Origin of the sequence: Nannocystis pusilla (assembly GCF_026626665.1) — a bacterium.
GTDB classification, from domain to species: domain Bacteria; phylum Myxococcota_A; class Polyangia; order Nannocystales; family Nannocystaceae; genus Nannocystis; species Nannocystis pusilla.
This window is the reverse complement of record NZ_JAPNKE010000002.1, coordinates 11,555,537-11,611,444: the sequence shown is the minus strand read 5'-3', so window position 1 is coordinate 11,611,444 and position 55,908 is coordinate 11,555,537. Positions and strand designations below refer to the sequence as shown.

Sequence of the window (55,908 nt, the reverse complement as noted above, 5' to 3'; positions counted from 1 at the left end):
GCGCAGATCGTCGGGGAGATGGCGCGCCAGTTCGCGGCGGTGTACCTGGAGAAAGTCGCCTACGTCGGCGAGCCGGCGCTGACGAACCTGATCGTCGAGGGCGTCGAGACGGCGCGCGACCTCAAGGCGCCGAGCGCCCGCGGCGAGGCGCTGATGAGCGTGCTGATGTTCGCCTTCGGCCACGGCTGCCACGACGACCCGCTCTATCCGTGGATCGCCAACACCATCCGCGACGGCATGGTCCCGGAGCCGGCGAGGTGGCCGGTTCGGCTCGAGAAGAAGGCGATCACGTGCCGAGGCACGTGCTGGGTGACCTGCCGAGGAGAGGCTGAGCATGGCACACCGCCAGGGACTGACCGATCTCAACGCCAAGTCCGGGGCGAGCTCCGTCGATTCGGCGGTCGGCGCGTGGTGCGACTGCCCGCGCTGCTGCGCGAAGATGACGGAGGAGCGATGAAGACGATCTTCCCCAGCGCCTCCGCCGCCAAGATCACGGGCGTGACGAACGCCTTCAACAGCGCGTTCGAGAAGTTCGAGCTCAACCGCTGCCTGCGCAAGGCCCACTTCTTCGCCCAGATCCGGCAAGAGGTCGGGGCCTCGATCAGCGCCCTGACGGAGGACCTGCACTACAGCGAAGCGGGCTGAAGAAGAACTTCTCGTACTTCGGCAGAACCCGGAGGAGGCGGCGCTGTACGGCAAGACCGCCGAGCACGGCGCCGATCCGGAGGCGATCGGCAACCGGGCCTACGCCAACCGCAACGGCAACGGCAGCATCGAGAGCGGCGAGGGCTACAAGTACCGCGGCCGCGGGTACATCCAGATCACGGGCAAGGAGATCTACCAGAACGTGCAGAGCCAGATGGACGCTCGCTACCCGGGCAACGGGCTCGACATCGTGAACAACGTCGAGCAGGTCCTCGAGACCAAGGGGCGGGATGCTGTCGGCGATGGCGTACTGGCGGTGGAAGAAGCTCAACGATCGCGCCGACAACGGCGACACCGGGGAGCACGTCGACAAGATCACCGATCGTCGATCACTACACCCACACGCGCCCGGATCGGCGCACCAACTTCGACACCACGAAGGTGGTGTTCAAGACCGCCGAGTGCACGAACCGCCCGAAGTGAGCGCGACAGCGCAGCTCGCGGAGCTGGTCGTCCTCGTCCTCGTAGAGGATGACCTCGAGGTCCTGCAGCAGCTCGGCGCGCTGCTCGGGCGTGAAGACCTCGACTGTGGTGCGCATGACCTCGGGTCGTAGAAGCGGAAGAACAGCCGGCGCGGCTCGCCCTCGCCCTTGACGACGAGGAACCGACGCAGGTGCCGACGCACGGCCTCGAAGTCGGCGCGGCTCTGCAGGAAGATGCCCCACGCGTCGCCCCAGCCCTCGTGGACCAGGCGCTCCAGCAGCCCGGAGTCGCCGCGGATTGCACGAGGTACGGCGCGACGTCGTCGAGGGCGCGGCCCGGCTCGCCGTCGTACAGCGAGGCGTGGGCGTCGACGCTCTCCTCGAGCAGCACGATGGCGCGGTCGGAGCGAGCGGCGTCGATCACCGCGTACAGCTCGCCGGCGTCGCGACGGGCCGCAGCGCCCGAGGGCGGCCGAGCTCGCGGGCGTGGGCGTGACCGGCGAGCGCGGCGGGTGCGGTCCTCGACGAGGAAGCGGAAGGTGGTCGCGCCGGCCTTCACCCAGCCGCGATTGGCCAGTCGCCGTACCACCTGGCGTCCCGTCGATGGTGATCTGCTGCGGGTCGTGGGCGCGCACGTGGCCGCGACCCCGTCCCACACGATCTGGAACACGGCGAGCCGGAGGCGTCGGCGTGCACGACGAAGTCCGCGTCCGCGGTGCCGACGGTGCGCGGCACCCCGTGCTCGAGGATCAGCTTGCGGAACGCGTCGCGCCCGGTCCACACCTGCAAGATGCCGCGGCGCACGAGCGGCGGGCCCTTCGGCAGCAGCGGGTAGCGATGAAAGGTGTAGTCGAGCTCCTCGAGCTGGTCGGCGTACTCGGGGTCGACCGCTCGAGCTCGCGGGCGGCGAGCGGGCCCAGGGTCGTGCGCGCTCCTCCGGGTACGGCACGCGGCCGTCGGCGGTGGTGCGCGCCATGTAGTCGAGCTGCGCGTCGACGTGCTGCAAGAGCGGCCAGCGCGACGGGTCGAGCTCGCGGGTGCGCTGCCGGGCCTCGCCGAGCACCTCGGCGAAGGCGTCGCGCGACAAGATCCGCATCGTGTCGGCCATGGCGAGCCTCCACGGCAGCACGAGGCTGGCGCCGGCGTGGAACACCTTGGGGACCATGAGCTGCGTCCGCCGCCCTCGCAGGCGACGAACTGGCCCGGGTCGTCGACCAGCGCCGGCATCGACCAGGTGTCGGTGATCGCCGCCGCGGTGCTCTTGAGGCCGAGCGCGGGCGCCCTCGTCGAACGCGATCACGCGCCTGTCCCGCGGGACAGGTGGCGGCGTCGGCTCGCCGTCCTGCAGCGCGTACACCAGCTCCGACACGCCGAGTTGCTCGGGCGGGACGTCGGCGAGCGAGAAGTACTGGCCGGTCCCGGCGCCGGGCAGGCCGCGCTGGTAGAGGGTGCTGCCGGCGATGTCGACGACCTCGACGGGCTACGAAATGTCGATGCCGCCGATGTGCGACCAGATCCGGCTCGGCTTGACCTTGTCGCCGGTGTGCGCGGCGTAGAACTGATAGGCGACGGCGTAGCGGGCGGCCTGGCGCAGGTCGTCGAGGCCGTCGCCCTCGTCGAGCTGACTGGCCAGCTCCTGCGGCGTCAGGCCGTCGCCAGCGTCAGCGCGGCGCCGATGAGCGCGCCCACCGGCGGCTCCTCGTCGACGAGGGTGACCGTGTCGGTCTCGACCTCGGCCGAGTCGTCCTTGTCCTCCATCTCCCGCCGCCGGCGTCGCACTCCTCGCAGAAGGGCGTGGCGCTTGGCGGCCGTGAACATCGCCATGCTCTGCGGCGAGCCGCCGACGATGACCGAGGGGCAGCCTGCCGTGATCTGGCCGCCGTGCGAGGACGGGTCGGTCTTGCGCGGCGTCGCGGAAGTTGATGAGCACCGTCGGCGAGCCGTCCTTGACGCTGTCGGCCGGCCGACCGGGAAGCAGACGACGCTGTCGCTCTACCCCGCGCCGCGGGCGAGAAGCGATGATGACGTTGGCGCTGCCGCTGAGGATCGGCCCGCCGACGTGCGGCACCGGCCCGGGCTCCACCTTGGGACAGCTGTGCATATCACCAATACGTGCGGCGTCGGGCATGCCCGGCGATCCTCGTGCCCTGCGCTCGCGCGGGCAGCGGAGGCACTCTAGCAGAGACGGCGCGCGCCTGTTCCGACGCGCGGGCGCCGGCGTGGTGCGCGACGTGAGCCGGGGCGCCCACGATGTCCGCTTCGGTGAGCGCGCGAGCGGGTCCGACGCGGCGCGCCGCGGACGTCTCGCAGCGCGGCCGTAGCGAGGCGCCCGACAGCGTCCACGGGTCGCGCCGGCACGCTCGCCTCGCCGGTCGCCGCGGTCCGGCCCGCGCGCGCTCACGACCGCGCGGCATCGCGGCCGGCGAAGCGACCGGAGCGCGACCGGCGGCGCTGCGGCGGACGACGTCCTCGGCGGCGCGATCCCGAAGCGACCGGGAGGCCCTCGACGACAGCATCGTCGCCGCTCCGCCCTGTCGCCAGCGGTGTCGCCGGGAGCGAAGCCAGAGCGCCCGTCGTCGTGCAGCCCGCGGCTCCGACCCGCTCCCGTGCGGACATCGGCCACCCGCGATCCCGACGATTCGCCGATCCTCGCGACGCCGAGCCGCCGCTGACTCCTATGTCCATTCGGGCATGCACCCAATGACATGTCCCTCGCGCCACAAAATAGCGACACTGCGCGGATGGGCGCGGCGGCGAACGGCGAGATCTCCGGGGCGCGGATCCGCGGTGTTCACAATCAACCGCAGATCGAGCCGCAGCCCCGGGCCGGTCCGTTAATGTTGGGATCGATGATCGTTCTCGGCCGTCGAACCAGCGTTTTGCGGCTCCGCGGGCGAATCGGACGATATCGACGTACGCGGTTTCCCATGACGAGGCGAATCGATGACGTCCAGCCTCGCAGCATGGCCGTCCGTCGTGGGATCAGCATCCTCGATCTGTTGCCGCAAACCACCGGGGTCGCGTTGCAGATCCCCGATGGCATCGTCGAGCAGATCGGCGTCCTCACGATCCTGGACCATCGGTCCACCACCAGCGACGACCACTTCCTCCACGAGGGCACGCTGCAGGCGCTCGCGGACGTGTTCGACCTCGACACCGACGACTGGGCGCTGCGGATCCCGGGGCTCACGCACGGACTGCCGTTCCGCCTGGCGATCCGGCGCCCCGGCCCCGCCGGCGAGCAGGAGGGCGAGCCGACGTTGTGGACAATCGACATCCAGGTGTGGACGTCGAGGTCCAGATCCGGCGTGACCCCGGCGCAGCCGGTCGGCGGCACCGGCGTCACGCCGCTCACGCTGCAGAAGATCGCGCCTCCGCCCCCGCCGCCCGGGGACCGCGTGTATCTGGTCGCGCGCGGGGTCGCGCGGATCAGCGGCGGCGGGGCCGGCGGCACCCAGGTCCAGGTCGTCGATTCACCGGACCTGCTGGATCCGACCGCCCCGACCGGTGCCATCATCTCGTCCGACCGCGCGGCCGCCGAGCTTCTTGATCGCCGGCTCCGAATCTCGGGATGACGCTCGATCAGTTCGTCATCGACCTGAGCAGCACCTTCACGCCGGCGGAGATCGAGGCTCGCGGCCACGACGAGGCGTGGCAGGCCTCGCGTTCCGCGAGACGACCTTCTATTTCCCGCCCAGCACCCCGCTCGTCCACAGCCTTCGGTCAGCGCCCGCGACGTCATCGTCGGCGACCCGGGCGGCCTGCAGGGCGAGATCCGCATCGAGTTCGGGCAGGACTTCGACGACGTCTACAACAGCCGGCTGACGATCCAGGAGGAGCAGGCGGGCGGCGCCGAGGTCGACGTCCCCGAGACCACGATCCCGCCGCTGGAGACCCGGCGGGAGTACGCGATGACCTCGGCCCCGGCGGGGCCGGGCGGCGTCCGCGCCGTGTTCGACGTCGGCGCCGGCGAGCTGATCCTCGGGCACACCGACCTGCGGTGGTCGGCGTGTGTGGAAGCTCCCGAACGGCGACGAGGGCAACGAGCCGACCACGCCGTGGTTCGATGCGCCGACCAACGAGCAATTGCAATACCGCCTGCGGGTCGGCGATCCCAGCACCGCGGTCAACACCGCGACCCCGCCGAGCACCGTGCCGGCCGGCCAGACCGAGCTCGTCGACGTCTATGTGACCTTCCCGCTGCAGGCGGGCGGCCCGACCGGCATCGGCCCGGTGATCGACGCGACGATCGGCGCCGACACCTCCGCAACGTCCTGCACCTCCGCGGCCCGCGGGCGCTGCTGGCGACCGTCACCCTGCAGCTGCGCAGCGGCACCGCGGACTGGCGCCTCGGCACCGGCGGCGCCGATGACCCGCAGCGGGTCTCGTCGTTCGCCCTGCCGCTCCTGGCCGAGGGGCGGCCGACCACCGACCTCGTCGCCACCAACGACGACGGCACCCGGCGGGTGCGGATCGACGTCGTCCCGACCGGACCGCTCGCGGTCGGGCACCAGAGTACGACCGACAACAACTCGCCGGCGCAGGTCACCGTGGTCGGCACCGGCCCCGCCACGCCGACCGCGGTCGTCGACACCTTCCTCGCCAGCCCGTTCCACGCGGACGCCGACTGGCCCGCCGCGCCGAACCTGGCCACCCTCGCCGGCACCGACGTCACCGTCCCGCAGGGCGCGGACGCCGAGGTCGAGGTCCCGGTGCCGACCGGCGCCAACGATCCGCCGCCGCAGCCGCAGGTCGCGAACGAGACCCCGCGGGTCGTGCAGGTCCAGTACGAATGGGATCAGACCGTCCCGATCCGCGTGCTCTACCCCTACGCCGGCACCTCGACCGCCGGCGAAGGCCTGCACGAGCCCGACGCGCGCCCGCTCGCGCTCGAGTTCACCGGCCGCGCGCGCCTGCAGGGCAGCAACGTCCAGCAGCAGCTGACCTCGTGGATCGCCGCGCTCGGGACCCCGCACGGCCGCAAGTTCTACGTCCTCGGCCGCACCGATGACCTCAAGCTGGCCGGCACCAAGAGCGAGAACGACACCTACAACAACACCCTGGCCACCCAGCGCGCCAACGCGGCCCGCAACGCCCTCGTCGCCGCCGGCGTCTCGGCGACCGACATCACCGTGGCGATCGAGTCGGCCGGCTTCGCCTCGCCGCCTGAGGGCAGCCCGCCCGCGCGGCTCGTCGGGGCTCGCCGACTCGCGCTGCCGTGGCCGCAGTCGCCGGCCTTCGCCGCCGGCGCGACGCCGGTGGAACCGCAAGTGGAGCCCGGACAGCACCACCGCTCGCAACGCCGCGATCAACGACCCCAACCGCCCGCCATACCGCTGCGCCGAGATCTACGCGGTCGACACCACCGCGCCGCCGCCCCCGGACCGGTGATTCCGGGCCCGGGCGCCGACCCGGCTGCTCGTGCCCGGCCCCGACGGCGCGCCGGACCCCGGTCTCCAGACGACCACCACCCAGCCGCCGCCCACCGACTACCGCGTGCGCCTGCGCGTGAAGTGGGACAGCCCGACGGTGGTCAGCCTCGCCGACGCCATCCCGACCGAGGCCGAGGCGCTGGTCGCCTGGAAGGCCGCGGCGGTCGAGCTGCCGTCGAGCGGGGTGCCGCTGCCGCCGCCGACCGGGCCCGATTACTGGGAGATCCTGCTGCGCTGGGTCTACGACGAGCGCAGCGGCCAGACCGAGGCCAGCGGCGCCCTCAGCCTGCCTGACGGCACCCTCACCTGGCAGAGCGACGCGCTCGCCGGGCCCTCGCGTTCGGGCCGGTGCTCACCGCGATCGTCGACCCGGCCGAGGTCATCCCCGACCAGGTCGGTCAGTTCGTCGCCGCCGCGGCGATGATCGCCGCCGGCGCCACGATCGGCGAGCTGCTCAACACCGGCACCCTGCCGAGCAGCGTCGACATCGACAAGCTCGATCTCGCACAAGTGGAACGGCGCCCCGCACGTCGCCGCGACCCTCGACTACACCATCGAGCTGCGCGTCAACGTCAGCATCAACGGCATCGGCTCCGTCGAGGGCCACCTGCGCATGCGTTACAAGGGCGTCGGCCTGCGCTTCGACGGCGCGCCCGGCGGCGGCCCGAGGGCCTCGCGCTGACCTACGACAGCATGAGCGTCGAGGTCGTCAATCCGGGCACCTGGGAGCTCGGCGGACCGCTCGGCAACCTGATCCGGATCGCCGCGTCGCGCATGGGTCACGGCTCGCAGTGGATGGAGTTCGACCTCGAGTTCGCGCTCGACCTCGGGGTCGTGCGGCTCGAGGGCGCGACCATCCGCGTCAAGCTGCCCGACGACAGCGCCCCGTTCTCGGTCGAGTTCCGCGGGCTCACCGCCTCGGTCGACGTCCCCGGCGCGATCAAGGGCAAGGGCTCGGTCACCATCGGCGACGGCGGCTCGTTCCGCGCCCTCCTGTCGCTCGAGGTCATCCCGGCCAAGCTCAGCGCCTACGGCTCGCTGGCCGTCGACCAGGACTTCGTCGCGGTCGAGGTCGGCGTGCAGCTCCCGGTCGGCATCCTGCTCGGCGCCACCGGCTTCGGCATCTTCGGCTTCGTCGGCCGGTTCGTCGCCAACGGCACCCGCAACCTCGACGGCCTGACCGCCGCCGAGCCGGTGCAGCGCCAGCTCGACTGGTACACCCGCTCGCCCGAGCTGAAGTATAAGCGCAAGTTCGGCCAGTACGCCTTCGGCGTCGGCGCCGTGGTCGGCACCCTGCCCGACAGCGGGTTCACCTTCAACGCCGAGGGCTCGCTGACGATCGGCTTCCCCGACGTCTCGGTGATCTTCGGCATCGACGCCAAGCTCGTCACCCAGCGCAAGAGCGCGGCCACCGAGTCGGGCACGACCTCGAGCGGCGGCCTGCGGATCCTCGGCATGGTCCTGATCGAGCCCGACTCGATCATGATCGGCGTGCGCGGCTCGTACGAGATCCCGAAGGTCCTCAAGCTCGAGATCCCGATCTCGCCTACTTCCTGCTCGCCGGCGGCGACGCCTGGTACATCCGGATCGGCTCCGACAACCACGCGACCCGCCCGGGCAACCTGGTGACGATCGTCCTCTTGCCGGAGATCCTCGACGTGCGCGCGTGGCGTTCGTCATGATCGAGGAGCGCCAGTTGCACGGCCTCGGCGGCACGCTGGTCCCGCTCGACCTCGCCGACCCGCTCGACTTCGACGGCTTCTCGATCGGCATGGGCGCCGGCTTCGACCTCAAGTGGTCCGCGGCCCGTTCAAGCTCGAGATCAGCGCCTTCCTGCTGGTCGGCCTCGGCACCAAGCCGTTGCTGTTCGCCGGCGCGGCCGGCATCAAGGGCGAGCTCGACCTCGTGCTGATCTCGGTCGGCGTCGACGGCCTCGTGCACTTCCACGTGTCGCCCGGCTACAGCTACTTCGAGGGCCACTTCTGCGGCCACGTCGACCTGCTTCTTCGAGATCTCCGGCTGCGTCGACATCCGGATCGGCGACGACCCGCCGGTGAACATCCCGGTGCCCGAGTCGCCGATCGCCGGCATGGACCTGTGCGACCACCTCGCCGTGGTCAAGGGCACCGCCGCGCGGGGCGGCGCCGGCGCGGTGCCGACGGTGTGGCCCGACACCATCGCCGTGCTGCGCTTCGCCCACTTCGCCGAGGACGGCCTCGGCGGCGCCGCCGATTTCCAGCGCCGGCTGACCGCCCCGGCCGCGCTGTCGCCGTGGAGCGGCTCGACCGAGCTCAAGTACGCCTTCCGCCTCAAGACCGTCACCCTGTGGAAGCTGACCGGCGCCGACCCGAACAACGCGGCGCACTGGACCCTCGTGCCCGGGCCGTTCGACGCGGCGTGGTGGCTGCCGTCGTGGCGCGCGGCGATCATCGAGGGCGGCGACACCACCGGTCCGAGCACCGAGGAGGGCCGCGAGCTCGGCCTGTTCAGCTGGGACCCGCGCGCCTGGTCGCGCTGGCTCGGCGAGGGCTCGCAGGAGGTCCCCGGCAACCCCGGCAACACCATCGAGCACGTGTGCGACGAGGTCGCGCCGGCCGACCCGTCGTGCGCCTACGGCCGCGCCCGCGAGTACGCCTACGGCGTGCTCGGCCAGTTCCGGGCCGAGCCGCCGGCGGGCGCGGCGTTCCCCAGCCGCTTCAAGGTGTTCGCCAGGTTCCTCGACGGCCTCGACGCCGGCATGCTCGCGGCTCTCGGCGCCGACGCCGGCTGGACCTGGATCCCCGGCGCCGTCGCCCCGCTGCACGGCGCGATCGACCTGCACGGCACCGTGCTCGCCGAGGGCTGGCGGTTCCCGTCGTGGCGCGCCGTGGGCAAGATCGTCGGCACCGCGCCGATCGTGCTGCCGCTGTCGAAGCCGCTGCTCGGCGGCGAGCTGGTGCTCGAGGTCTGCACCGACAAGGACGCCGCGGTCGTCACCACTGGCATCTGCGACGCGATGCCGAGCGGCGACGGCATGATCGACGGCTTCACCGGCAAGTCGAAGACGAAGTACTCCGGCAGCTCGCTGCAGCCGTTCCTCGTCGGCGATCAATGGGCGCTGCGCCTGCTCAAGAACGTGCTCGAGGGCCAGTACCCGGGCACGATCGACGCGGTCGCGGTCGACGTCGACCCGAACGGCAGCACCGCGACGCTCACCGCCTACGACGCCAACAACGGCGTGCTCGGCACGGCCACGACCGTCGGCGCCGGCCGTCAGTGGCTGCGGATCGAGGCCCCCGGCATCGTCAAGATGCGGCTCACCGGCGAGAAGCAGCCGGTGGTGTACGAGGTGCTGGGCCGCAAGCGGCCGATCCTCGACCTCGTCACGTTCAAGCCGTCCGACTGGCCGCAGGTGATCGCCGTCGACATCCACGACAAGCAGACCGCGCTCGAGCCCGAGATCCTCAAGGGCGAGGGCGAGTGCCCGAAGCTGCGGTACAAGCTGCCCGAGAGCGACGGCTGGACCCGCGTCGAGGTGGCGCCGTGGAACCGCGGCGACGTCGCCCTCGTGGCCCTGTGCGGCGTGACCTCGAGGCGAGGGCGGCCCAGCAGGCCGAGGTCGACTACCGCGCCTCGCTGATCGACCTGATGCAGCAGTGGGTCCTCGCGGCGACCGACAACAAGCCGACGCACACGACCTACCTCGACGACGCCTCGACCTACGAGATCCGCGTCGCCTGGCAGTACCAGGGCTTCCGCCCGTCCAGCCCCGGCCAGGAGCCGTCGCCGACGAGCACCGGCACCTGGCTCGATCCGCCCGGCATGCCCGAGCGCTTCCGCTTCCACACCGCGGCGTTCGGCCTGGCCGCCGCGCCGCCCCCGGTCGAGAACTCGAGCCTCGAGGACCCGGCCCAGGGCGGCCCGGGCTTCGACGAGCGGACCTTCGACCCGCGCGGCGTGGCCCGCTACCTCACCCGCGCGGCGCCGTCGCACGAGGACCCGCCGCACTTCCTCGACGACCACGCCGGCTTCTGGTTCATGGTCGACCACCTCGAGTCGCTGGTCGACAAGTACGACCGCACCTTGCAGGTCAAGGTCCTTCACACGCGGCCGGCGGCCGGCTCGATCGAGCCCGACGCCGTCCACCACGCGGGCGGCCTGCACGTGCTCGACGTGACGACCTCGGTCGCGTGGAAGGTCGACACCAGCGCCTGGTTCCTGGCCGACCAGCAGCTCATGGAGGCGGTCGCCGCGGCGCCGTGCATCGGCGGCACGCCGGCGGTCGGCTCGTCCGCGGTGTCGGTCACCGCCGACCTCGAGCCGCGCACCGAGTACGACCTGCTTCTCAACGCGGCGCCGAAGATCGTCGACGCCTTCCCCGAGGTCCCGATCGCCCGCAGTCACTTCCGGACCTCGCGCTACCGCAACCCCACGGAGATGCTGCGCGCCCTCGGCTTCGCCACCCCGGTCGGGCTGTCGCCGCCGACCGACGCCCTCGTCATCGCGTCGCTCGCCGCCGGCCCGCTGGCGATCGGCGACACCGAGCTCGACGCGGCGTTGACGACCCTCGGCCTCGACCCGTGGCCGCTGCCGCCCGCCCCGCGCACCACGGTGCTGTGGCAAGAGCCGACCGCCCCGGGCCAGCCGTGGCGCGTCGTCGGCGTGCTGGTCGAGGCGGACGAACCGGTGTGGCGCGCCGGGCTGCGCACCGGGGCCTTGAACGAGCCGCTCCCGCCCCCGCGGCTCGAGGTGATGAGCCTGCAGCTCTACCGCTCCTTCGACAGCATGGTGCCGTTCCCGACGCCGCACCTCGTCACCCTGCGGGCCCCGCTGGCGCCGCTGAGCGAGCGGGTGCGCAACGCCGCCGGCACGCGCTCCATCTTCGTGCCCAGCGCGCCGATCCTCATGCAGGGCGGCCGGATCTACGACCTCGAGGTCAAGTTCAGGGAGAACGGCAGCCCGGGCGCCACCGGCTCCGCGCCGCTTTGCGACCGCCCGTTGTTCGTGCTGGAGGAGGGCGAGTGATGCCGAGGACCACGCTTCCCACCACCGCGGAGGAGTCACGATGAGCAGCACCCAGGCCCCCGTGTGGGCGTTCCATGCCGAAGCGATCGACGGCGTCGGCGATACGCACCTGCCGACCGGGATCCACGTCCGTGCCCTGCCGTCGGCGCGCCTCGGCCTGCCCGCGGCGCCGCTGGTCGTGTACCGCGCGGTCCTCGACCTCGCCAAGTACAAGGACATCGTCCACGACGGCGGCGTGACGTGGATCGACAGCCACGGCGCGCCGCGGACGGTGCCGTTCGAGGTCACCCCGGACAACCCGGTGTACGGCTACTTCCCGGCGCCCGAGGTGTTCTGGGCCGAGCTGCTCGCCGAGCCGGCCGACAAGCTCGACCCGCTCAAGGAGCCGCCGTACAAGGACATCGGCGAGCTGGCCAAGGACGGCTTCAAGAGCGAAGAGGACCTCAAGAAGTTCGTCGACACGCTCGGCCCGATCCTCGGCGAGCAGCAGAGCCCCGCCGGCGTGCTGCGCTTCGAGGCGCTGACCAGCACCGGCGTCGGCGTCGCGCCGATCCTGTCGCGCTCGACCGAGCGCTACGCCCTCGCCGCGTGGACGATCCAGCAGGTGCGCGTGGTCGGCAAGGGCACCGTCAAGGGCATCCGCTGGCTCGACAGCGCCGCGCTGAAGAAGGCCCAGCTGTCCGAGCAGCTGTGGCAGGTGTGGAGCCTGCCGGTCAAGCCGAAGGCGCGCTACCAGCCGACCAGCAACGCCGAGTCGGAGGCCAAGGACCAGTGCACCGCGGCGGCGCGACCCGCCAGCCGATGTACGTCGCCCACACCGCGATGACCCCCGGCACCGCGCCCTCGGCGATCTCCGACGACGCGATGGCGCGGGTCGACCAGGTCAGCGGCGAGATCGATCGCTGGCTCGACCTCGTGCTCAGCGACACCAGCGTCGAGACCTGGCAGGTCACCGACCAGCAGGACGTCGACGGCAAGGACGGCGACATCCGCGTGCCGGTCGAACCATTCATCCTCGCCGGCGGGGTCGACCCCGACGTCGGCCACCGGCTCGGCTTCGGCGACGTCGACCTCAAGCCGCCCGCGGGCGTCGGCTCGCTGGTGTTCTACCGCGTGCGGGGTGGCGCTGGCGCGCGAAGCAGTGGAACGCGGCCCAGCAGCAGTCCTTCGCCGCGGCCGTGCGCGCCGACAGCAAGGCGGTCGAGGCGAGCCCCGAGCTCAAGGAGTTCGGCCTCGTGCCGACCGAGAAGGGCCAGTTCGTCGACCTGCACGCGACCGCGGTCGCGTTCGTCGGCACGCCGCCGGAGCTGCCGCCGGCGATGACCTTCGACAGCGCCGAGGACCGCGGCTGGCTCGCCGAGCCGCCGCCGCCCGACGTCCGTCGCGCGCTGCGCCTGCTCGCCAGTCAGTTCCGCCCGCACGCCGTGGCCGCGCTCGCGGCGACCGACGTCCGCGGCGACCGCACCCTGCACGCCTACCCGAAGTACGGCCGGATCACGATCGGCGAGCCGCTCCTGCCCGGGCTGCCGCTGCCGCTGGTGGTGTCGCGGCCGATCGATCAAGGCGCGCCCGGCGAGGGCCGCTTCGAGGAGCGCGACCGCCCGAGGGCGCCGTGTTCTACCGCCTCGCCGAGGGCGACTGGTTCGGCCGCTGGTCGCCGTGGCGCACGTTGTTGGCCCCGGCCAAGCTCCGCACCCCGCCGATGCGGCCGGTGATCGAGATCTATCCGCAGCCGCCGACCGTCGGATCGCCGGTGCAGGACGGCCTGCTGCACTGCACGATCACGGTGCGGATCCCGATCCCCCGCACCTCGGAGCTGCCGCCCGGCGGCGCCCGCCTCGCGCGCCTCGACCTGGTCGAGACCTTCGAGGGCAGCCCGACCACGGTGGCCAGCTACCTGCTCGCCAGCCCCGCGCCCGCGACGATCGAATCGCTGCCGCCGGTGCCCGACATGCTGGTCATCGTCCGCGACGGCCCGGACCTGCCGCGCTGCGGCTCGAAGAAGGTCACCTACACGGCCCGCTGGATCGACGAGCTCGGCCTCGTCTCGCCCGACGCCTTGCCGGCGCAGCGCACCATCGTCGACCCGCGCCCGCCGCCCCGCCGCCCGTGATCACCGAGCTGCGGTGGACCGCCCGCCCCGACGTCGAGGGCCACGCGCGCGTCGACCTCGACTTCGGCTCGACCATCGGCACCCGCTACCGCGTGTTCGTCAGCAACGAGACCCTGCTGCTCGAGGCGCTCGAGCAGGACGGCCACCACGCCGCGCGCGCCGAGATCCTCGCCGCCGAGCCCGGCGCCCCGCGGGCCGAGAAGTTCAAGGACCACAAGGCGCTGTTCGGCTGGAACCACTTCGAGGGCCTGGACGAAGCAGCCGATCGTCGCCACCGCGACCACGACCCGCTTCGTCCACCGCGTGTCGGGCTCGCTCGAGGTGCTGACGATCTACCGCGTCCTCGGCGAGGGCCCTCGGGCGCGCTGTCGGAGATGTCCGAGGCCGACCTGGTGCCGTTCGCGGTGCCGAACCTCGGCCCGCCGACGCGGCCGCAGGTCTCGCTGGTCAACGCCGGCCTCGACCCGACCACCGACGGCGTCAAGCTGCGGGTCAAGGTCCCGCGCAGCAAGGCCGCGCCGAAGGCCTGGCGCCTGCGCCGGACCAGCACGCCGACCCGCGACGCGCTGCGGATGCCGCTCGTCGACGAGGGCCCGGTCAGCGGCGCGGAGGTCGACGGCGAGGGCACGAGCTTCGACATCCTCGCCGCCGCCCTGCTCGCCGTGGCGCGTGTACAAGTTCGCGGTCGAGGTGCAGCGACGACCCGCCGGGCGCGCCGACGGTCGGCGTGATCCTCCCGGGCGAGTGGAGCGAGGCGAGCCCGCCCGCGACGGTCTCGGTGATCCCGCCGGACCCGCCCGCGGCCGCGACCGGCGTCGCCGTGACGAACGTCCCGGGCGCTGCAGATCACCGTCAGCCACCCGAACGCCGACGGCCTGTACGGCTCGCCGATGGGCATGCACCGCTTCGAGTTGTGGCGCATCGAACCCGGCCAGCGCCCGCGCGGCGCGAGGTCACCTTCACCCGCGGCGCCGCCGACACCTGGGTCGGCGCCGACCCCGGAGAGGCGCCCGCGGGCACCTACGTGACCGTCTCGATCATCGACCCCGCCGGCCGGCGCAGCGACGCGACGCCCTCCAACCAGATCTGAGGTCCCGATGGCCATCACGCTGAATCCTCCGATCGACGACCTCGGCATCATGGCTCCGGTCCTCGACCGTGGTTCTCCGACGCCGCGGTCAACCTCGACGTCCCCGACCCCGCCGACCTGCTCCGGCTCACCGTCGAATTCGCCGCCGCCACCGACTGGTTCGCGCCGGCGACCGGCACCCTGAGCCTGTTCGTGACCAGCGGCGCCCCCCTGCCGGCCCTCGACGCGCTGCAGGACAGCAGCGGCGCCTGGCCCTTCCCGGCCGGCCGGATCGTCGCCCTGTTCCGCCTGCTGCCCGAGGTCGAGGCCCGGCTGCACGCGCTCGTCGGCCTCATCCCCGCCGCGACCTCGGATCCGGTCGACGACCCGCCGACCGAGGCGAGCGCGCCGACGCGACCGCAGGTCCGCAGCCTGGCGCTCGTCCTGCCGGCCGGGACCCCGCTGACGCCGGCCGGCATCTACCCGTTCTTCGGCGGCGAGGCCGGCATCCCCGGCGACACCCCCGAGGAGAAGATGGCCGCGATCGGCCTCGCCATCGACGGCGGCAACCTCGTCAACGCCGCGCTGCCGATGACGTGGTTGCGCCGGCCCGGCGGCGAGGTGGCCGACCGCGACGTCCTGCTGCAGGACCTCGTCGGCGAGGTCGACCTGTGGGCCTTCGATCGCCGCGGCCGCGCCATCGATCCCGGCGCGGTCGCGTGCTGGTGGTCGTGGCTGCTGTCGACCGCCGTCGGCGACGACCCGGCGACCGACGACGAAGACATCCAGTTGCTCGCGCCGGACATCGACGCCGCCGACTACCCGCAGCAGGGCGGTCAGCCGGTGGTCGTGCAGTTCGCCGCCCAGCGGACCGCGCACCTGGTCGACGCGCACGAGGGCCCGCTCGCGGCGCCGTTCATCGGCGGCGGCGACCGCCTGCAGGTCGACGGCGCGGCGACGGCCGACACGCTCGTGCAGGTCGCCGACGACGACGCCATCGCCCTGACCTTCGCCCCTCCCACCGCCCGGCGCTCCGCCGACGCTCGACAACCCGCAGGTCGACGACGCCCCGCGGCCGCGCATGGCCGTGCTGCCGACCGGCAACTACGGCGCCGAGGCGACCCTGTGGCCCGGCGGACCGGTGCACGCCGGCCTGACGCGAGACTTCGTGCGCGTCGCGGTGGTCGACGAGGAGCGCCACCTGGTCGGCCTGGAGCGGCGCGACAGCCGGGCCGCGGGCGACCTCCTCGAGCGCCGGCGATCGGCCCAGAACCGCCCGAGCACGCGGATCCACGTCAACCGCACCAGCACCACAGGCGGCGTCCTCTTGACCCACGGGCGGGCCGCCGCCGACGCCCTGCTCGCGCTGCCCAACGCCGACGACCCCACCCGCCTGGTGCTCGGCCTCGGCGACTTCGCGTGGGGCGGGACCCCGAGCGCCGCGGCCCCGACCCCGGGCGCCGGCCCGCTGCCGTCGACCCTCGCCGACAGCGGCACCGCGGCCCCGGCTGTCGGCCAGTACCGCGTCCGCGCCCTCACCGGCGGCGGCGCGCTGGCCGAGGATCACCAGACCGTCCTCGTCGAGTTCAACCTCGGCCCGGACTGCGTGGGCGCGTGGATGCGGGCCTGGCCGCTCGGCTTCGACCTCGACATCGCCCTGCACTTCCGCACCAGCGGCGGCGCCGGGCGCGTCAACGCGGCCGGCGTCGCCCACCTCACCATGGTGCTGCTCAACGGCACCCTCGGCGCCAGCGGCCTGCTCGGCATGGACACCCTGGTCCCGCTGCCCGACGCCACCGGTGCCGTCGCGGCCCAGCGCCGCTACGCCGACCGCCGCTTCACCCGCCCCGCGCCGGTCGGCGGCGCCGCGGCGACCACGATCGCCGGCGACTGGGTGGTGTGCGAGACCGGGGCCACCGGCACCGGCGCCCTGCCGAGCGGCGCGGTGCCCCCCGGCGGCCACGTGGTGCTGCTGTCGGGCACCCCGGCGATCGTCGACCGCACCGCGATCCCGGCCGCGGCGTGGGACGACAACACCCTGCGCAATCAACTGCAGGCGACCGACATCGTCTCGCTGACGTCGCCCGCGTACGGCTCGACCCCCGATCGCGCGAGCGTCACCGGTCGCCCCTTGCCCCGCACCCCGCCGGGCGGCGGCGGCGATCCGCGCGGCCGCCTCGACACGATCGTCGGCAACCGCCTGCACTACCTCGACCGCGACCTGCTCGCCTCGGCCACCGCGTCCTCGATCCCGTACACCCTGCTCGACCGGCTCGAGGTCGCGGCGGCCACCACCGGCGACGACGCGGCCACCGCCGTCATCGGCGCCGCGCCGGCGGTCCCGTGGGCGTTGGAGCCCGCCCGCGACTTCTTCCTCGGCCACCCCGGCGTGCCGGCGGCGATCGAGATCCACGGCACCGGCGTCAGCCTCACCGGCGCGCCGGCGGTCGCGGTCGCGGAGTACGTGCGCGAGCGGACCGCGGGGCTGTCGTTCCCCGAGGTGCAGGCGCTCACCGAGCCGGTCCGCTCGGCGGCGATCCAGAGCGAGCTCGCGGTCGCGGCCGAGGCCGCCACGCCGTTGCCGACGATCGCCGACGGCGAGGACGCCGGGCCGGTGGTCGCGGTCCTCCGCACCTCGGCGCTGGGCATGGAAGGCGCGCCGGGCGTCGGCCTCGCGGCGGTCAACGACGCCAACATCTTCCCCCTCAGCCAGAACGAGCTCGCGCTCGAGGCCTGGCTCGACGCCAACATCACGATCGCCGGCGGGGCGGGCACGGCCCTGCGCAACGCGATCGGCGACGAGATCGACTCGATCACCCGCGCGCTCGACCGCCGGCTCTTCACCGCGGCGCACGGCGCCCGCGACACGCTCCTCGCCCTGCTGGCGGCGATCCGGCGCGCCCAGGACTTCGTCTACCTCGAGACCCCCGCGGTCGACGACCTCGAGACCGACGCCGAGGACGTGCCCGATGCTTGGTGGGGCCAGCTGATCGATCGCATGACGGCACGCCCCGGCCTGCGGGTGATCCTGTGCGTCCCGACGCAGCTCGGCCCCGGCACGCCCAAGCGCCTGCAAGAGGTCCGCGACTTCAGCTTGCTCAAGGCCGTCGACGCCTTGCGGGCCGTCGCGCCCGACCGCGTCGCCCTGTTCTCTCCGGGCGCCGGCGCCGGCCGGGCGGTGCGATTCGCCAGCACCTCGGTGGTGGTCGACGACGCCTTCGCGCTGACCGGGACGACCCACCTCTGGCGCCGCGGCCTGACCTGGGACTCGTCGCTGGCCGCCGCGGTGTTCGACGAGCGGGTGATCGACGGCCGTCCGCAAGACGTCCGCGCGTTCCGGATCCAGCTGCTCGCCGACCGCCTGGGGATCCCGACCACCCGCGTGCCCGACGACCCCGCCGAGCTGGTGCGGGCGATCCGCGAGCTCGACGCCCGCGGCAGCAACCGCCTGTCGGTCACCTCGATCGTGAACCCGAAGGAGACGCCGACGAACGCCGAGCTCGACGCCTGGAACGCCGACGGCACCCGGTCCGGGCTCGACTTCAACTTCGTCGCGGCCCTCCTGGTCTCGTTCCTCGCCTTCACCGACGTCGAGCACGCGATCGTCGAGGGCTGACGCCCCGCAACGACGACGGCCCGCCCGGCTCACGCACCAACCGTGAGCCGGGCGGGCTTCGCTCGTCTCCCCTTATGACCTGTCCGAAAGAACAGGACGAAGAGACAGTCGGGGCACCGACCTCGACCGCTCCACGGCCCGCCTGCGGCCCGTCCACGGCCTATTTTCCTGCGAATCAGTTTTGAAGAAGCACCGACAGGAGGCCAGCGGTACACCGAGATCCGAAGAGAGGTGCCCATGAACCGCAACAACTGATCCGACAGACCCACCGCTGGCTGTCCATCGCCTTCACCATGGCCGTCCTCATCAACATCGCCGCCATGGGTCAGGAGCAGCCCGCCATTGGGTCGGCTTCCTGGCGCTGCTCCCCCTCATCCTGCTCATGCTCAGCGGCCTCTACCTGTTCGCCCTGCCGTACCTCGGCAAGCGGCGCAGCGCACGATCGACCGTCTGAATGCGACGAGCCTGGCCCCGCCGCCGCGCAGCTTCGAAGGACGCGCTCCGGCAGGTTCCCGAGGCGGGCTTCGACGCCGGCCGAGCTCCACGGCGTGGCGCCGTGCGTGATCCCCAACGGCGTGCTGACGACACGGTCGCGGCTCGAAGCGCTGATCGACGCCGGCATCGATCAGCCCCGGGTCAGCGTCGACGCGGTCGAATACGCGGCGTTCCGGCGCCTCGTCCCCGACCTCGACCTCGACGCAGGGCGCGCGCGCCCCACACGCACCGCGCCTGTCGCGCTCCCTGGAGCGCTGGCCGTCTCGGCGATGCATGTGCTAATTCGCGCATCAGCCTCGTGTCCACCCAGCCGCGACCCGCTCCTCCCACGAAGCTCATGCTCACCCGGCACGGAGAACTGCTGGCCCTGGCCGCCGGCCAGCCTGACGGCGCCAGGCTCGGTTCGGCGGCGCAGCGCGGCGTGCCGCAGCTCGGCACGCAGCTCCTGGAGCTCGCGGCCACCGACGGGCCGCTCCCTGCGGACCTCGCGTTCGGCCGCGAAGTCGCCCGCGCCGCGGTGCGGAGCTTGTCGGCGCGCCGCCGCACGAGCCTGGGACCCTGGAGCCTCCCCTGGCGCGCTTGCGAGCCTGCTGGCGGTCGCCCCTGACACCCTGCGCGGCGTCGACGAGCGCCTTCTGGCAGCTGCATGGCGCCAGGTCGTCCTCGCCGCGCGCGTCGAGCTGTCCCGCACCGGCGCCCCGCGCGAGGCCTTCGCGCACGCCCACGGCGTCGACCCCGAGGACGGCCGCCTGTACCTCCACCTCGCCGAGCGTGCGAACGACCGGGCCCACCCGTTCGCGTTCCTCGTCACCGTCGCGCGCGGCCGCGGCGATCACGGCCGCGTGCTGCACGTCCCCCTCGCCGCGGTGCTGACCGGGCTCGCCGCCGACGCCCTCGCGCGCCAGCGCTTGCTCGCCCCGCTGCGTCGGGCCGCGACGCTGAGCCCGTTCGTCCGCGCGCTCGTCGACAGCGGCGAGGTCTACCACCCGGTCGCCTGGACCGCCGCGCAGGCGCACGAGCTGCTGCTCGCCGCACCTGACCTCGAGGACAGCGGCCTGAGACTCCGCGTACCTGACTGGTGGCACCGCGAGCCCCCGCGCCCGCAGGTCCGCGTCGAGGTCGGCGGCGCCCGGCCGTCAGAGCTCGGCCTCGACGCGCTGCTCGACTTCGAGCTCCGCTACTTCCTCGGCGACGACGAGCTCACGCCCGACGAATGGCGCGAGCTCGTGCGCGCGCCGCCGGCCTGCATCACCTCCGCGGCCGCTGGATCGTCCTCGACCCGGCGCGCCACGCCGAGGCTCTGGGGCACTGGGACAGCATCGAGGCCCTCGCCGGTCGCGGCCGGATCTCGTTCGTCGAGGGCATGCGTCTGCTCGCCGGCCTGGACGAAGCGCTCCGGCGGCCTGGACCGTCGCTACCCCTGGCCCCTGGCTCGCGCGCGTCCTCGCCGAGCTGCAGAGCCCCGCCGGCAGCCCCGAGACCGACCCCGGCCCGGCCCTGCGCGGCACCCTTCGCCCCTATCAGCGCGAGGAGTGGCCTGGTTGTGGCTGCTCCGCGCCTCGGCCTCGGCGGTTGCCTCGCCGACGACATGGGCCTCGGCAAGACGCTTCAGGTGATCGCCCTGCTGCTCCTGCTGCGAAGACACGAGGTCGCGGACCCGCACCTCGTCGTCCTGCTCGCCTCCTTGCTCGGCAACTGGCGCGCCGAGCTCGAGCGCTTCAGTCCCGACCTGCGCGTCTACGTCGCCCATCGCAGCGCCGGCGACGTCGACGCTCCGCCCGCCGCGCCCGTCGACGTCGTCCTCACCACCTACGCCACGCTCCTGCGGCAGGCGTGGCTGCGCGAGCGCGAGTGGGGCCTCGTCGTCCTCGACGAGGCCCAGGCGATCAAGAACGCCCAGGCCAAGCAGACCCACGCCGTCAAGCAGCTCCACAGCCGCCATCGCCTGATCCTCACCGGCACGCCCGTGGAGAATTCGCTGACCGACCTGTGGTCGCTGTTCGACTTCAGCAACCCGGCCTGCTGGGCGGCGCCGCCGACTTCAAGGCGTTCGCCCGCCGCCCGGCCCGAGCGCGACGGCCAGAGCCCCTGCGCGCCCTGGTCCGCCCCTACATCCTGCGCCGGCTGAAGACCGACCGACGGGTGATCACCGACCTGCCGGACAAGACGGAGCTGCAGGTCTTCTGCGGCCTCACGCGGGTGCAGGCCGCGCTCTACGCGAAGGCGGTCGACGCCCTCGCCAGCGAGGTGGCGAGCCTCGACGGGATCCAGCGCCGCGGCGTGATCCTCGCCTACCTCACCCGCTTCAAGCAGATCTGCAACCATCCCTCGCACTACAGCGGCGACGGGCGATATGTCCCGAAGGACAGCGCGAAGTTCCTCCGCCTGCAGGAGCTGTGCGGCTCGATCGTCGCGGCGGGCGAGAAGACGCTCGTCTTCACCCAGTACCGCGAGCTGTGCGAGCCCTCGCCGGGCTGCTCGCGGCCGTCTTCGGGCGCCCCGGCCTCGTGCTTCACGGCGGCACGCCCGTCGGCAAGCGCGCCGGGCTCGTCGCCGAGTTTCAGCGCGACGACGGCCCGCCCTTCATGGTCCTCTCGCTCAAGGCCGGCGGCACCGGCCTCAACCTCACCGCGGCCGGTCACGTCATTCACTTCGACCGCTGGTGGAACCCCGCGGTCGAGAATCAGGCGACCGACCGCGCCTACCGGATCGGCCAGCACAAGAACGTCCTCGTCCACAAGTTCGTGTGCCGGGGACCTCGAGGAGAAGATCGACGCCATGCTCCGCGACAAGCAGGGCCTGCCGACGGCGTCCTCGCCGAGGACGGGGCTCGCCGCCTCACCGAGCTCGGCACCGACGAATTGCTGCGCGTCGTCTCTCTCGACCTCCGTACTGCCCTCGCCGAGGACTGATCGCCATGCCGCGCAAGAAGACCCGCCGCCGCCGCCGCCGGACCCCGCGCCCCGCCGTCTGGCATTACGATCCGCCCGACGAGCTCGAGGAATTGCTCGGCGCGCTCGACATCGAGGACGAGCTCGTCATGCTGCTGGACGACGCGCCCGGTCCGCGCGCCCACCCGCAGCAGCGGCCGGTGCGGATGGGGCGGGACGACCTCGTCCGCTCGCCGCTGTCCCAGTCCTGGGCCGCCCGGGCCACGGATTGCGGCGCCGGCGTCGCCCGCCTCGCGCGCGGGCTCGACTACCTCCTGTCCGGCGCCCTGCTCGACCTGCAAGTCAGCCGCGGTCGGCTCGCCGCGCTCGTGCAGGGCAGCCGGCGCTACCGCGTCGTGGTCGACGTGTTGCTCCCGCCGGCGGCGGACATGCGCGCTGCGCTCGAGCGGGTGCAGGGCGTCCGGGCTGCCGCGCCGCCCGGGACCGAGCCGCGGCTCGCCGTGCAGCAGGCGATCGTCGCCGGCGGCAGTCATCTGTTCCGAGCCCGTCGCAGCTCGGCCCCGAGTGCACCTGTCCCGACCGCGTCCCCTGCAAGCACGTCGTCGCCGCGGTGCTCGGCTTCGGCGTCCTGCTCTCGCGCGAGCCCGAGCTGCTGTTCACGTTGTGGGGCCATCCGGCCGCCGAGGTGCGCGCGGCCCCGGCGTTCGTGCTTCCGCCGCTCCCCGCCGATCGGCAGCCGCTCGTCGACGACCTCGGCGCTGTCTTCGGCATCGATCTGTTCGAGCTCGCCCCGCCCTGCGAGGACCTGATACCGGGCGAAGCGGCTGTGTCGCACGACGACTCGCCCGCCGTCGCGGCGCTCGAGCCGGTGCCTGCCGCACACGGATCCACCGCGCCCGCCTCGACTCCTGCGATCGCTCCGCCGTGCGAGCAGTCCGAGGTCGGCCGCGACCATCTCCGAATCCTCGGCATCTCGACGCGCACCATCGACGCCTGGCTGCGCGCCGGAGTGCTGCGCCCCACCGACCGCAAGGACATCTACGAGCGCACTCCCGCGGCGAACCGCAAGATCGCATCCTTCCTGGCCCGGTGACGCGCGCCACGGTGCGCCTGGCCGAGCCCGTGCGGCACGGTCTGGGCGTTCCCTCCGCGCCGATCCCGCGAACCGCCCCGGATTCAACTGGGCAGCCTCAATCTCCTGGAAGCCGAGCGTCGCCTCTGCGTGCTTGCGCTGGAGCGCGCCGGGTCCCTCGTCGGCGCCGCGGCTTTGCGTCTCCCGATCGTTCCAGAACCATCTCGTCGGCATGAACCCCAACCTCTGGGGCCGAGCGAGCAAAGAGCGTCTATCGAATACCTCGAGTTCGCGGGCCATGTCGGCTCTCCGCACTTGGACGCCGTCGCCTCCGCAGTCCGCGGGAAGACAGGGCAGTGCGGCAAGACAATTTCCGAGAGCCACGCCGCGGGCCCAAGCTCCAGCCGGCGGGAGCCACGCGGCCGCTTGTCGCCGCGCCGCCCCTCGGCCACGATAACCGCCGATGCTCCCGCCCGCGCCGCGTCGTCGTCCACGCCTCCGAGCCCGCGCGCTCGGCCGTCCTCGACGCCGTCTGGCGTGCAGGACATGTCCCATGGGAAATGTCTGATGGGACATACACGCCCGCGGACGCCATCGTCGTCCGCGTCGGCGCCGATCCCGGACCGGCCGACCTGCGCCTGCCCGACGACGCGAGCGCCGGCCCGACCGCCTACGTCGAGCTGCGCCTGCTCACGGCGCCCGAGGCCGACGAGCACGCCGCTGACGACGAAGAGGCCGCCGACGCGCGCCCCCTCCTCGACCTGCCCGCGCCGCCGGCCCTGCCCGCGCCGTACCTCGTCCACCCGTACTTCCAGTCGCGCGCCTTCACCGGCCGCGCCGCCGACCTCGCGGAGCTTGACGCCTGGCTGGCCCACGGGCGGCCCGCGCGGGTGCTCGTGGCGCTCGGCGGGGTCGGCAAGAGCGCGCTGGCGTGGGCGTGGACCCTGCGGCGGCTCGCCGACGCGCCGTGGGCCGGCTGCATGTGGTGGAGCTCTACGAGGGCGGCGCGACCTTCGACGGCATGCTCCGCCACCTCGCGGTCTACGCCGCCGGCGTGGCGCCCGCGGAGGCGATGCGCGCGGATCGGCGGACGCTCGAGCGGCAGGTCCTCGCGGCCTTGCACGCGCGGCCGTTCCTGCTGGTGCTCGACGGCCTGGAGCGCGCTCTGATCGCGTACCACCGCCTCGACGCGGCGCGCCTGCCCGACGAGGTCGCCGACGGGAAGCTCGACCTGCACGCCTGCACGGACCCGCGCGACGGGGCGTTCCTGCGGGCGCTGAGCCGGGCCGGCACGTCGCGGCTGCTGGCGACGACGCGGATCTTCCCGAGCGACCTGCGCGACGGCGACGGCCTGGCGGAGGGCGTCGAGCTGCGCGCCCTCGAAGGCCTGGACCCGGCCGAGATCCCGCGCTGCTGCGCGCGCTGAGGCTCGATCCGGCGGCCGCATGGGTCGCGCAGGCGACCCGGGCGATGGCCCCCCTCGGCCATCACGGCCTGTTGTGGCGCCTGATCGCCGGCTACATGCAGGACGAGGACGCCATGTTCGAGGACCTCGTCGACGACGACGATCTTTAAAAACCCGCGGAGATGCGCGCGGCGATCCTCGAGGCCGCCTTCGACGCCCTGCCGGCCCGCGCCGCGAGGTTGCTGTCGCGGCTCGCCGCGCTGCGCTCCACGGTCGAGCACGACACGGTGCTCGGCGTGGCCGGCCGCCTCCGCCTCGCCCTGCAACGCCCGCCCTGGCCGCCGCGCGCCCGTCTGCGCCAGCTCGAACAAAAGCTCGCCGACGAGCGAGACCCGGACCGCCGCCGCCGGTTGCAGGATCGCCGCGACGAGCTGCGGCGCACTGCGACGCGTGGGACGACTACCGCACGATCGCTGGCGCGTACGCGCGGCTGCCCAGCGTCCGCGCCCACTTCGCCGGCGTCCACGCCGATCTCGTGCCTGCTCGAGGCGCGCGGCTTCGCAATGGGACCGCAGCAGCCACCGCTACGACCTCCACCCGGTCGTCCGCGCCCACGCGTTCGAGAACCTCGCCGGCCGAGACCGCACCGCCGCGTTCGTGGCGATCCGCGATCACTTCGAACGGCTCCCGCCCGAGCCCGAGGCGCAGATCCACAGCGTCGCCGACCTCGGTCGCACCATCGAGATCTACAGCGCGCTCGTCGGCGCCGGCGACCTCGACGCCGCCTCGACGCTGTACCTCGATCGCCTGGCCCACCCGCTCTACGACCGCATCTCGGCGTTCCCGACGATCGTCGAGCTCCTGACCCCGCTGTTCCCCGACGGCCTGCACCGGCTCCCGCGCCTGTCCAGCTACCGGCACAAGAGCGCGCTGATCACCGACCTGGCGAACGCGCTCGCGCTGGTCGGCCGTGACCCCGAAGCCACGGTCCTCCGCGAGCTCAGCATCCGCCTCGACCTCACGCGCCGCCACCCCTGCAACGTGGTGATCAGCCTCCTCAACTGGGCGCTGTCCCTCGAGGACGACGGCCGCACTCACGCCGCGCTGCGGACCTTCGACCTCGCCCATCGCCTCGCCGTCGCCGCCGATCGCAAGCGGTCGGACGTGCCCGCGACCGCGCCATCCTGTCGATCGAACTCGGCCGGTGGGACGAGGCCGAGGCCGACCTCGCGGCGCTCGACGACGACGAGCTCGACGACCGCGACCGCGTCAAACTCGCCCGCTACCGCGTCAAACTCGCCTTCCACCGCGGCGAGGACCCCGAACCGGCGCTCGCCGCCGCATGGCGTGCCCTCGAGCGGGCCCCGAGCCCGTTCGACGCCGCCGAGCTGCACGAGCTCGCCGGTCGCATGACCATGGCCGCCGGCGCGTTCGCGGCGGCCGAGCCCCACCTGGCCGAGGCGCTGCAGCTGGCGCGACGGATGGGCTCCGACGGCGTGACGCGCCTCTCCGCCCGACTCGCGGCCTGCCTCGCCCGCCTCGATCGACCGCTCGAAGCCCGCCGGACCCTCGCCGACGCGCCCGGCGCGGCGCCCGAGGAGTGCGCGGGGCCTCTGGCCGCGGCCCACCTCGCGCTCGGCGAGCGCGACCTCGCCGGCCCGCTGGCGCTCGCGGCTTATCGTAAAGCCTGGGCCGACGGCCCGCCGTTCGCGTGGTTCGAGGAGCTGCGCGAGGCCACCCACCTGCTCGCCGAGCTCGGCCTACCGCCGCCCGAACTGCCCCTGTTCGATCCGGCCCGCTCGCCGCGGCTCGAATGTGAGGAGGAGATCGAGCGATGGATCTCCGAACTCGAGGCGGCACGCGACTCCGACGACTGATTCGGTCCCGACATACATGTCCCAAAGGACATCCGCACCGTCAGGACCCGCGGCGCGGAAGCCCGGCCAGGGCGATCGCAAACGACGCGCTGGCCACCGTGAACGTGACGATCGGCGGCAACGGCAGGAGCACTGCCGCGACCGCGAGGAACACCAGAGACGCGACCAGGCCGAGGGCGGCGGCGCCGCGGGTTTGCTCCGCGCTGCCCGCGACACGAGCGACCATCAGGAACAGGACGCCGACCAGCACGAGCGCCAGCCCCATCGCGACGCTGATGCCGTTCACCACGTCGAGGCTGGTGCGCCGGATACCGCCGATGGCGAACACGCTCTCGCGCATCGCCGCGTTCAGCCGCGCGGCCTCGGGGACGGCGAGGCCCGCGAGAGCAGGGCGTCGACGCTCAGGTGGCCGATGCCGGTGACGATCCAGCACCACGCTCCGACTCGATAGGCGACGGTCGGCGACATCAGGCGCTCCAATCTCGCGGGCTCGTGATCGTTCGGGTGAGCGTCGTGCGAATGCCCCGCATCGTGTCGATCGTACACGTACCCGAGCGATGGGAGAAGGCGTGAAGCGTTTGGTTCCGCCACGCGACGCCGGTGGCGGCTGCTGCTCGATCGCCGCCGGCGTGCGGGCTCTTCAGCGTGAAGGAGTCGGAGCCCGTCAAGGTCGATGACGAGGTAGCGCTGACTGGGAATACCCACGACCGAGGCGGCTCAGCGCAGGCGCGGGTGAAGTGGGCGAGCCGGTGTGGTCGCCCTTGCGGTGGAGCTCGCGGGCGTCGCTGTCGTGCTTGCGGGCGGCCCTCGGTCGTTCGCGCGGGTCGCTGGACGCCGCGCTGACCGACCGCGTCGTCGTGCTGGCCCGACGACTTCCTCCACCTCACCGGCCACGACCCGCTCACCGGCGCCGCCCGGAGGCCGCGCTCAGACGGCTCTCGCGTGCATGGTGCAAAGAGAAACCGGACGGCGCGCTCAAAAAGATCGCAAAACCCCGCGACGGCTCCCGTCTCCTTGTCGGCCTGGGCGATCGCGCTCGGCCCAGGGGAGGAGCGCGCATGCAAACAGGATCGTGACGTTGGCCATCGCTGCCGGAGGCGGGCTCGTCATCCATGCGGTGACATTCACGGCCAACTCCGTCTGCGGCGACGTACAGCCCACCGAGACACCACCACGCCGCGACGCCGAGAGGAACCGACGCCGGCGCGGACGAGGTGATGCGCGCCGAGACGGCCGCGATGGTGCGCATCATGACACTGCTTCAGGGCGGCCCACTCCCTGCGCGCACCCGTCGTTTCCGATGGCCCGGCGATCGTCGCCGGCAGAGTTCACGCGCGCGTGAACTGCAACGCTCGCGGGCACAGCGTCGTGCCCGCTTTGTCTGAAGGTCGAACACATGAACAAGATCATCGTCATTTTCGCATCTCTGTCACTCGGGCTCGGAGCGGGCTGCGCGGGCGGCCTGAAGCTGGACAGCAATTCGCTGTTCAAGAAGAAGGCGGACGAATCGTCGGCTGCCTCGCCGGAGGCCGAGGTCGCCGCGGCGGGCGCGTCGGACAAGCCCACCGCGACCCCGCCCGCCGACCCCGTCGCGGAGCGGCGCGCGTACTACCAGCCGCTGCTCGACGACGTCGACAAGCTGCTGCAGCAGTTGCCGGCGTGCTGTCAGAGCGAGGACTTTCTGCTGGAGCTCACGTCGCCGTACCCGAGCCACGAGTTCGTCAAGCAGTACAAGTCCGCCTGGTCGCACAAGTCGATGCGCAAGGCCGAAGACCTCGAGACGCCGGAGTGGAAGGCCGTCGAGGCGAAGTACGCGGAGCTCGACGAGGCGCTCGCCGCCGCGGTCCGCCTGCCGAAGGACGTCTACAAGGCCAAGGACGCGAAGCAGCTCAAGCGGATCTTCTCCGACTACGCCGCGAGCCACACCAAGCAGCCCGTCGTCGACGTCGTGCTGCTGTCCGACGATTGGGACCGCAAGTCGGGCAGCGAGTGGCACGGCGACCAGTTGGTCAACTACGATCAAGGGTTCATGCGCGGGTTCGTCGTCGTCAAGGGAGACTCGGGCAAGGGCAAGGTCTGGGACTTCACGCCGCGCAAGGATTTCCTGGACGGCGGGAAGGTCAAGTTCGACGTCTACGTGCCAGCCGAGGTGACGGACATCGCGCTCTCCTCCGTCGCCGCGAAGTAGGCGGAGCGCCGCGCGGCGCTCGCCTCGTTCTGCAGGGCGCGCTCGAGAGCGTCGCTCTGGCACGCCGCGGCCGCCTCGGCGTGGCCGAGGGCGGCCTCGCCGGGCTGCACGCGCCCCTCGGCCTGGCGCCGAATCGCGGTGCCCTGCGAGCACCTCGCGCTGGTGGAGCGCGCCCGCGTACCTCGTCGCCCGAGCGCCCCTCCGCGGTTCCCAGTGGGGTCCCGAGCACCCACCCAGGCCCGTCCCGTAGCTCGCCGCCTCCCCGCGCCGACACCCCGAGATATTTGAGCCGTGCCGGCGTCGCGCGGACACTTGACGCTGGGCACCTCCCATTGACCGCGCACGCACGACGCAGCGGCGTCGCCACGGGCACGCTGCTCTCCACGGCTCGCTTCCTCGAGGAGGACGAGGCCTTTCTGCACGCGCTGCAGAGCGGCCACCGTGGCGCCGCGGCGGCCTTCTTCGAGCGCCACGCCGATCACGTCGAGCGGGTGCTCGTGCGCGTGCTCGGGGTCGATGCGGAGATCCCCGACCTCGTGCAGGAGGTGTTCCTCCGCGCGCTGCGGGGCATCGGGGACTTCGCGGTGGACCCGACAAGCTGCGCGGATGGACGACCCGGATCGCCGTGTTCACGGCCCGTGGTTGCATTCGGCGTCGGCGGGCGCGCTGGTGGCTGCGATCGATCGCGCCGGAGGAGCTGCCGAGCCACAGGCCGACGACGCGTCGCCCGAGCTGGCCCACGCGGCCGCGGGGGCGCTGCGGCTCTTGCATCGGCTGCCCGTCGACGAACGCATCGCGTTCTCGCTGCGGTACCTCGAAGAGATGGAGCTGCGCGAGATCGCGGAGGCCTGCGACACCTCGCTCGCCACGATCAAGCGCCGACTCGTCCGCGCCCAGGATCGCATCCAGCGACTGGCGGCCCGCGACGCCACGTTGAGCGCGTGGCTGCAAGGAGGGGACGGATGACCGATCCAGAGACCCCACTCGAGCGGTTGGGCGTCGCCATGGCGCGGATGCAGGATCACGGGCGCGCGGCGCTGCCGAAGGCCAGGCTCGTCGACGTGCTGGCCGCCCTCGATGCACCGCGTCGCTCGAGCCGCCCCTTTTTGGCCGCGTTCGTGGCCACCGCGGCCGCGGTCGGTATCATCGCGCTGTTGTTGTTGCGCGGCCGCGAGGACGGATCCGCCGTGGTCGCGGGCGAGCCTGCGGCCGCTTCGGTGGCGATGATGGGCGCGTACGTCAACGCACCGGCCGACGAGGAGCTCGTGATCGAGTTCGCCAGCGGCGGCGAGCTTCGTCTGCATCCCGGGGGCGCACGCGTCGAGCGGGCCGATGCCGACGAGGCGCGTGTCGCCCTCGTGTCCGGCACGGCGACGGTCACCGTCCCCGTCGATCTCGCGACCCCCTGGCAGGTGAGCGCCGGGCCGTTCACCGTGAGCTGTGCGACGTCCACGTTCACGATCGCCTGGCGGCCGGAAGAAGCGAGCTTCGAGGTCCAGGTGAAGCAGGGTGGAATCACCGTGCTGGGTCCGATGGCGGGGGAGACCCATGCCCTCGAGATGGGGCAATCGTTGCGCATGGATCTGCACGACACCGCCGCCGTCCCGCCCTCCCAGCCCGCGCCGAGCCCTCCCGTGCCCACCGCCGTGCTCCCCACTGCATCCGAGGCTCCGCCGCCCGAGCTCGAACCGCCGCGGCGCACCCCTCGGTCGCCCAAGCCCGAGGCCGCGCGATCGATCGCACCGACGCCGCTGCCTCCCCCGAGGCCGCGGCCGAACCTTCATGGCAACAGCTCGCGCAGCTTGGCCGCTATCGCGACGCCCTCACCGAGGCCGAACGCATCGGCTTCGCCGACCTCGTGAGCACCTTGCCGGCCGCGGACCTCCTGCGGCTGGCCGACACGGCTCGCTTCGCGCGCAACTCGGGGCGAGCCCAGAAGGCGCTCACCGAACTGCGCCGGCGATTTCCCGACGCGCCCGAGGCCGGCACGGCCGGGTACATGCTCGGCCGCATCGCCTTCGATCTCGCAGCCGACTACGATCGCGCCGCGCACTGGTTCTCGACCTACCTCGACGAGCATCCCGAGGGCCCGCTCGCGAAGGAGGCGCTCGGGCGCCTGATGGAGTCGCAGGAGCGCGCGGGCCGGGCGAGCGAAGCGCAGGCGACCGCACGACGATATCTCGCGCGCCATCCCGAGGGTCCACACGCCGATCTCGCGCACCGGCTCGGTGCGCCTTGAGCCTGCCGGTGCCGCTCGCATTCGCCTCCTTCGCGCTCGTCGGATCGCTGCTGGGCACCGGGCCGGCGCCGGGCGGCGCGAGCGATCGCATCGCGGTGGTCGGTGATGCCGACGACGAGGCGATCGTCCGTCAGCTTCGCGCCGAGCTGTCCGCCCTCGGTTTCGAGGTGCTGGCCCCGGAGGCCCCCGCGGAGGACGACGACGAGCTCTGGGCCGACGACCTCGGAGCGGTCGCCGCGATCCGAGTGATCGAGCACGAGGCGCTCGAGATCCGCATCCCCGATCGTGTCGCCGGCAAGTCGGTGCGGCACCGCGTCGCGATTCCTCAGCCGCATACGGAGGAGGACGCTCGCATCGTGGCCATGCGTGCGATCGAGCTCTTGCGGGCCAGCCTGCGCGAGCCGCAAGAGGCGCCCGTGGTCAGCCCGCCTCCTCCCGAGCCCTCCCCGCCATCCCCGCCGTCGCCGACACGCCCCGCGGCCCCGCGCTTCTTCATCCATCTCGCTCCGGCGGTGGCCGGTAGCCCCGGCGGTCTCGGCCCATCGCTTCATGCCCTGCTCGGCCTGCGCTGGATGCCGCATCGACACCTGGGCCTCGCGCTCCAGGCCCTCGCACCGACTAGGGCACCGTGGCGAGCGGCCCCGAGGGCACCGCGCGGATCCACACCGCGCTCGTGCTCGTCGGGTTGCACGTGTCGTTCGTGTCCCCGAGCGCGCCTGGCAACCCGACGCAGGCGTCGGGATCGGCCCCGCCTTCCTGCGCATGCGAGGCTCGGCCGCGCCGGCGTACGGCGACGCGACCGACGTCGTGACGTCCGCCGCGTTCGCGGCCCGGCTCGGTCTGGCCGTCGCGCTGCACCCGCGCGTCCGTCTCCGCCTCGACGGCCACATCGGGGCGCTCGTGCCTCGACCGCTCGTGCGATTCGCCGGTCGCACGGTTGCAGACTGGGGGCGACCCCTTGGCATCGGCGCCCTGGGAGTCGAAATAGTGCTCCCGTGATCGCGTGATCGTTGAGCCGTGGTGAGCCGGTCGGGACACTTCACGGTCCGGAGGAGTTGACGTGCGTCCCACCATTCTTTTGCTGATCGGTTCCGCGCTGGCCTGCCAAGCTTCGAGCGCAGGTGATCCCATCATTACCGGCAACGGCTCCGCGACCGGAGACACGGACACGACGGAAGGTACGGGCGCGACCGGGCCTGACGACGGTGACACGAGCCCGACGGGGCCCGGGCCCGACGACGGCGGCACGAGCGTGGGCGGCACGGACGGCGAGCCGGTGGACTGCGAGGCCCTCGCCTGCGAGTCGTGGTGCGACGAGGGCACCTGGGGCGGACCTGTCCCCACGGCCGAGACCGACGTCGTCGTGCCCGACGGCAAGGTCGTCCTGCTCGACTGCGACGCCGAGGCGAAGACCTTGACCATCCAATCGGGCGGCGCCGTCAAGGCCTCGCGATCGACCTCGTCGGAGCTGACTGTGCACGGCAACGTGATCGTGGGGCCGGCTCGATCTCGGCACGGAGGACGACCGGCTTCCGGCCGACGTCGTGGCCGAGCTCGTGTTCGTCGGCATGCGCGACGACGACTACGTCGGCACGCCGAGCACGGTGTTCGGGGGCGAGGAATTCACGCCGCCCGTCGACACGCCGCTCGAGATCCTCGACACGGACGTGGGCCTGTGGGTGATGGGGCGCGGGGTGTTCTCCGCGGCCGGCGCCCTCAAGCAGTCCTGGTCGAAGCTGACCGACGGCGCCGCGCCGGGCGATCCGACCCTGTCGGTGGAGGATGCCACGGGATGGCAGCCCGGCGATCGCGTGCTGCTGACGCCGACGGCCGAGATCGCCGAGGCCGACTTCGCCGATCAGTTCGACGAGGCCACGATCGCGGCGGTGAACGGCGCCGAGGTGACCCTGGCGAGCGCGACCGCCTTCGAGCACGCGGGCTGCGCGGATTGTGTGCGCCGCGGCGAGGCGGCCAACCTCACGCGCAACGTCGTCGTGCGTTCGTTCGACGCCTCCGCCCACGCCCACGTGATCGTCGGGGAGGAGGGCGTCGCGCGCTGGACAGCGTCGAGCTGCGCTGGCTCGGACCGCTCCGCGACTGCACCGCTGCCGACGAGCCGGCCCGCCGGTCGCCGCTGCGGTTCCATCAGCAGGCGGACGCCTCGGCGACCTCGTTCGTGCGGCACACCGCGATCTGGGCCAGCGGTAAGGACGGCATCGCCATCGAGCACAGCAACGGCATCGAGGTGACCGACGTCGTCGTCTACGACACGCAGGAGACCGCCGTGGCGCGCACCTACGACAACAGCGCCTGCAGGCCTGCGCTGCACCGAGCGCGAGAAATTCGAGCCGCGCGACGACGACTTGACCCACGTGCTCGCCGCGCGGGTGGCCGTACCGAACCGCGCCGAGGGTTGTGCTGCGATCGGCGGGGCCATCGCGATGTTCGCCGGCGGCGGAGACACGCTGGACTGTGTCGTCACCGGCACTGCCTACAATTATGGCACGTTCGGCAATGTGGCCGCGTTCCACTGGTCGGAGACGGGCTCCGGCATGGATCCGGCCGACCGCTTCTGAAGGCGTCGTCGCGCACAACAATGCCGGCAACGGCATCTCGAACTGGCAAAACAACACGCAAAACGATACGCCCTACACCGCCAGCGCGTGGTCGAACGGAGCCTACGGCATCCTCCACGGGGCCTACGGCAACAGCATCTCGTACCAGGATCTCGTCGCGACCGACAATGCCGAGCTCGGGTTCGGCATCAAGGGCATCAACCAGGAAGACGTCCCCCGCATCGACGGCGCGACGATGGACAACGTCGGGGTCGTCGATTACACGTTCGTGCCCGAGTCGGCGCTCGTCCTCCGCGACGTGACCTTCACCGGCGAGCGCTCGCCCGCGTTCACGCAGATCCACGACGCGTGCAGCGGCGGCGACGAAACGGACCCGCAGGACGGCGAGTGCATCTTCGCCTGGCTGCTCATCGAGAACCCGGTGTTCCCGGCCGGCGTCGTCCCGTTCGACTTCGGCTGGCACCAGAACCAGAACACCGTGTGGAGGTGCGTGGATTCTCGCATCCCGACTATCCGGACTTGCCGGCGAACTTCGACCTGTATCGCGCAGACAACATGGTCGCGGGCGGCAGCTACCACGCGGACTTTGACGCCTGGCTGGTGCCGCAATGAGACACACGGTCTGGATGCTCGGATTGCCGTGGATCCTGGGCTGCGCTGCGGATCCGACGACGAGCTGCAGGCGCCGCTGGCCCTGCCGCTCGAGGTCCTCGGCCCGGCCGGTACGGAGCGGATCGCCGACGTGTGGCTCGACGAGACCCAGCTCGCGGCGGCCGACTCCGCCGCGCTCGTGCTCACCTTGCACAACGTCGTGCAGGCCGGGTCGGCGGAGTTGGTCGTCAACGCGGGCGAGGCCATCGACGTGAGCGAGCCGTTCGTGCATCCGGACGGGCGCGTGAGCACGGCCGAGATCGCGATCGATCCCGGGCTCCTCGTGCCGGGGGTGAACCACCTGGCCTTTCGCTACCCGCGTCAGGTCGTCGACGCGGGCGGCCGTGTCCGGGTATCGCGTCCTGCACGTGGCCCTCCGCATCGGCGACACCACCCACGTGCTCGGCGAGCCCGACCAGCCGCCCGAGACGTGGCGTCCACTCCGCGACGACGCGGCGTCCATCGAGCGGGGCCGCTCGTACTTCCAGGACGTCGCACGCGACGGCGGACCGACGTGTTCGCGTTGCCATGCGGACTCGGGCGCCGACCTCCAGTACTACGCGTTCTCCGATCGAAGCATCGTGGAACGCGCGATGTTCCACGAGTTTCGCGCGCCGAGGCCGAGGACCTCGCTAGCTACATTCGCAGCCTGCCCGTGCCCGCGAAAGGGCGACCGTATCGGCCCGCGTTCCAACCGGGCACCGACAACCATGGCGCCGCCGGAGCGGGGCTGGAGTCCATCCTGCCCGACGACGCCAGCTTCGGCGAGCACCTCTGGGGCGCCGCGAGCTTGCCCGCAGATCTACCCTGGGACTGGCCGGAGACCGTCGACACGTTCCTGCTGCCGACCTCGATCGCGGTCCCCACCTTCGTGCGCTGGCTGCCGCGAAGGATCGACGAACGCTGGTTCACCCGCCGGGACGGCGAGCTCGCCGTCGCCGAGGCCGCGCTGGCCGACGATCCTTCGCTCGAGCACGCGCAGGCCTTCATGACCGCGGCCATGGCCGTGGGTCGTGAGCTCCTCGTGGAGGAGGGCGACCATCTCGCGCGCATCGACTTGCTGCGCTACGCGGCGGTCAAGCTGTGGGACTGGTCGCGACGCAACGGCTTTGACGATCCCGATCACGGCATGCCGGACGGCAGCCCCGCGTTTCCGTACGAGGTCGGGTTCGCGTTCTTCGAGGCCGCCGATGCCCCGGGTGGGGTGCCCGCACCCATGGCGCAGACCCTGTCGTGGTGGTGGGCCCAGCTCGCAGCCAATCCCGGCGCGGCCTCTCGACCGGTCAGCGCCCGCTCGATTACGAGGACGTGCTGACGGCGGCCGAAGCCGGCGGCGCGGGGCCGAACGAGATCGCGTTCCTGCACCTGTACGGAAGCTGGGAGGAGTCGCGCGGTCCGGTGGCCGACAATGGGGCACCGAGCACGGCCCCGTGCGGCTGCTGGCGGTTCCGATGCGACGCCTCGACCCGGCCGGCCGCGCGACGATCCTGCGCCGCTTCTTCGCCAGGCAAGCCGAGTTCGTCGCCGGAGGCGGCGCGCTGACGCAGGCGCACCACATCGCCCTGTCGCAGGCATGGAATCAAGGCTGCGCCGAGCCTCGGGCGCGCAGCGCGATGCCCTGCGCGCCGCGGCCCCGGCCGAGATCCGGCCGGACTTGGCCGGCTGTCCCTGAGCCGGCGGCTCGAAGCCCCTTGAGCGGGCGTCTCGGAGGTCCTGAAGCACTGCACCGAGTAGCCCGTGAATGACGCGCACCGCATTCGCATCGATTCGCGCGTCGACGCCAGATCGACCGCCAGCTTCAGGCGCCCGCGCTATCGTTTGGTGAAAATCGGGCACCACAGTGATCCCGTCGACGTGCCTACCGCACGGAATGCTCCCTGTCTACGATGAAGACCAGCCAATCGCTGCCAGTCGCCCGACTGGCTCGGTCCGCCCAGGCGGGCCGTTCTCATGGAGGTTTTCATCATGTTTGCAGTAGATAACACCGCGCGCCAAGGTAGCCAGCAGTTCAACGAACTGGTTCCGTCCCGCTACGCGCTGCAGGTCGGCGAGATCGACGTGCTGATCGTCAGCGACGGCGTGCTGCCGCTGCCCACCGCGACCATGGCCACCAACGTCGATCCGGCCGACCTGTCGGCCTGGCTCGACCGCATGTACATGCCGCAGGACGCGTTCGACTGGCCGCTGAACGTGATGGTGGCGCGCAGCGGCGAGCAGATCATCCTGGTCGACGCGGGCCTGGGCGGCCAGTACGCTGGCTTTCCCCGCGCCGGCCAATTCCCGCAGCGTCTGAAGGCGGCCGGTATCGACCTGGCGGCCGTCACCGACATCATCATCACCCACATGCACATGGACCACGTCGGCGGTCTGCTGGTGGACGACGTGAAGCAGCGCCTCAATCCCGACGTGCGCATCCACGTGGCTGCCGCCGAAGTGGAGTTCTGGGGCACGCCGGACTTCTCGCAAACGTCCATGCCGACGCCGGTGCCGAACGTGCTGCGCGCTACCGCCACGCGCTTTCTGGAAGCGTACCGCGACCGCCTGCGCATTTTCCACGACCGCTACGAGGTGGCGCCAGGCGTCGTGGTTCGCCTCACCGGCGGCCACACCCCTGGCCACAGCGTCGTGGACCTGGCGTCGGGCGGCGAGCGCCTGACCTTCGCCGGCGACGCCATGTTCCTGGTCGCGTTCGACCACCCGGACTGGCACAACGGATTCGAGCACGACCCGGAGGAGTCGGCGCGCGTGCGCATCGGCTTGTTCCGCGAACTCGCCAGGACGGGCGGCCTGCTGGTGGCGTCGCACTTGCCGTTCCCCTCCGTCGGCCGCGTGGCGATTGAAGGTGAAGCCTTCCGCTGGGTACCGGTCATCTGGGATTTCTGATCTCGCCACGGCAGGCGGAGTGAGGATTAGCGGGCCGCTGAAGAAGGGGCCGGGGCGGCCCGCCCCGGCGAAAGGCCCGCCCCGGCGACCGGCCAGGTGTGGCAACGCGACCCGCGGTTCACATCGAGGCCGGAAGAAGCGGCCCATGCCGGCTTCCCTCGTGGTAGACCGTGCGCAGGAGGCCGGAGGGGCGACCTTGATGTTCCGCGTGATGATGCTCGTCGGGTTCTGCGGCTGCGCGTCGATACCCGCGGACGCTCGCCGGGGCGGTGCATGTCCCGAGCTCGCGGTCGAGGTCGACCGCGTGATGCCGACCCGGCGCGTGGGAGCGGAGGCCCGGAGCCAGAGCACCCGGATGTGGGTCGACGCGCGCGACGTTCCCCACGTGACGTGGAGCAGTCAGTGGTGGCGGTTCACGACAATGGGGCGGTCGCATCGCGAGCTCCACCACGCCTGGCTCGCGGGACGACGGTGGATCGTCGAGCACGATCCCGTACCGTCCGACTGGCCGGCAAACCCGGATATCTTCGCCCACGACGGCTCACGCTGGTATGTGCAATCCACCGATGTGGATTCGTCGCCCGTGCCACGGTCGCTCGTGACGCGATTGTGGGTCGGCCCACCGTGGCGAGTGATCCATACGATCCGCGAGGGCGAGTTCGTGCTGACGCAGCGGCAGGACCGCGACGGTGCATGGCTCGTGACCACCATGGAGAGCACACCAGCTCTCCGGGGGCGAGGCGCCGATCCGCCGCTACCGCTTCACCGCGGGGCAGCTCGCCGAGGTCGTCGACCTCGATGAGGCACCGGCACCTGACGAGGTCGGCTCGACGAGGCCGACGCCCGATGTACAGTGGCCCGCGGAGGTCTCGCGCGCCCCTCCTATGACTCGTTCGCGGTGGCGACCCGCGATGGCCGAACCGTCATCGCGGGTGTCGGTTGGCGGCCCCGCGGGCCGGCGACCCAGCAAGAACACCCACACGGCGAGCCCTATGTCCACTATCCGAATCCGCGTCGAGGGCGGGGGACGCTGATGGTGTGGGTGCTCGAGGGGTCGCAGGCCGAGCCGAGGGTCGTCCACTCGGTTCGCCTGCGCCGTCACCTCCGCCCGCAGGTCGAGCTCGGTCCCGGCGGCGCGATCCATGTGCTGCTCGTCGACACCTACGTCTCCGACTTCGCGCCGAATCGCTATGTGAAGCTACGCTGCCGTTCGCTAGGCTCGTGACGGGCGAGCATAACGCCCGCCTTTCCCCCGGCAGGATGGGCCAGGCGGCTGCCTCGGCGAGGCCCAGGGCGACGCGCTTCAGCCCTTCAGCGGGTCGATCCCGAGCAGCCTTCGCACGTCCCAGACCACCTCGGAGACCGCGGCGTCCGAGTGGGTCGGAAACGACACCTCCCGGATCCGCTGCGGTCCCTTGCCGTAGCCCTCGCCGTGTCCGGAGTGGTGGATCCTGACGTTGCCGACGGTCTGAACGGTGTGAATCACCGCCCGCTGCTCACGAATGCCCTCGTAGCCGAGCGCCTTGGTGCGACGTGTCCAATCGGCGAAAGCCACCTCGGGGGCGGCCTCGAAATCGGGGAGCTCGTCTCGACCGAGGCGCGGCCGGTTCGTCTGCCACTTCGGTGCCTCGTCCTGCCACGGGGAGTCGCCGTGGATGGGGTGATGCATGATCAATACCGCGTTGAGGTCCACGCCCCCTTCGATCCGCCCACCATGGCAACGCAGCGGCGTGGTCCCCGCGCGCAAGAGCACCCCCTCGAAGGCGCTCGCCAGGTCGGGGAGCCCGAGCCAATAGCGAAGATCGGGAAGCCACAGGCCGGTCTGGGCGCGCAACCAGAGCTCGGCCAGCTCACGCGCGTGCGTGGGCGCGAACGCCTTCACTCGGCCAAGCGTGTCCGAGCAGGTCATTCGAAGCGCGAGCTCCCGCGCATCCCCCAGGTCGGGCACGAGCGGAGGTGGGGTGCGTCCTCCTTCCGCGACGAAGAAGAACGCGCCCGACGAGTGGATCATGGGCAGCTTGCTCGCCGCGGCCCTCGCTCCTCCGCGTCTTGGCCGAAGCACGCGGCCGCGGTGCTCCACCGCAACCACCCCTTGTCGCGGCCAAAGAGGCGAACGAGCTGCGCGAGGCGGTCGGGCCCGCTCAGCAGGGCGCTCGGCGGAGCGCCCCTCTCGCCCGCGATGCGCTGGCTCGCTTCGCGGAGACCGGCGCGCGCGCGCTCGTCGTCCTCGACGGACAGTCGACGCTCGATGAGGTGCAGGTGCCCAGGCCGCATCATCTGCGCGGCCGCGATCCGGTGATCCGCGTCCGTCGCCTCGATGTGGCGCTCCAACACCGCGTCGTTGAGGGTGGCGTACTCGTTGCCAGGAATGCCGAGCTCGGACGCGAACGCCCGCCCCCCGGCCCCGACGCGCTCCGCCGCCAAGAAGATGCACGCGTCTTGGTACTCGTCCGACGTGAGCGGCCACGTCTCGCGAGCCGGTTTCTCAGCACGATGCGCAGGAAGCGGTCCGCGGGGGCCGTCTGGGGAGCATCCGAGCGATCTCGTCGGCGCTCGCGATCCCGAGGGCGTGGTCGATGGCGGACTCCGAGCATTCTTGGGCGGCGCGCCGGAGGTCTTCGATGGTGAGCGACATCGCGGGAGCATACGATCTATCCTCGCAGCTCTTCGTCGGCCGATCGCGTCGCCGCGCCCCTGTCGATCGTCACCACCCGCGCTGCCACGCGCGATCGCTCACCAAGTGGGCGAGCTCCCTATCGAACCCGCAGGGCCTCGTCGTGCCGTCCTGGCGACGGCACGGGCTCGTGGAGGGAGCTGATGGAATCACGAGGTCCGATTGTTCGTCAGCAATGACACAATCCGTGCCGCCGAGGTGCCGAGCCCGCGAGGGCCCGCGAGGTGCTCCGGCGACGAGATCCCTGGCGCTCGGGCTCCTTGAAGCGACCCGTGTGCCGACACCAGTGGAGGGTGCCGCTCATCATCTTCTGGAGCTGTTCGACGTACCACTCGAGCCCCTCGCGAGCGCGTGCCGAGAGCCCGAGGTCGTCGGAGAGCGCCGGCAACTCGGTGGCGACGACGTGCTCGAACTGCTGCGCCCGGGCGGTCATCAGGTCATTCACCACCCGGACGGCCTGGTCCTTCCCACAGTCGAGGAACCGCTCCACGACCAGCACGAAGTTGTGGAGCTCGCCCTCGATTTCCATCTCTCCTGGTAGGAGTAGAGGTCGTTGAGCAGGCCGACGTAATCCGAATACGCGTTCTCCAGCGAGCGCATCGGTCGGGCGCAGAGGACCTCGGGGGGATCGCAGCGCCCTGCTGCCCGAGCCGGCAGAAGACCGTCGTGAGCTCGGCGCCGCACGTCCACCTGCGCATCTCGACATAATCGATCGGATCCGGGATCCGGTGCTGGATCCGGTTCTGGAGCCGCCATAGCCAGCTCTCCACGGTGCCCTCGATCACCTTGCGGAGCTTTCGCCGATCGTCCACGGAGAGCGACGCGGCCGTACGCTGCCAGAGGTCCGCGAGGCCGAGCTCGAACGACGTGGTCGGGGGTGGGGTGGCGCCGAGCTCGATCGGCATGAACGAAGACAGCCGTTTGACGAACACCTTGGCGCCCGCCATGTCGCGGGTGCTCCCGTAGACCACCGGGAAGTAATCGTCGCCGTACGTCCCCCAGGTGATCCAGCCCGCGCTCAGATCGAGAGCTTCGGCCGAGGCGTCCGGGGAGCACCTCGCCGAGAAGTAGGCGATATCGAAGGCCTCGAGCTCACGCTCGGTCCAGCCGTTGTGGCCGACGACGTGGGGCACGGGCCCGGTGAAGCCGATGCGGCGCGCCCATTCCTTGAGGCGCTGCCTGGCACCGTCGAGGTGGGGGTTCGTCCCCGTGGAGAAGGGCATGTAGAAATCGGGCAGAGTCGTCGGGCCGACGCGCTGGTAGGGGACGTGGAGAAATTCTTCCACCTCTTGAGCCCGAGGGCGCCGGAGGAGGCGAGGCGCGCGGCCGAGGTCCCGAGGCCCGTCGGGCCCTTGGGGAGGAGCAAGCTGCTCGATGCGCCCTTGTTCATGTAGCGGCTGGAGCGCATGTGCCACTCGTGGCCGCCGGACTGCCAGTCCTGGAGCCCTCGGAGATAGGTGAGGACATGCGCGCGCTCGACCGGGTCGAGGGCGTGCTCTTCAAAGAGGGAGGGCGCTGGTGCATGCGGTGTTCTCGAACTGCTGGAGGCGGAGGTGAGCAGATCGTTGACGAGATCGGCGGCGCGCGGGGTATCGACGTCGAGGAAGCGCTCCATCACGAGGATCGCGTTGGAGAGCTCGCCCTCCTCCTGGATCTCACGCTGGTAAGAGAAGATGTCATTACGCAGGTGGACGGCGTCGGAGAAGGCGTCCTTGAGCACGCGCATGGGGCGAGGCGCGATGGTCGGGGACCTCGACGAAGACGGCGTGCTCGACGAGATCGGCGGACCAGGGGGCACCGCCGACCTTTCGTCGCATCTCGATGTATTCGATGGGGTTGGCGACGCGCTGCCCGCTGATGTTGGACAGCTCCCACGTGGACTCGTCGAGGAGGTTCTTGGTGCTCGAAGAAGCGCCGGCGCCAGGCGACGGATTTGGAAGGGACCGTGCGGTACCAGAGGTCGGCGAGGCCACGTTCGACGGGTTGGTCGGCTCGGGCGGGGTGGCGTCGAGGTCGACCGGCATGAACAAGGGGAGCCGGTCGAGGTATTTCTTGGCGCCGGCCTGATCCTGGGGGCGCTTGTAGGTCTCGAGGAAGTGGTCGTCGAAATAGAAGACCCAGACGTACCAATCGGTGATGAGGTCGAGCTCGGGGCCGGGCGCCTCGGGGTGGGTGTAGGCGCAGAGCAACGCGTAGTCCATCGCGTCGAGCTTCGCCTCGCTCCAGATGTCGGGATCGGCCTCGCCGGGCGGCGGATCCAAGATCCCCACCTTCCGCGCCCATGCCTTCGTGTGGGCTCGGGCGCCCTCGAGGTTGGGGTTCAAGCGCGCGGGCCAGGGACGTAGAAATCCGGCAATTCAAAGGGCTGCTTGCCTTCCGCTTCCGCCACGATCACACCTCGCGGGCTCCATAGCAGCCGCCATCACGTCCCGTCAACACAGGCACCCGCGCGCGTTTGAGCCTCTTGAAGCAGGAATTCGGAGCGGGGTGGGTGGCGCTCTTCCGGCCTTCTTGTCCGCGGCACGCAGGCGGCGATCACATGAACGCGGATCGATGACCGGCGCCGCGATCACACATGCGGGATCCCGCGCGCGGAGCGCGCTTGGGCGGTCTCGAAGGGCGCGCGCTCGCGCTTCAAGGACGAGCGAGAGGCGCTCAGCTCGTGACCCACGAGGCGGCGGCCGCCTGTCCTCTTGGACATCTCACACGCTCGCGTGCCGTCGCTCGAGCTTGCCGTTCGGACTAGGGATAGCCGGGTGAGATCCGGACATGCGTCATGGCGCACTATGATCATAGGTTCTCGCTGCCGATCGCGCAGCGATAGGCGCATAGGCTGCGCGAGGTTCGCCCCCGCGAGAGGCGCGATCCTCGGCGTCCTCCGGCGGGTCTGCATCTGTGCGGCGAATCGCGCGACGAGAACGTGTCTCGCCGCCTTGCGGCGGCATACTCTGGTAAAAGCACCGTTCAAGCGCGGACTTCGCATGTTCGTCCGTCCGGTTGCTCACTTCGCCCCCTCAGGTGCTCATGCCCTTCCCAGCGCGGGTCATCCGCTATCTCGTCTCGATCCTCGTCTGGACGCTCGGGTTTGCGTGGATGACGGGCGTCATCCTCTTCCTCGTCGGATTTGCGCTCGTGCGCGGCGGTGGCCTCAGCTCAACCGCAGAGCGGCGCAGTTGATGTCGCACGTCACTCGCCTCGCGTACCCGCGCTTTCGCGTGGTCTACGACCCCGGGTTCGACCCGACCCGCCCGAGCGTGTTCTGTCAGAACCACGTCAATTCTCATGGACGCTCACGTGGCTTGCCGGGTCATCCCCGGGCCGTTCTGCGGGTTGATGCTGGCCTCGCACTTCAAGATCCCCGCCTATGGCTGGATCATGCGGATCACCAGCGGGATCCCCGTGCCCTCCGAGGCGGGCGGACGCACGGCCGCGCTGATGGCCGCCGCCCGCGACCGCATGGCGCGCGGGATCTCGATCCTGGTGTTTCCCGAGGCCCACCGCACCCTTGACGGTCACGTCCAGCGGTTCAAGCAGGGCGTCTTCTTCATGGCCCGCGATGCCGGCGCGCCGGTGGTCCCGATCGCCGTCCACGGCGCCTACCAGGTCAACCACAAGGGCACCTGGTTGTTCTCACGCGGGCCCGTGAGCGTGTGGGTCGGGCCGCAGGTCGAGACCGCGGGTCTCGACGACGAGGCACTGGCGGTCGTGATCGAGGAGATGCGCGCGGACATCCACGCGTTCGTCGAGACCGGCTTCCCCGGGAGCGTCCTGCGAGCACGTGAGCCCGCGCGATTTCAGGCCCTGGTCGCGAACAGCTCGCGCTGAAGAGCCGATCAGCGACGCCCGCGCTCACATCAGCGCGCTCACCCTCGACCCCCGCACGCGCTTGCGAGCGGCTCGCCACGTATCTGTCCCAGCGCCAGACGGCCAGACGGACACACGCGCACGTCACGCCGCTCATGCCCGACCCCGATCAGTTCGGTGAAGAGTGCGAGGTCCTCGTCGAGGGCCACCTCGGCCCCGATACCTAGTGACATCGGCCTCTACTGCCACGACGTCGACGCGGACACCGGCAAGGGCACCTGCACCCCGCTCTGCACCGGCAGCCTGGTCGCCCCGACCTGCGACGCCGGCCTCACCTGCTTCGACGTCCTCGCCATCCCGCTGTGCGTCGCGGAGTGCGACCCGCTGCTGCTGGGTTGCCCGGCCGGGCAGGCCTGCAACTACAGGACCTACGCCTTCGGCTGCTGGCCCATCATGGACGAACCCAAGCAGGAGTTGGAGGTCTGCGAGGACCTGAACCAGTGCGAGCCCGGGTCGATGTGCCTCGGCTCCGAGTACGCGGCCGCGTGCGACCCCAGCGAGATCGGCTGCTGCGCCGCCTATTGCGACCTCGACGACCCCGGCGTCTGCCCGAGCGTCGGTGAAATTTGCCGCCCGTTCTTCCTCCCGGGCGACGCCCCGCCCGAGTACCAGGACGTGGGCGTCTGCGCGCTGCCCGAGTGACGCTTGCGACCGCCGGTCCCGCGCCGCAATCACGACACCTGCCGAGCGCGGGCTCACACTGCCAATCCCTCGACTCGCTAGCCCGCGCACGAGCACCAAATCATGGCATGACCTCATAGACATTACCCTAAGAACATATCCTTACGGCCATGCCGTAGTGCGCCGCCGGCTCGCCGCGCCCACGCACGGCGGGCCGGTCCGCTCGACTTCTGCGACTCGCAGTCGCCGACGGCCGGCACATCGGGCATCCTTCCGTCCGAATGGCTCGCCCCGCAGCCTGCTCTGCTCGCCGCCTGCTCGGCCTCACCGGCGGCCCCGCGCGCGCGGCCGCCGTGGTGCTGGTCCACGCCGAGAGCCTCGCGCGTCCGCGCTGGCCGCTCGCCGAGATGCGCGTCCGCGACGAGCTGCGCGCGCTCGGCATGACCGTCGCCGAGGCGCGCACGCGCAGCACCGACGACGGCGCGATGGCGGCCCTGCTCGCCGAGCACGCCGCCCTCGCCGCCGTCCAGACCTCCCGCACCAGCGATCGCGGCGAAGTCACGTGCGCAGCAAACGACGTTCTTCACGGTTCACGGCGGCGATTCCAGCTCGCTTCGCCCGCCGGCCGGTCGACGCGGATGTGAGACGCCGCGGCGGCGTCGCCGGTCAGAAGCGCCAACCGAGGAACACACGCGCCTTGAAGGTCCACAGCGGCGCGCGGACGTCCACGTCGAAGCTCGGCTCGGCGCCGAGGATCAGCCGGTGCCCCGGTCCGAGCACCCCCTGGATGCCGGCGCCGATCGACGCCATGAAATCCACGTTCGCCTCGCTGCCGTCGCGCGACGAGCCGTACTCACCGTTGATGTTCCAGCGCTCCACCATGACGTCGAGCCCGATGCGCGCGAGCCCGTAGCCGAACACCCGTTCGCCGCTGGCGCCGACGCGGACCTCGGGCCGACCCGGAGGAAGTGCATCCCCGTGGTGTACACGACCGAGCGGAACGACGGTGGTTCGGCCCACACGAGGTGCTCGAAGAACCCGCCCACCTGCGCTGCGAAGCGTTTGCCGCGGACAAAGTGGTGCCCGCCGGCGACGCCCCAGGCATACATTCGCATCTCGGGCGCGTCGAGGGCCAGCGCGAGGACCCCGGACTGACGTGCAAGTAGTTGCTGGGCGCCCGGAACCCCTGGGCCGGATCGACCACTCTGGGGATGGGCCGCGCCTGCCAGCGGATCGGGCGCGAACTCCGGGGTCGGCGTGGTCGAGAACGTCAGCAGCCAGGCGATACACACGAGCGAGGGCGGCACCAGCGTACTGGTCAGCAAGCGTCGTGCCACTGAAGTTATTGGCTCTTTCCGGCGACGAGATCGCGTGGCGACCGACGCGGATGTCATACGTGACGCGGCGCGCAGCCCCGGTCTCGCTCGAGCGTCCGCGCGCAGACTGTTGCGCGTCGCCGCCGCACCTCACCCACCCGCATCACGGTCCCTCCGCGGAGGGCGAGACCGACCGGTTCCACTTTCCAGACCGAGGCGTCGGTTCGAAACTGCCCGGATCGCTGCTACCTTCGACAGTCACGCATGGCGAGCAAGGCGCGACTCGTCGCTTCCTGGGCCTCTCTTTGGCCCCGCTTCGTCGTGATGCTGGCGCCCTGCGCAGGTGCTCCGCTCGCATGTACCAGCATGCGTGACGACGATATCGCCACCACCGCGACGGGTGACGATGTCGAGGTTCCACCGGAGTGTGCGGGAGCCGCGCTCGTGGTCGGTGATGTCCTCTTCGAGGGTGAAGCCGGAGACGCCGGTGGGAAGCTTTTGTGCGACCCATGGAGATCATGTCTACGTCGGCGGCTCCTTCACCGTCGAACGCACTTCGGCCGCAGCGCTCGACCTCGCTTGCCTCTGCGGAGTTTCGGACGGGATCTTCATCATCGGTAACGCGGCTCTGACGAACCTCCTGGGCTGTCGAACTCCGCCATGTCGGCGGACGCTCGATCTCCTGGCCAATGATACGTTGACGGATCTGTCCGGACTCACCGGATTGACCTCCGTGGAGGTATACTCAATATTGAGGCCAACCCGTCGCTCGGCAGCCTCGCGGGGCTCGAAGGGGTGGATTCGGTGGACGGTGACCTCATGATCTGGAATAGCCCCGCGCTGGTGGATCTGGCCGGCCTGAAGGGGGTCACGTCGGTCGGCGGTTCGCTCTACATCGTCCGGAACGATGCGCTGCAGAGCCTGGCGGGGCTGAGTGGCATCTCCTCGGTCGTCTCGGATCTCTATATTGAAGACAATCCGTCTCTGACATCTCTCGGGCCTCGAAGGTCTCGTCACGATCGGCGGCGACGTGACGCTCGCGGATAACCACGCGCTGACGAGCATCGCGTCCTCGGCGGTCTGGCGTCGCTCGGCGGTGACCCGTCGATCACGGACAACGACGGGCTGCCGACTTCGTCGGCCTGGAGAACCTCCAGGTCATCCACGGGGACGTCAAGGTCGCCGAGAACGATGCTCTGAAGAGCCTGGCAGGTTCGACGGGCTCGTCTCCGTCTCCGGAAGCTTGTACATGGTCTTCAACCCCGGGTTGGTGGATATCCCGAGCCTGGACGGACTCGGCCAGATCGGCGGGCGGCTCGGTATCGTGGACAACGGTGCGCTGACGAGCCTTACGGGTCTGGAGGGGGTCGCGGCGGTCGGTGATTGGCTGATCGTCCAGCGCAACGACGCGTTGGTCAGCGTCTCCGGCTTGAAGGGCCTCAAGTCCGTCACGGGAAGCCCGAGATCGACGATAACGACGCCTTGGTCGATCTTCTGGTTGGAGAGCCTCGCCTCGGTCAGCGGCAGCGTCTCGATCGGCTATAATGCCGCGCTGGCGAGCCTGGCCGGGCTCGGATCGCTGACCGCTGTCGGGGGCGACATCACGATCGGCGAGGACACCATCGAATGGAACGCGCTCTGCAACTCGACCGAGGACAACCCCAACCTCGGCAGCCTCGCCGGGATGAACCCGAAGACGATCGGTGGTAGCCTCCGTGTTCGCTGTCAAACCGGGCTCGTCGACATCGATGCCTTCCATGCCACCGGTTTCATCGGTGGCGACATCGAAATCGCGCTCAACCCTGCGCTTGGACTGATGGGGCTGGGTGGATCAGCGGGCGATCTGACGAGCATGGGTGACGCCAGCGCGCTCCGGGTGCTTGCCTGCAAGGGCGGTCCGCTGACGCAGGCCGACTATTCTGAAATCCTCGTGAAGGTCGTCACCGGCGACGCGCCCCTGTTCGAATTCGAAGCCGCGGAGTGCCTGTAGCCGCGCAGGGCGCGATGGCGCCGACAACATCAAGGGGTGATGGACGGGCCCAGGTCTTGGATCTCGACCACCTCGACGGTGAGCGCGAGCATCCCTTCCTCGTTGGTCGAGGCGACCTGGCGCACAAAGAGGCGGGCGCGCATGCCGCTCGCTCGTGGAGGCTCTCGTGGAGCAGTTGCCTTCCATGGACTTGTTCCATGAGCATGGCGCGGGCCACGATTCTGAATGCCCACAGTTCCTCCTCGTTTCGTAGGACCAAATAACCGCTCTCGGCCCCTTCGACGTTCATGGCAAAAACCCCTCGATGAACGGCTTCAACGCGTCGCGGATGAGCTTCTTCCCCTTCGTCGCCTCGCTCCTCAGGGTACACGGTTTCCGGTTCCCGACGTGCATCTTACCCCGGCGCGTTCGTCGCTAGGAGCGGCAACATGAGCCCTTGCGGCTCGCCGAGTGGGGCGGTTCGGGCCATTTCGCCGCGCGGCGGCCCAGCCCGCGGTGAAGCGTGCGTATGAGTGGCGCCGATGGGCTGGTACACCACCAACGCGGACGACACCTTTCAGTGGAAGTACGGCGACGTCGTCGCCTCGCGCGCACCTCGGCCTCGGATCGCTCGTCCTCCTCCCTCGCCTCCAGGTGGTCGACGACGACGGCGACTTCTTCGACGGCGAGGAGTTCATCGGACCGATCCAGCGCTGGGCGATCGATCGAGAGCTTCCGTGGGAGCAGCCGATCCCGTTCGATCCGAACGACGAGCACGACGAGTCCGTGCCCGTCCCCGGCGACGTCGACGTGAACGCCATCCTCGAGCAGTGGGCGAGCGTCCTCCGCACCAACCGCGATTCTTTGATCGCGGCCCTACGCCACTTCAACGACGTGGACCACGACCCGTTCGTGCGCGCCTCCTCTCCACGGAGGCGATCCGGCGCCTCCCGGAGTCGGACTACGGCGCCCTGATCGCGTGGCTGAACGAGCCGATCGCCGAGAAGGGCCCGCCGAGGTTCTCACTCGAAGACCTGAGCGAGGGCGACGTCGACGACGACGAGTACGAGCCCAGCGAGGCGACGCAGGCCGCCCTCGACGCGCTGCCTGAAGGCGACGACGCGCGTGTGATGGCGGCCCACGCGCTCGGGCACGCGCTCGTCGAGGGTTCGCCGCTCGAGCTGCTCCAGCCCGGCGACAGCTACTCGGTGGAGCTCTGGGGCGCCGAGGACGACGAGTAGATCCGCGAGTCCGCGTGCTGCGCTCGCAGCTCGCCTCGAACCGGCCCCAGCGGCGCGAGGGCTGCGATCGTCAATCTGTTCACGTCGACCCTGTCTACCGCTCCGCGACGGTCGGCGTGATCACCAGTCGGTCGAGGATCCCCGCGATCGTCTCGATCGGCAGCGCCTCTGGTTGTCGCAGCCACCAGCCGATGATCTCGATCGTCGCCGACGTCGCGTAGGTGACGCGCAGGTCGATCGGGCAGATCGCCGCGGTCTTCGTCTCCGACCTCGCCGCCAGCTTGCGCGCCTGGCCGACAAACTGCTCGCGCAGTCGCGGCGCCGCCCCGCCCGTCAGCAGCGCGCGCCACAGGGCCTGACGCCGCGAGACGAACTCGAACAGCGCCACGCAGGCCCGGCCCGTGTTCTCGGCGGAGAACAGCGGCATCGCGGCGCCGAGCAGCCCGGCGATCTCGTCCGCGGCGAGGTCGTCGAGCAGCGCCTCCTTGTCCGGGTAGTGGCGAAAGAAGGTCGCGTAGCCGACCCCCGCCTCCGAGGCGAGCGCGCGCACGGTGATGCTCTCGAACGGCTCCCGCTCGAGCAACGCGAGCATCGCGCGCAGCAGCTTGGCGCGGGTGCGGACCTGACGGGCGTCGGTTGCTGAGGTGTCGGAGACCACGGCTGATACAGTGTGTCTCATAACCGGAGAACGGGAGCTGGACGGCGATGAGCGTGGATTCGGCCGCGAAATGTCCTTTTACCTCCACCCGCAACGACAGCAAGAGCGCGGCCGTCGTCACGCAGCGGATCAAGATCGAGCCCGGGGCCGAGCATGTTCGCGCGTTCGAGCGGGCGCGGGAGGTCCTGCTCGACAAGGACCTGCTGCAGGGCGGCGCCGGCGCGGAGTTCGTCGACACCAGCGATCCGGACAAGGCGCCGGTGTTCTTCCTCGACGGCGCCCCGCACCGCGAGAAGCGCACCGGCATCGCCCGCTTCTTCACGCCCAAGGCGATCACCAGCCGCTACCACGCGATCATCGAGCGGGAGACGGCGCGGCTGCTCGCTCAGCTCCGGCGCGACGGCCGGGCCCAGCTTGACATCATCAGCTTCGAGCTCACCGTGGCGGTCGCGGCCAACATCGTCGGGCTCACCGACAGCGACATGCCGAAGATGGCCCGACGCCTCGCGCTCATGTTGTCCGCCGGCTGGCACCACCGGCTCAACGTCTTCGCCAGGCTCGCCGCCGGCCTGCGCAAGGGCCGGGCGATGCTGGGCTTCTACGTCAACGACATCACCCTCGCCCTCCGCGCCCGCCGTAAAGCGCCGCAAGACGACCTCCTCTCCGAGCTCCTGGCCAGGGGCGCCTCGCAGCGGGCGATCCTCACCGAGTGCATGACCTACGCCGCTGCCGGGATGGTGACGACGCGCGAGTTCATCGTCATGGCCGCCTGGCACCTGTTCGACGACGCCGCGCTGCGGGCCGACTTCCTCGCGGGCGACGAGGCGCGCCAGTTCGCCATCCTGAACGAGATCCTCCGCCTCGAGCCGATCGCCTCGCTGCTCTACCGGCGCAAGACCCACTCGGCGGACAGGGGCGACGAGAAGTATGCGCTCGACCTGCGGGCGATCCACGAGGACGAGGCCGCCGTCGGCCCGTGCCCGCGCGCGCTCGACCCCGATCGGGCCCAGCGCATGAAGACGAACGGCGCCTTCCTCAGCTTCGGCGCCGGCGCCCATCACTGCCCCGGCAAGCAGGTCGCCCTGCACGAGACGCGCATGTTCCTCGACGCGCTGCTCCGTGTCCCGGGATCCGCCCGAGCGCGCGCCCGACGTCGGCTGGTCGGAGATGCTGCTCAGCTACGAGCTGCGCGACGCGATCGTGACCTGCGACCGCGCTTGACGCGAGACCTGACGAGCTCGATCTGCACCTGTCTCATGGGTCAGGCCTGGGGATCGCGCGCACGCAGTCACCGCCGTGCGCGCTCGGTGACGATTTCCGCCACGAAGTCGGTCTCGCGGTCGGTGCACGTCGCTCGTGGCGGTGCACGGCGTACTCGCCAGCATCGAGCTCGCCCGGTCGAAGATCGAGACCGCCCTCCGCGGCCCCGGAGCTCGAACCATCCTGCTCCTCGAAGCCGCGATTTCCGCCCCTTGCGACTCTCGTCACTCCAGCCGACGCGGCCGGATGTTTTAAATACTACGGCGTCGGCAGTCCTCGAGGCGGCTGATCGGAGTCATGACAATACCGCCCGGCGCGAGCACGATATCGATCCGCGCGAACACGACGGCCGTTATCCGCATTGGGCGAGCTCCGCAAGCCCGTCGGCCGCCTCGACGCGAAGGAGCATCCATGCGCGTCCCGAAAATCCTGGACGAAGCGCGGGTGCAACGCCGCGATGGGGCCAGCGGGGTCGCGCCCTCACGAAGAGGATGCGAACCGAAGCCTCGCTCCTCCTGGCCGGGCCTTCTGTTTCCAGCATCACCGCGCTCTCCTGAGCGCTGCGCTCGCCTTTGTCCATTCGTGGCTCCGCCGGCAACTACGCCGCGAGGTCAATCTCACCCCCCGGCGTTCCCGACAAACCCCGGCCTCCTCCTCATATCTCCGATTGACGAGAACGCGCCGAACTTAGCGCTTGATCGAGGCTTTCCTGGGGATTAGGTTCCCGCGTGTGTTGGGGCGGATGACGGTAGTTGGCGAGACGGATCGCGGCGTACGGATCATAACAATCAGACGGCCCGAAAAGCGAAACGCGCTCGACGCCGCGACCTGTGCCGGGTTGTTGACCGAATTCGAAGGAGCCGCCGCCGACGACGATATCAACGTCTTGCTCCTGCAAAGCGATGGTCCGTCGTTTTGCGCGGGGCTCGACCTCAGGAGGCCGGCGCGTCGCAGACGACCCCCGCGCACGAGCGGCTCTTCTCCGCGTTCGCCTGGCTTTCGAAGCCCCTGATCACCGCGGTCCAGGGCCACGCCGTCGGCGGCGGCCTCGGGCTCGCCGTCCTGGGAGACGTCATCTTCGCCGCCGACGACGCCCGATTCGGCCTCCCCGAGGTCACGCGGAGGCTCTGGCCGTACCTCGTGTTCCCTGCGGTGTCGCGGCGGATCGGCGAAGCGCACGCGCTGGAGCTGCGCTGGACGGCGCCCTGATCGGCGCGCAGGAGGCGGAGCGGCGGAGGCTGCGTCGCACGTCGTGCCGGCCGACGCGTTGAGAGCTATGGCGCTCGCGGCTGCGCGCCGGATGGCGGGGCACGACGCCGAGGTGCCCGGCGAGGCCTCGAACATGTACGCGCACACACCCGCGCGGAGTGGACGGGCGCGTCGCCCGGGCGGCGAGCGCCCGGGCCGAGCACCTCGGGAAGATGCTATGAATCACGAACGTTCCTACGGTTCCATCGTTCACAGTGACCTGCCGCATCTGCGGCTGGACATCCCCCGCCGGGCGAGGCCGTGCTCGCCGAGGCCGCGAGCCGGATCCCCATCCGTGGATCACCGCGAGGGCGAGGTCCCCGACGGCCGCTGGAAGGCGCTGACCCTCCACGGCTGGGGAGCGACAAGACGCTCGGGTTCGAGGCCTATGGGGCCCGGAGGCCGGCCAGGCCGACGCGTACCGGTGGACGGACGCGGCCGACCCGTGCCCCGCGACGACGACCTATGTCAAGACCACGTTCCCGGAGGCGCAGTTCGGCCGCGTCCGGCTGATGTTGCTCCGGCCGGGCGGGCAGGTCCCTTTCCACGCCGATTACAGCGAGCGCAAGCTCGCCTCGATCTCGATCGCGCTCAACCATCCGGAGGGCTGTCGGTCCTCTACCGCGATCGAGGCGTCGTCCATGAGGTCCCGTTCGCCGACGGGCGGGCCTTCGCGGTCAACCTCAGCTACGAGCACTCCGTCGTCAACGACAGCCAGGTCGACCGCTTTCACCTCATCGTGCACGTCCTCCGCGGCAACGCCCATTCCCGCGAGTTGTTCCTGCGGAGCTCTCCCCGTACGGCGACCCGCGCGAGGGTGTGGACGGGCAGCTGCCCGTGATCGGTTGAAGCGGCGCTCCGGTGGCGCGATTCCGTCGCCGACCGCGGTCGGTGGCACAATTGGAGAGAGGATCCGCGTATGGATAACGGCGAGTTCGATCCCGCGGCCGGGGTCTCGGTGTCCGAGGCCGTCGAGGCAGACGTCGCGATCATCGGCGCGGGGATGCTGGGCCTGTTCAACGCCCTCCAGTTCGCAAGCGCGGCCTCCGCGTGGTGATCGTCGACAACCTGACCGACCGAAAAGAGAGCTACAAGGTCGGCGAATCGATGCTGCTGTTCACCAACGCCTTCCTGCGGACGATCGGCGGCGTCGAGCCGTTCCTGCCGCAGTGCTTCCCCAAGCGGCGTGTGGATGACGCACGGCACGGAGGGCGCGCAGAGCTTCGAGGGAGCGTCCGAGTGGGGGGCGCAGGCCGATTTCCATCCGCCTCACTATCTCTACGAGAAGCTGTGCGACGACAAGTGGTCGAGGTGCATGTTCCTCGACATGCAGATGGTCCGCCCCGAGCTGGAGCGCTTCATGTGCGACCAGGTGCGGAGTCACCCAAAATCACGCTCTGCGACACCGCGAAGGTCCGCGACGTGCTGCTCGACGAGGGCGACGGGCCGCACACGGTCGTCTGGTCGTCCACCCGCGACGGAACGCCGGCGAGCGCGCGGGTCCGCTGGGTGCTGGATTGCTCGGGCCGGAACCGATTCCTGGCCAAGAAGATGAAGCACGCGGTCGACATGGACGACGGCTTCCAGACGACCGCCGCGTGGGGCCAGTTCAGCGGCGTGACCGACGCCCTGTTCGGCGAGCGCTGGGTGTTCGACGACGAGGACGGCGAGAAGAGCTCGCGTGATTACTTCACGGTGCACATGTGGGGAGAGGGCTACTGGATCTGGGTCATCCGACTCGGCGGCGATCGCATCAGCATCGGCGTCACGTGGACCAGCGCCTGCCGCCGGCAGGCTCCTCGCTGCGAGAGAAGTTCTGGAACGTCATGCGCCGTCACCCGGTGCTGGACGGACTCATCTCCGAGGACACCCTGCTCGAGTTTCGCAGCTACCGCGACGTGCAACACCTGACCGACACCTTCGTGAGCGAGCGGCGCTACGGCATGGTCGGCGACGCGGCGTCCATCATCGACGCCTACTACAGCCAGGGGATCTCGCTGGCCATGGTGACCTCGTGGCACATCGCCAACATCGTCGAGCGCGACGTCCGCGAGCATCGCCTCGATCGGGCCTATATCGATCGGGTGAACGACGCCACGGTGCAAGACTGGCAGATCATGCGCAACATGGTGCGCGAGAAGTACTCGCCGGCCATCGCGGACAGCCGCTTCTTCGCGCTCTCCCACCTCGACTTCGTGGTCCTGTTCGCGTCGGGGCCGGTGCGCGCCGACCTGGTGCGCTGGCTCATCGACACCGAGGGCGACACGTCGAGGGAGACGCCGAGCCCGGGCGATCCGGACCGTCTCGAGCAGTGCCTGTATTCTCGCAGACCACGGCCTGGCGCTGGCTGTCCCCCGAGCGCGTGCAGGCGATCCAGCGGACCCTTCAAGCCGCCATCGCCGAGCGGGCGCGGTTCCGGCTCGAGCACGGGATCGGCGGACCCACCCTCAAGACCATCGTCGGCTTCACGAAGCCCTTGCCGCCCCTCTGGCGCCTGCCGCTGCTGAAGATGGGCAAGGTCGTCACCCTGTCGGCGCTCGACGTGGTGAAGTCCGGCGGGGCTCGTGGATCCAGCGTCTGCCGATCTCCTTCGAGGGGCGGCTGCGCTGGGTGATCCGCCTGCGGCACCAGGCGGCCGTGGGCTCTTCGCCGCCCTGTACGCCTACGATTGGGCAGAGACGGCGCTCCACAAGCTCCGCGCGCCACGGCCCATGGCCCGCGCCGATGCGCCGGCCGAATAGCGCGCGGGGTCGCTATCACGCAGCGCTGCTGCTGCTCGTGGAGGGCGGCAGGTTCCGCGGCGCGCAGGCGATGTGCGCGACGAATCAGGTGTCGTACCCTGCCCGCTCATGGACCTCGCCACCGCCCGCGAAATCCTCGACGACGTCTTCCGAGCGCGTCGAAGCCACCACGCCGACCTGGAGCGCCCTCGTGCGGCTGTCCTTCCACGACGGCGAGCCCGCGACGGCGGTCATGGCCCTCTATCAAGACGACGAACTCGGCATGCAGGTCGAGCAGCCGGTGGTGCTGGTGCCGCGTGGCGCCGAAATCACGCCCGAGCGCTACCGTGCCTTCGCCGAAGGGGTGCGGGAGAGCATGGGTTTCCAGATCGCGCGGTACGAGGGGATGACCGGGCCGGCGGAGTTCCTCCAGAGCGATCTGTTGCGCGACACGGGGCTGCAGACGACCGACGACTTTGCGCGCGCGGTACGAGACGACGAGGTCGGGGCGCGGGTGCTCTCGCCGATCCAGGTGGGTGACTTCGCCGCGAAGCACGGGTTGCCGGCGCTCGCCGATGCAGTCACCTGTCGGCTCGTCTGGGACTTGCTGCGGGAGCAGGCGCACGCCGAGGCGTCGTCCCGCCGGCTCGCCAAAGAGGGACGGGTCGAGGCGGTCCCGCACCTCGTGGCGCTGGTCGAGCACTGGGTCGAGTGCGGCTACATCTTCGCGGCCCAGTGGTTCGTGGGGGACGCAACGGCCACCTCGCCTGCACGCTGCAGCTCGAGCCGTTGTTGCGCCGGGCAGAGGATCCGGAGCTGCAGCGAAGGGTCGACGAGTTGGTCGAGGCGGGGTGCTTCGAGGCGGACTGAAGGCCGCCACGGCGCTCCCGTGGCGGCGCCCGTGCGGGCGACCGACGGAGAGGTGCTCTCTGCTATCGTCGCGGCGCCCATGGAGATCCGCTACATCACGGCCGACCTGGAATTCGACGCGCCCACGAGCCTCGATCGCGTCGTCGCCGAGCTCGAGCCCGAAGTCGTGATCCACCTCCACGATCGCACGGGCGAGCTCCACTCCGTCGCGCTCGGGATCGTGGTGGAGGGCTCGCCGGAAGCGTCCGTCGCGCACATCTGCGCGCTGCTCGAACGGCTGTCCCCGCCCGCCCGCCATGCGTGGGATCAGTGCACGCGCCGCGTCGTCGACCTCGCGTTCGAGAGCGGCACCAAGCCCAAGGACGTCACCACCGTCCCCGCGGGGCTCGTGCGCCGACTGGGCGAGCTGGGGCTTGCGATCGCCGTGACCGTGTATCGCGTGGGTTTCTACTGGGCAAATGAGCGGCGACGAGGCGCGCCGTCCTGCACGAGCACCTCCGCCGCGAACCGACCGGCGACCCGAGCTCGACCTGGACCTGTCTCATGAGGCAGGTCCGGATGCGCACGCAGTCACTAGTGTCGCCAGCTCTGCCCGCGCGCGGGCGACGATGCCCTCCACGAATTCCGTCTTGCGGTCGGTGTAGCCGACGTTGATGTCGCTCGTGGCGGTGATCGTCGCGTTGAAGCCGGCCGCCAGCTCGCGCTTGAGCTGCGCGTACGTCTCCGCCGCCTCGGGTGGCTTCGCAGGTAGTCGCGGAACAACAGGTGCCTCGTCCAGAAGTCGCCGCCGTGCTCGACCATGTGCACGTGGTAGCGCGGCGGCCGTCCC

General features: G+C 71.0%; 59 protein-coding genes and 8 pseudogenes (1 of these 67 running past the window's edge). 48 read left to right on the top strand and 19 right to left on the bottom strand.

Going from position 1 to position 55,908, the window contains the following annotated elements; translation table 11 throughout:
• Together OV079_RS51395 and OV079_RS51390 are read left to right on the top strand one after the other, a co-directional pair.
• A protein-coding gene (locus OV079_RS51395; protein ID WP_267777933.1) for a hypothetical protein crosses the window boundary here: on the top strand, positions 1-82 show its final stretch. Its footprint begins 431 nt before the window's first position; 82 of the gene's 513 nt are visible here — the last part of the coding sequence; its start codon lies beyond the left edge, outside the window; it ends in the stop codon at positions 80-82.
• Complete coding sequence (locus OV079_RS51390; protein WP_267777932.1) at positions 19-645, top strand: hypothetical protein; 627 nt, start codon at positions 19-21, stop codon at positions 643-645. The genes OV079_RS51395 and OV079_RS51390 overlap by 64 nt, the downstream gene beginning before the upstream one ends.
• Here OV079_RS51390 and OV079_RS51385 read toward each other — a convergent pair.
• The 5 genes and pseudogenes from OV079_RS51385 to OV079_RS51375 form a co-directional block, all read right to left on the bottom strand.
• On the bottom strand, positions 602-976 hold the full coding sequence (locus tag OV079_RS51385; RefSeq protein ID WP_267777930.1) for a hypothetical protein: 375 nt from the start codon (positions 974-976) through the stop codon (positions 602-604). The genes OV079_RS51390 and OV079_RS51385 overlap by 44 nt on opposite strands.
• A 61-nt stretch (positions 977-1,037) precedes the next feature.
• Positions 1,038-1,244 (bottom strand): hypothetical protein, encoded by a 207-nt coding sequence (locus tag OV079_RS51380; RefSeq protein WP_267777929.1) that lies wholly within the window; start codon positions 1,242-1,244, stop codon positions 1,038-1,040.
• 38 nt (positions 1,245-1,282) lie between these two features.
• A pseudogene (locus tag OV079_RS60135) lies at positions 1,283-1,357 on the bottom strand (hypothetical protein); the annotation flags it as partial.
• A 68-nt stretch (positions 1,358-1,425) separates the two neighbouring features.
• Positions 1,426-1,551: pseudogene (locus OV079_RS60130) on the bottom strand (DUF4123 domain-containing protein); the annotation flags it as partial.
• A 131-nt stretch (positions 1,552-1,682) separates the two neighbouring features.
• Entirely contained in the window at positions 1,683-1,931 is a 249-nt protein-coding gene (locus tag OV079_RS51375; protein ID WP_267777927.1) for a hypothetical protein, read from the bottom strand.
• Between the two features lie 193 nt (positions 1,932-2,124).
• Here OV079_RS51375 and OV079_RS51370 point away from each other — a divergent pair, with 193 nt between their 5' ends.
• From OV079_RS51370 to OV079_RS51310, 13 genes are all read left to right on the top strand, one after another.
• Positions 2,125-3,306: a hypothetical protein gene (locus OV079_RS51370; protein ID WP_267777926.1), complete on the top strand. Its 1,182-nt coding sequence runs from the start codon at positions 2,125-2,127 to the stop codon at positions 3,304-3,306.
• 526 nt (positions 3,307-3,832) lie between these two features.
• The gene (locus tag OV079_RS51365) at positions 3,833-4,702 is read left to right on the top strand and encodes a hypothetical protein (RefSeq protein ID WP_267777925.1); all 870 of its coding nucleotides are present in this window, start codon (positions 3,833-3,835) and stop codon (positions 4,700-4,702) included.
• 336 nt (positions 4,703-5,038) lie between these two features.
• Entirely contained in the window at positions 5,039-6,853 is a 1,815-nt protein-coding gene (locus tag OV079_RS51360; protein WP_267777924.1) for an OmpA family protein, read from the top strand.
• Positions 6,854-6,907: 54 nt separating this feature from the next.
• Positions 6,908-8,188 (top strand): hypothetical protein, encoded by a 1,281-nt coding sequence (locus OV079_RS51355; protein ID WP_267777923.1) that lies wholly within the window; start codon positions 6,908-6,910, stop codon positions 8,186-8,188.
• 37 nt (positions 8,189-8,225) lie between these two features.
• Complete coding sequence (locus OV079_RS51350; RefSeq protein ID WP_267777922.1) at positions 8,226-8,471, top strand: hypothetical protein; 246 nt, start codon at positions 8,226-8,228, stop codon at positions 8,469-8,471.
• 141 nt (positions 8,472-8,612) lie between these two features.
• Complete coding sequence (locus OV079_RS51345) at positions 8,613-10,178, top strand: hypothetical protein (RefSeq protein WP_267777921.1); 1,566 nt, start codon at positions 8,613-8,615, stop codon at positions 10,176-10,178.
• A complete protein-coding gene (locus tag OV079_RS51340; protein ID WP_267777919.1) occupies positions 10,115-11,563 on the top strand; it encodes a hypothetical protein in 1,449 nt (482 codons plus the stop codon). Before OV079_RS51345 ends, OV079_RS51340 begins: the two co-directional genes overlap by 64 nt.
• Positions 11,564-11,603: 40 nt before the next feature.
• Positions 11,604-12,389, top strand: a complete 786-nt coding sequence (locus tag OV079_RS51335) for a hypothetical protein (protein ID WP_267777917.1) — start codon at positions 11,604-11,606, stop codon at positions 12,387-12,389.
• Positions 12,365-12,886: a hypothetical protein gene (locus OV079_RS51330; RefSeq protein ID WP_267777916.1), complete on the top strand. Its 522-nt coding sequence runs from the start codon at positions 12,365-12,367 to the stop codon at positions 12,884-12,886. The genes OV079_RS51335 and OV079_RS51330 overlap by 25 nt, the downstream gene beginning before the upstream one ends.
• A complete protein-coding gene (locus OV079_RS51325; RefSeq protein WP_267777914.1) occupies positions 12,799-13,278 on the top strand; it encodes a hypothetical protein in 480 nt (159 codons plus the stop codon). The genes OV079_RS51330 and OV079_RS51325 overlap by 88 nt, the downstream gene beginning before the upstream one ends.
• Entirely contained in the window at positions 13,266-13,676 is a 411-nt protein-coding gene (locus tag OV079_RS51320) for a hypothetical protein (RefSeq protein ID WP_267777912.1), read from the top strand. The genes OV079_RS51325 and OV079_RS51320 overlap by 13 nt, the downstream gene beginning before the upstream one ends.
• Positions 13,673-14,407 (top strand): hypothetical protein, encoded by a 735-nt coding sequence (locus OV079_RS51315; protein WP_267777910.1) that lies wholly within the window; start codon positions 13,673-13,675, stop codon positions 14,405-14,407. Before OV079_RS51320 ends, OV079_RS51315 begins: the two co-directional genes overlap by 4 nt.
• Positions 14,408-14,589: 182 nt before the next feature.
• Complete coding sequence (locus tag OV079_RS51310; RefSeq protein WP_267777908.1) at positions 14,590-14,766, top strand: hypothetical protein; 177 nt, start codon at positions 14,590-14,592, stop codon at positions 14,764-14,766.
• A 458-nt stretch (positions 14,767-15,224) separates the two neighbouring features.
• Here the strand turns inward: OV079_RS51310 and OV079_RS51305 are convergent, their stop codons facing one another.
• Positions 15,225-15,551 carry a hypothetical protein gene (locus OV079_RS51305; RefSeq protein ID WP_267777906.1) on the bottom strand — a complete coding sequence of 109 codons (327 nt, stop codon included), beginning with the start codon at positions 15,549-15,551 and terminating at the stop codon, positions 15,225-15,227.
• A 275-nt stretch (positions 15,552-15,826) separates the two neighbouring features.
• Between OV079_RS51305 and OV079_RS51300 the strand changes: the two genes are divergently transcribed.
• The 4 genes and pseudogenes from OV079_RS51300 to OV079_RS51290 form a co-directional block, all read left to right on the top strand.
• Entirely contained in the window at positions 15,827-18,361 is a 2,535-nt protein-coding gene (locus tag OV079_RS51300; protein ID WP_267777904.1) for a phospholipase D-like domain-containing protein, read from the top strand.
• Positions 18,362-18,598: 237 nt separating this feature from the next.
• Positions 18,599-18,815: pseudogene (locus OV079_RS60125) on the top strand (hypothetical protein).
• 94 nt (positions 18,816-18,909) lie between these two features.
• On the top strand, positions 18,910-20,472 hold the full coding sequence (locus OV079_RS51295; RefSeq protein WP_267777903.1) for an SNF2 helicase-associated domain-containing protein: 1,563 nt from the start codon (positions 18,910-18,912) through the stop codon (positions 20,470-20,472).
• Positions 20,445-21,127 (top strand): annotated as a pseudogene (locus tag OV079_RS51290) (DEAD/DEAH box helicase); the annotation flags it as partial. The gene OV079_RS51295 and the pseudogene OV079_RS51290, both read left to right, overlap by 28 nt.
• A 62-nt stretch (positions 21,128-21,189) precedes the next feature.
• Here the strand turns inward: OV079_RS51290 and OV079_RS51285 are convergent.
• On the bottom strand, positions 21,190-21,372 hold the full coding sequence (locus OV079_RS51285; RefSeq protein WP_267777899.1) for a hypothetical protein: 183 nt from the start codon (positions 21,370-21,372) through the stop codon (positions 21,190-21,192).
• On the opposite strand from OV079_RS51285, the gene OV079_RS51280 reads away from it, so the two are divergent.
• The 7 genes and pseudogenes from OV079_RS51280 (at position 21,364) to OV079_RS51250 (ending at position 26,101) form a co-directional block, all read left to right on the top strand.
• Entirely contained in the window at positions 21,364-21,768 is a 405-nt protein-coding gene (locus OV079_RS51280) for a helicase-related protein (RefSeq protein WP_267777898.1), read from the top strand. The two genes, OV079_RS51285 and OV079_RS51280, sit on opposite strands and share 9 nt — an antisense overlap.
• A gap of 247 nt (positions 21,769-22,015) precedes the next feature.
• A pseudogene (locus OV079_RS60120) lies at positions 22,016-22,339 on the top strand (hypothetical protein); the annotation flags it as partial.
• Between the two features lie 276 nt (positions 22,340-22,615).
• A complete protein-coding gene (locus OV079_RS51270) occupies positions 22,616-22,840 on the top strand; it encodes a hypothetical protein (protein ID WP_267777895.1) in 225 nt (74 codons plus the stop codon).
• 539 nt (positions 22,841-23,379) lie between these two features.
• The gene (locus OV079_RS51265; RefSeq protein ID WP_267777894.1) at positions 23,380-23,988 is read left to right on the top strand and encodes a hypothetical protein; all 609 of its coding nucleotides are present in this window, start codon (positions 23,380-23,382) and stop codon (positions 23,986-23,988) included.
• Positions 23,937-24,245, top strand: coding sequence for a hypothetical protein (locus OV079_RS51260; protein ID WP_267777893.1), 309 nt, complete (start codon positions 23,937-23,939; stop codon positions 24,243-24,245). The genes OV079_RS51265 and OV079_RS51260 overlap by 52 nt, the downstream gene beginning before the upstream one ends.
• A gap of 636 nt (positions 24,246-24,881) precedes the next feature.
• Positions 24,882-25,637, top strand: a complete 756-nt coding sequence (locus tag OV079_RS51255) for a hypothetical protein (protein WP_267777891.1) — start codon at positions 24,882-24,884, stop codon at positions 25,635-25,637.
• Positions 25,634-26,101: a hypothetical protein gene (locus tag OV079_RS51250; protein WP_267777890.1), complete on the top strand. Its 468-nt coding sequence runs from the start codon at positions 25,634-25,636 to the stop codon at positions 26,099-26,101. The genes OV079_RS51255 and OV079_RS51250 overlap by 4 nt, the downstream gene beginning before the upstream one ends.
• A gap of 40 nt (positions 26,102-26,141) precedes the next feature.
• Here the strand turns inward: OV079_RS51250 and OV079_RS51245 are convergent, their stop codons facing one another.
• Positions 26,142-26,441 (bottom strand): LIC_13387 family protein, encoded by a 300-nt coding sequence (locus OV079_RS51245; RefSeq protein WP_267777889.1) that lies wholly within the window; start codon positions 26,439-26,441, stop codon positions 26,142-26,144.
• Positions 26,442-27,497: 1,056 nt separating this feature from the next.
• On the opposite strand from OV079_RS51245, the gene OV079_RS51240 reads away from it, so the two are divergent.
• From OV079_RS51240 to OV079_RS51225, 5 genes and pseudogenes are all read left to right on the top strand, one after another.
• Positions 27,498-28,289 carry a hypothetical protein gene (locus OV079_RS51240; RefSeq protein WP_267777887.1) on the top strand — a complete coding sequence of 264 codons (792 nt, stop codon included), beginning with the start codon at positions 27,498-27,500 and terminating at the stop codon, positions 28,287-28,289.
• An 80-nt stretch (positions 28,290-28,369) separates the two neighbouring features.
• Positions 28,370-28,861, top strand: a pseudogene (locus OV079_RS60115) (RNA polymerase sigma factor); the annotation flags it as partial.
• A 70-nt stretch (positions 28,862-28,931) separates the two neighbouring features.
• Entirely contained in the window at positions 28,932-29,255 is a 324-nt protein-coding gene (locus OV079_RS51235) for a sigma factor-like helix-turn-helix DNA-binding protein (protein ID WP_267777886.1), read from the top strand.
• Positions 29,252-30,151 carry a FecR domain-containing protein gene (locus tag OV079_RS51230; protein ID WP_267777885.1) on the top strand — a complete coding sequence of 300 codons (900 nt, stop codon included), beginning with the start codon at positions 29,252-29,254 and terminating at the stop codon, positions 30,149-30,151. The genes OV079_RS51235 and OV079_RS51230 overlap by 4 nt, the downstream gene beginning before the upstream one ends.
• Positions 30,148-30,528, top strand: coding sequence for a tetratricopeptide repeat protein (locus OV079_RS51225; protein ID WP_267777883.1), 381 nt, complete (start codon positions 30,148-30,150; stop codon positions 30,526-30,528). The genes OV079_RS51230 and OV079_RS51225 overlap by 4 nt, the downstream gene beginning before the upstream one ends.
• 618 nt (positions 30,529-31,146) lie before the next feature.
• Here the strand turns inward: OV079_RS51225 and OV079_RS51220 are convergent.
• Entirely contained in the window at positions 31,147-31,416 is a 270-nt protein-coding gene (locus tag OV079_RS51220) for a hypothetical protein (RefSeq protein WP_267777881.1), read from the bottom strand.
• Between the two features lie 656 nt (positions 31,417-32,072).
• Here OV079_RS51220 and OV079_RS51215 point away from each other — a divergent pair.
• The 5 genes from OV079_RS51215 to OV079_RS51195 all read left to right on the top strand — a co-directional run bounded on the left by OV079_RS51215 (position 32,073) and on the right by OV079_RS51195 (position 37,863).
• Positions 32,073-32,777 (top strand): hypothetical protein, encoded by a 705-nt coding sequence (locus OV079_RS51215; protein ID WP_267777879.1) that lies wholly within the window; start codon positions 32,073-32,075, stop codon positions 32,775-32,777.
• A gap of 114 nt (positions 32,778-32,891) precedes the next feature.
• Positions 32,892-33,104 carry a hypothetical protein gene (locus OV079_RS51210; protein ID WP_267777877.1) on the top strand — a complete coding sequence of 71 codons (213 nt, stop codon included), beginning with the start codon at positions 32,892-32,894 and terminating at the stop codon, positions 33,102-33,104.
• Positions 33,001-35,070, top strand: a complete 2,070-nt coding sequence (locus OV079_RS51205; RefSeq protein ID WP_267777875.1) for a hypothetical protein — start codon at positions 33,001-33,003, stop codon at positions 35,068-35,070. The genes OV079_RS51210 and OV079_RS51205 overlap by 104 nt, the downstream gene beginning before the upstream one ends.
• A 650-nt stretch (positions 35,071-35,720) precedes the next feature.
• Positions 35,721-36,638, top strand: coding sequence for an MBL fold metallo-hydrolase (locus tag OV079_RS51200; protein WP_267777874.1), 918 nt, complete (start codon positions 35,721-35,723; stop codon positions 36,636-36,638).
• 898 nt (positions 36,639-37,536) lie between these two features.
• Positions 37,537-37,863 carry a hypothetical protein gene (locus tag OV079_RS51195; RefSeq protein WP_267777873.1) on the top strand — a complete coding sequence of 109 codons (327 nt, stop codon included), beginning with the start codon at positions 37,537-37,539 and terminating at the stop codon, positions 37,861-37,863.
• A gap of 78 nt (positions 37,864-37,941) precedes the next feature.
• Here OV079_RS51195 and OV079_RS51190 read toward each other — a convergent pair whose 3' ends face one another.
• The 6 genes from OV079_RS51190 to OV079_RS51165 all read right to left on the bottom strand — a co-directional run bounded on the left by OV079_RS51190 (position 37,942) and on the right by OV079_RS51165 (position 41,573).
• Positions 37,942-38,649 (bottom strand): hypothetical protein, encoded by a 708-nt coding sequence (locus OV079_RS51190; protein WP_267777872.1) that lies wholly within the window; start codon positions 38,647-38,649, stop codon positions 37,942-37,944.
• Positions 38,646-39,062: a hypothetical protein gene (locus OV079_RS51185; protein WP_267777871.1), complete on the bottom strand. Its 417-nt coding sequence runs from the start codon at positions 39,060-39,062 to the stop codon at positions 38,646-38,648. The genes OV079_RS51190 and OV079_RS51185 overlap by 4 nt, the downstream gene beginning before the upstream one ends.
• A gap of 419 nt (positions 39,063-39,481) precedes the next feature.
• Positions 39,482-39,841, bottom strand: a complete 360-nt coding sequence (locus tag OV079_RS51180; RefSeq protein WP_267778908.1) for a hypothetical protein — start codon at positions 39,839-39,841, stop codon at positions 39,482-39,484.
• Positions 39,750-40,283 carry a terpene synthase family protein gene (locus OV079_RS60110; protein WP_267777870.1) on the bottom strand — a complete coding sequence of 178 codons (534 nt, stop codon included), beginning with the start codon at positions 40,281-40,283 and terminating at the stop codon, positions 39,750-39,752. Before OV079_RS60110 ends, OV079_RS51180 begins: the two co-directional genes overlap by 92 nt.
• Positions 40,284-40,330: 47 nt before the next feature.
• Positions 40,331-41,038 carry a terpene synthase family protein gene (locus OV079_RS60105; RefSeq protein ID WP_267777868.1) on the bottom strand — a complete coding sequence of 236 codons (708 nt, stop codon included), beginning with the start codon at positions 41,036-41,038 and terminating at the stop codon, positions 40,331-40,333.
• The gene (locus OV079_RS51165; RefSeq protein WP_267777866.1) at positions 40,992-41,573 is read right to left on the bottom strand and encodes a terpene synthase family protein; all 582 of its coding nucleotides are present in this window, start codon (positions 41,571-41,573) and stop codon (positions 40,992-40,994) included. The genes OV079_RS60105 and OV079_RS51165 overlap by 47 nt, the downstream gene beginning before the upstream one ends.
• A gap of 763 nt (positions 41,574-42,336) precedes the next feature.
• Between OV079_RS51165 and OV079_RS51160 the strand changes: the two genes are divergently transcribed.
• The 4 genes from OV079_RS51160 to OV079_RS51145 all read left to right on the top strand — a co-directional run bounded on the left by OV079_RS51160 (position 42,337) and on the right by OV079_RS51145 (position 44,441).
• Complete coding sequence (locus OV079_RS51160; RefSeq protein ID WP_267777865.1) at positions 42,337-42,489, top strand: hypothetical protein; 153 nt, start codon at positions 42,337-42,339, stop codon at positions 42,487-42,489.
• Between the two features lie 117 nt (positions 42,490-42,606).
• Positions 42,607-43,137 (top strand): lysophospholipid acyltransferase family protein, encoded by a 531-nt coding sequence (locus tag OV079_RS51155; protein WP_267777864.1) that lies wholly within the window; start codon positions 42,607-42,609, stop codon positions 43,135-43,137.
• Positions 43,138-43,293: 156 nt separating this feature from the next.
• Positions 43,294-43,818 carry a hypothetical protein gene (locus OV079_RS51150; protein ID WP_267777863.1) on the top strand — a complete coding sequence of 175 codons (525 nt, stop codon included), beginning with the start codon at positions 43,294-43,296 and terminating at the stop codon, positions 43,816-43,818.
• 260 nt (positions 43,819-44,078) lie between these two features.
• A complete protein-coding gene (locus OV079_RS51145) occupies positions 44,079-44,441 on the top strand; it encodes a hypothetical protein (protein ID WP_267777862.1) in 363 nt (120 codons plus the stop codon).
• A 22-nt stretch (positions 44,442-44,463) separates the two neighbouring features.
• Here OV079_RS51145 and OV079_RS51140 read toward each other — a convergent pair whose 3' ends face one another.
• Entirely contained in the window at positions 44,464-44,718 is a 255-nt protein-coding gene (locus OV079_RS51140; RefSeq protein WP_267777860.1) for a hypothetical protein, read from the bottom strand.
• A gap of 1,644 nt (positions 44,719-46,362) precedes the next feature.
• Between OV079_RS51140 and OV079_RS51135 the strand changes: the two genes are divergently transcribed.
• Together OV079_RS51135 and OV079_RS51130 are read left to right on the top strand one after the other, a co-directional pair.
• Positions 46,363-47,103 (top strand): hypothetical protein, encoded by a 741-nt coding sequence (locus OV079_RS51135; protein WP_267777858.1) that lies wholly within the window; start codon positions 46,363-46,365, stop codon positions 47,101-47,103.
• A gap of 633 nt (positions 47,104-47,736) precedes the next feature.
• Entirely contained in the window at positions 47,737-48,057 is a 321-nt protein-coding gene (locus OV079_RS51130) for a hypothetical protein (protein ID WP_267777857.1), read from the top strand.
• A gap of 360 nt (positions 48,058-48,417) precedes the next feature.
• Here OV079_RS51130 and OV079_RS51125 read toward each other — a convergent pair whose 3' ends face one another.
• On the bottom strand, positions 48,418-48,981 hold the full coding sequence (locus OV079_RS51125; protein WP_267777856.1) for a TetR/AcrR family transcriptional regulator: 564 nt from the start codon (positions 48,979-48,981) through the stop codon (positions 48,418-48,420).
• Positions 48,982-49,028: 47 nt separating this feature from the next.
• Here OV079_RS51125 and OV079_RS51120 point away from each other — a divergent pair, with 47 nt between their 5' ends.
• Entirely contained in the window at positions 49,029-50,798 is a 1,770-nt protein-coding gene (locus OV079_RS51120) for a cytochrome P450 (RefSeq protein ID WP_267777855.1), read from the top strand.
• A gap of 185 nt (positions 50,799-50,983) precedes the next feature.
• Positions 50,984-51,450 (top strand): annotated as a pseudogene (locus OV079_RS60100) (enoyl-CoA hydratase/isomerase family protein).
• 592 nt (positions 51,451-52,042) lie between these two features.
• Here OV079_RS60100 and OV079_RS51110 read toward each other — a convergent pair.
• Entirely contained in the window at positions 52,043-52,255 is a 213-nt protein-coding gene (locus OV079_RS51110; RefSeq protein ID WP_267777852.1) for a hypothetical protein, read from the bottom strand.
• A gap of 153 nt (positions 52,256-52,408) precedes the next feature.
• On the opposite strand from OV079_RS51110, the gene OV079_RS51105 reads away from it, so the two are divergent.
• The 4 genes from OV079_RS51105 (at position 52,409) to OV079_RS51090 (ending at position 55,626) form a co-directional block, all read left to right on the top strand.
• Positions 52,409-52,546 (top strand): hypothetical protein, encoded by a 138-nt coding sequence (locus tag OV079_RS51105; protein WP_267777851.1) that lies wholly within the window; start codon positions 52,409-52,411, stop codon positions 52,544-52,546.
• Between the two features lie 365 nt (positions 52,547-52,911).
• Positions 52,912-53,400, top strand: coding sequence for an NAD(P)/FAD-dependent oxidoreductase (locus OV079_RS51100; RefSeq protein ID WP_267777850.1), 489 nt, complete (start codon positions 52,912-52,914; stop codon positions 53,398-53,400).
• Entirely contained in the window at positions 53,316-53,996 is a 681-nt protein-coding gene (locus tag OV079_RS51095; RefSeq protein WP_267777849.1) for a hypothetical protein, read from the top strand. Before OV079_RS51100 ends, OV079_RS51095 begins: the two co-directional genes overlap by 85 nt.
• Positions 53,997-54,267: 271 nt before the next feature.
• Positions 54,268-55,626, top strand: a complete 1,359-nt coding sequence (locus OV079_RS51090; protein WP_267777848.1) for a hypothetical protein — start codon at positions 54,268-54,270, stop codon at positions 55,624-55,626.
• A gap of 26 nt (positions 55,627-55,652) precedes the next feature.
• Here the strand turns inward: OV079_RS51090 and OV079_RS60095 are convergent.
• Positions 55,653-55,889 (bottom strand): annotated as a pseudogene (locus OV079_RS60095) (GrpB family protein); the annotation flags it as partial.
• Between the last annotated feature and the right edge of the window lie 19 nt (positions 55,890-55,908).

Coding starts and splice junctions, on each gene's coding strand:
- OV079_RS51390 (WP_267777932.1), top strand. CDS start 19: ATGGCGCGCCAGTTCGCGGCGGTGTACCTGGAGAAAGTCGCCTACGTC.
- OV079_RS51380 (WP_267777929.1), bottom strand. CDS start 1,244: ATGCGCACCACAGTCGAGGTCTTCACGCCCGAGCAGCGCGCCGAGCTG.
- OV079_RS51365 (WP_267777925.1), top strand. CDS start 3,833: ATGTCCCTCGCGCCACAAAATAGCGACACTGCGCGGATGGGCGCGGCG.
- OV079_RS51360 (WP_267777924.1), top strand. CDS start 5,039: ATGACCTCGGCCCCGGCGGGGCCGGGCGGCGTCCGCGCCGTGTTCGAC.
- OV079_RS51335 (WP_267777917.1), top strand. CDS start 11,604: ATGAGCAGCACCCAGGCCCCCGTGTGGGCGTTCCATGCCGAAGCGATC.
- OV079_RS51330 (WP_267777916.1), top strand. CDS start 12,365: ATGTACGTCGCCCACACCGCGATGACCCCCGGCACCGCGCCCTCGGCG.
- OV079_RS51320 (WP_267777912.1), top strand. CDS start 13,266: ATGCGGCCGGTGATCGAGATCTATCCGCAGCCGCCGACCGTCGGATCG.
- OV079_RS51305 (WP_267777906.1), bottom strand. CDS start 15,551: ATGTCCGGCGCGAGCAACTGGATGTCTTCGTCGTCGGTCGCCGGGTCG.
- OV079_RS51300 (WP_267777904.1), top strand. CDS start 15,827: ATGGCCGTGCTGCCGACCGGCAACTACGGCGCCGAGGCGACCCTGTGG.
- OV079_RS51265 (WP_267777894.1), top strand. CDS start 23,380: ATGTCTGATGGGACATACACGCCCGCGGACGCCATCGTCGTCCGCGTC.
- OV079_RS51250 (WP_267777890.1), top strand. CDS start 25,634: ATGACCATGGCCGCCGGCGCGTTCGCGGCGGCCGAGCCCCACCTGGCC.
- OV079_RS51245 (WP_267777889.1), bottom strand. CDS start 26,441: ATGCGCGAGAGCGTGTTCGCCATCGGCGGTATCCGGCGCACCAGCCTC.
- OV079_RS51240 (WP_267777887.1), top strand. CDS start 27,498: ATGAACAAGATCATCGTCATTTTCGCATCTCTGTCACTCGGGCTCGGA.
- OV079_RS51230 (WP_267777885.1), top strand. CDS start 29,252: ATGACCGATCCAGAGACCCCACTCGAGCGGTTGGGCGTCGCCATGGCG.
- OV079_RS51200 (WP_267777874.1), top strand. CDS start 35,721: ATGTTTGCAGTAGATAACACCGCGCGCCAAGGTAGCCAGCAGTTCAAC.
- OV079_RS51190 (WP_267777872.1), bottom strand. CDS start 38,649: ATGATCCACTCGTCGGGCGCGTTCTTCTTCGTCGCGGAAGGAGGACGC.
- OV079_RS51180 (WP_267778908.1), bottom strand. CDS start 39,841: ATGGAAATCGAGGGCGAGCTCCACAACTTCGTGCTGGTCGTGGAGCGG.
- OV079_RS60105 (WP_267777868.1), bottom strand. CDS start 41,038: ATGCGCGTGCTCAAGGACGCCTTCTCCGACGCCGTCCACCTGCGTAAT.
- OV079_RS51160 (WP_267777865.1), top strand. CDS start 42,337: ATGCCCTTCCCAGCGCGGGTCATCCGCTATCTCGTCTCGATCCTCGTC.
- OV079_RS51145 (WP_267777862.1), top strand. CDS start 44,079: ATGGCTCGCCCCGCAGCCTGCTCTGCTCGCCGCCTGCTCGGCCTCACC.
- OV079_RS51135 (WP_267777858.1), top strand. CDS start 46,363: ATGGTCTTCAACCCCGGGTTGGTGGATATCCCGAGCCTGGACGGACTC.
- OV079_RS51120 (WP_267777855.1), top strand. CDS start 49,029: ATGAGCGTGGATTCGGCCGCGAAATGTCCTTTTACCTCCACCCGCAAC.
- OV079_RS51110 (WP_267777852.1), bottom strand. CDS start 52,255: ATGGGCGTTGCCGCGGAGGACGTGCACGATGAGGTGAAAGCGGTCGAC.
- OV079_RS51105 (WP_267777851.1), top strand. CDS start 52,409: ATGGATAACGGCGAGTTCGATCCCGCGGCCGGGGTCTCGGTGTCCGAG.
- OV079_RS51095 (WP_267777849.1), top strand. CDS start 53,316: ATGCGCCGTCACCCGGTGCTGGACGGACTCATCTCCGAGGACACCCTG.